Genomic DNA, 56911 nt, shown 5'->3' with positions numbered 1-56911 from the left:
CATGCCGTCCTTAAGGCCAATATCGGGCACAATCATCTGGTTGACGTTGGACCACTCCATGGCCGAGAGGTAGATCTGGCCGGCGGGCACGATGACGTCGGCGCGGTCGGGGTTGAGCATGGCCACGTTTACCCGCTCATCCATGCTCATCTTGGTCAGGTTGTTCAGAATCGTGGCAATGCGCCGGCGCGTGACGGGCTTGTCGAGCGAGGGCTGGGCCAGGCTGTAGAGCTTGTTGATGTTGCCCCCGGTACCGATGGCGCGGGTGACGTGGTATTTGCGGCCATTCTCCCGTACCCAGTCTTCCATGCGCTGCCAGGTGCCGTTCAGGGCCTCGTTCGACAAGCCGCTTTCTTCCTGCTGCATGCGCCGGATAGAGCCCACTTCGAACGACTGGGAAGCCACTTTGCGCCGGTCGTGGTAGATGTTGAACTCGGTGCTGCCCCCACCTACATCAATATGCAGGTAGTGCTTGTTATCTTCCAACAGGTGCTCGATAACGCGGTTGATGTAGAAGGCCTCGTCTTGCCCGTTGATAACCTGAATCGGCATGTTGAGTTCCTTCTGCACCCGGGCCACGATTTCGGGGGCATTGGCCGCGGTGCGCATGGCCGAGGTGGCGCAAATCAGGTAGTGAGCTACGTCGTGCACTTCCATGAGCAGTTTCAGGGCGTGCAGAAACTTAACGAACTTGTCTTCTCGGGCCGTCGAAATGCGGCCGGTGGCAAACACGTCTTCGCCCAAACGCAGCGGGTAGCGCACGTATTCCACGCGTTTGAGGCGGTACCGGTCGCCGTAATGCAATACCGCTGAAATCTGACACCGTACAGCATTCGACCCAATATCAATGGCAGCCAGTTTCAGAAGCGGGTAATTCATACGATGGAGAGGAAAGAGTGGAAGGAGGGGCCAAAGATACAGGTTTGCCAAAAGTAGGCTAGCCGAATACTACGGGGAGTAGCTTGGCTATGGGTGAAAAGCCCGTAAAAAAAGCCCGACCTCAGAAAGGCGGGCTTTTTGAATTACTGGACAACTTAACTATTGGTCGATCCGGAAGCCGACGCCAAACTGCAGCAGGGCGGTCTGTTCCTCGGAGTTCTGGACGGAAATGGATAAGGCTAACTGGTCAGTGACGGGCGCAATGTAGAAGCCCCCGCCATAGCCGGCGTGCCAGCCCCCGGGCGAGTTGCCCTTGTAGTACACGCGGCCCTGGTCATAGAAACCGAAGATACCGTACGAAAAGGGCAGGAAGTTGTTGGTTACGCGGCCCAGGGCTAGGCGAATTTCGGAGTTGAGGTAGGCACTGGCGTCGCCGGTGAAGCGGTTACGGTAGTAACCGCGCAGGTTTTCGCGCTGCCCCAGGCTGGTAAATTTGTAGAACGGAATTTCGTCGACGTTGCCATAGTTCTTGGCGCCGCCACCTTTCACGACAAACGTAACCGGGATGCCGAGGCGGGCGGTGGCATAATACTCGGCGAAAAGCTGGGTCAGGCCAAAGTTACCCTCGGTGCGGTTGAGCTGGTGGTAGCTGTCGTGCTGGGCCCGCACCCGGAAGCCCCGGCGGGCAAAGGTCTGCCGGTCGCGCAAATCCAGATCGAGCAAGGCATTCAGGCCCAGCAGCCGCTGAAAAGCCGTGTTGGGGCGCCGGTCGTTGGGGCCGGGCGTTTGCTGCTCCAACTGGCCGAGCAGGCTGTTGCCGGCAAAATTAGACTGGTACTGCTCATACGTGGGTCCGAAGCGGAACACGCTGCGCTGCAGGAAAGCCCGCTCGGCAAACACGTTGCCAAGGTAGCCTTTGTAACGGGCCTTGTAAAAGTTGGCGTCGTAGAGGCCTTCGTCTTTCTGCGTGTCGTTGCCGAGGCCAAAGAAATTGTAGAACTGGAAGTAGTTGCCGTATTCAGCCCGCGCCCCAATGTCCCAGGACTTGATGGCGTGGCGGTGGCGCATGTTCAGGGCTACCTGAAAGTTACCGTTGGTGGAGCCCTGCACGTCGAAGCCGTAGAGATTTTTGTAGTCGGGCTTGCGGAAGCCCTGGCGCACAATGTCGAACCCGGCCCCGGCCCCGAATCCGTCGCTCTGGTTGTAAATCAGCGTGGCGCGCGGGTTGTAACCATCGTACTCAAAGGCTTCCCGGTCGTAGCGGTTCACCGACAGACGGTTGGAGGTGTGGTTATCGGTTTCCTTGCTCGGCTTCAGCTCGGTATCGGCCAGGTCGTACACCTTGGTTTTGGTGCGTAGCCCTGCCACCCGCGACTCATCCGTAATCCGGTCCTTGCCGTCGCCGCCGATGATGCGGACGAGCACGCTCTTGCGGGCCGAGCCCGTTACGGTGAAAATGTCCTTGCCGTCGAGGCCATAGAGGGCTACTTCATCGGTTTCCTTGGGGTCGAACGTGCGGTCAAACAGGGCTTCACCGTTGCTGTCGTCCGAGTCCTTTGCCTTGTCGAACATCTGCACCCGCACCTTGCCGTCGTCGAGGCGGTTTACCTGAAACACTTCGGCCTTGTTGGAACCTACCACATCCACGCGCTTGGCCAGCATCAGGTAATACTCGTCCAGGGCTTTGGGCAGTTCCTGAATACGGGCTTTGAGCTTGCGGTTCAGGTCGTTGCCGGAAATGGGCTGTACTTCCTTGGGCAGTTGGGCCGTGGCCTGGTCGATGGCCGCGGGCGTAATCTTCTCCTGCATGTACTTGGCCACCTGTTGCCACTGGTCCCGGGTCATGGATTGCAGCAGGAACCGGTCGAGGTGGCGGGCCGGCCAATTGAGGCTTTCCAGGTCGTGAAATTCCTCCTGGAAGTCCTCGATGCTGGGCACGGCCCACTCCCGGTTGGCAATGTAGGTCAGCAAGCCGTTCCAGAGCGTGAAGCTTTGGTCCCGGTCGCGCGGAATGGGGCGGTAAATGGTTTTCTTCCCCTGCTTGTAGCCGGCCCATTTCCAGTTGTCTTCGTGCTTGCCGAAGTCAGCCACGAGCATATCGAAAGCCCGGGCCTTGCCCAGGGCCATGGCATCCACTTGGTTGTCGTGGTCTTTATAGAGCTGGCGGAAGAAGCTGAACGAGCGGCGCACTTCGTCGGCCCCGCCGAAGCCGGGCAGGTTGGGCTTAGGGTCCACGGGCCGGTCTTCGAGCGTTCCGAGCAGGCCCGCATATTCCTGCCGGTAGGGCCCGAGCTGGTTGTTGTCGGGCAAGACGAACAGGCGCGGGCGGGCGTGCAGAATGTCGGTTTGGTCGAGCAAGGAACCCGTAACCAGGGCTGAATAAGGATGGGCCGTGGGCGTGATGTCGCGCAGCACGTCGGCGGCAATAGAGTTGCGCAGCTCGGGCGGCAGAATGCGCGTTACGTCCTTATCGACCGAGCGGAATACATACTCGGACGAGTCGGCCGCAATCAGCTTTACGGAAGTCGTCTGCCGGCCGCCACCTTTCCCAAAAATGCGCATTCCGCCTTTTTCGGCGGCCAAGTCCAGGGTTTTCACTTCTACCGGCTGGGTCCAGGAGCTACGGTAGAGCGGACCCAGAAAAAAGCGTTTGCCCGGCCCGGCCTTGTACTGCGCCCCCGGTACTACCGTAACGGTGGGCTGGAACGGGGCGTCGGGCTTGGTAGTGGCTACGCCTTGCGTGGCTGAGGGGCATTCCGGAATAAAGGCGTTGACCGGCACATTGGGCAGGCGCGGCTCCGTGCAGGCCGATTGAAACAGGGTGGTGTTGTAGGCTTCCTGGGCCGAATTTCCATCCTTGGCGAAGGTGTAGAAGTACGACTTGACGGTACCATCGGCGTAGTAGTCGATTTTGGAAAAGCCTTCTTTCGACTCATTATATAAAGCTCGGGAGTTGGCGCCCACGTGCTCTTCCTCGGCAAAGCTGCCCGACACGAGGTGGTAGTTGTCCTCGAAGCGGGCGAGTTGCAGGCTATAATCGTGGGCGGCGGCGTACACCACACCAGGGTTTTCCTTGAAGGTGCTGAGCAGGTTTTTACGCAGGTCGGCGTAGGCAGGGTTGGCAATGTCGCGCGGGGTGCCCACGTTCTGGCGGTAGGCCGCGTACACTGAGCCGAAGACGGGCAGGGGCACTCCATTATCGAAAGGAAACAGGTGGCGGCCCAGCGGAATCCGGCCCCCGTACACCCCGTTGCTCATCACCGGATGGTGACCCACCACCAGTACATTTTTGCCCCGGGTGTCGTCTAGCACGTCCTGGAGCTGCTCCCGAAACTCCTCCTTGGTCATGGTCTTGCACTCGGTGTCGGGGGCTTCGGGCTTGTCGTAGGGATGCGTCCACCAGGGCGAGTTGATGGCCACCAGCCGGACGTTGGGCGCCACGTCAATGATTTCGGGGCCGGGGCAGCCGCCGGTGGGCAGAAAGGCATTCTGGCCCGGCAGCTTCTGCTCGATGTACTCTTCCAGACGCTTTACTTTCTTGAGCCCATCGGCCCCGGAATTGTCCCAGTCTTTGTCGCCGGGCACGAAGTAGATGCGGCCGTTGGGCAGGCCCTGGACCAGGCCGATGAGCTGGTCGAGCCGGGCAGTGGTCTGGGCGTCGGGCTCTTTTTTCAAGCCTTTGTTGCTGGCAATGTCGCCTAGGTGCACTACGGTAAAAGCCCCGGTTTGCTTTTCCAGCTGCTGGCGGAGGGCACGCACATGAGCTTCCGAAACGGCGTCGCCGGCGGTATTTCCAAGCAAATAAACAGAGTGCGCCGCCGACTGATTTTGAGCAACAAGAGGAGCGGATAGTGTGGTAAGCAGCGCTGCCAGGAGCAGACGGTAGGATTTTCGCATGAGGGTAGCGAATCGTAGAAATAGAGGTATTCTCTACTGTACGAAATAAACCTCGTCAGGGTGCGTCAACGCTGCGTATCTGCGGAACGGGACGTCAAAAAACCCAGCCCAAGCCACAAGAGCAGGCAGGGAATCCCCACCCAAAGGGCTTCGCTGCGCAATACCCGCCACGCGGCAGCTCCGGCAAACCGGCTTATCCCGATAGGCGACACCTGAATAGGGCGGAACCCCAAAAAGTAGCGCTGCTGGTCCCAGGGGCTCAAAAAAGCCACGCCCAGGCCACCTGTCGTCATGGCATCCAGCACCCCGTGCGACGCAGTAGCCAGAAACAACACCAGCCCGAGCCGGCCCAGCTGCGGATGGGGCTGGCGCAGTGCCGCTAGGCCCGCCAAACTACCGGCCAGCACCGCCGCCACCAGCAGGGAGTGGCTCAAACCCCGGTGGCCCCACAGGCTGTCGTAGGCCACGCCCAACGTAAAGCCGACTACATCGGCATCGGGCAGCACGGCGCAGGCGGCCGCCAGAAGCCACCAGGGCCAATTCGGGTGGGCGGGGAGCAGGAGTTTGCCGAGCGTAGCGCCCAGCAGGGCATGTCCGAATGCGGAGGCCATAGGAGAGAATTGATATTACTGGGCCGCGCGGGCCATTAGCTCGGCCGCTACCCGTGGCACTCCCGTGGTGGCCGGCTCCCGCACGAAATGCAGGTTGGGCCGGGCTGATACGGGGGGCTGCTGCGGGTCGATGATGTAGGTAGGGCAGCCCGTGGGGGTGTAATACACCAGGTTGGCGGCGGGGTAAACCTGCAGGGAGGTGCCCACAACCATGAAAATAGCAGCGGTAGCGGTTTCTTCCATGGCACGCTCCATCAGCGGCACGGCTTCGCCAAACCAGACAATATTGGGCCGCAGCTGGTGGCCTTTCTCACAGTGGTCCCCTAACTCGATTCGGTCCCCGGTCATGGGGTACACGAGGTTGTCGTGGCGCGTGCTGCGCGACTCGAACAACTTGCCGTGCAGATGAATTACCCGGCTGGAGCCGGCCCGCTCGTGCAAATCGTCCACGTTTTGGGTGATGATGACGACTTCGTAAGCCTGCTCCAGCGCCACCAGGGCCAAGTGGCCGGCATTGGGCTGGGCGGCCCGGGCGGCCGCGCGGCGCTGGTTGTAAAACTCCAGTACCAGTTCCGGGTTGCGGGCCCAGCCTTCGGGCGAAGCCACGTCCTCTACGCGGTGGCCTTCCCACAGGCCATCGGAGCCCCGAAAGGTAGCTAAGCCGCTTTCCGCGCTGATACCGGCTCCGGTTAAAACCACTATTTTCTGCTTCATCTGTTCTCAGGCGAAAGAAATTAAAACCGCCGCAGCTGACTAGGACTGAAGTCCCATTCCGGTGTTTCCAGCGTTACCTTGTCGTTTAGCTCGTACCACGGGCTCAGCTTGGGGTTCTGCAGATTACGCAAAACATGGATTTCCTGGGCGGGCATATAGCTCTGCGCCAGTAAAAAATACTTGCGGCCCGTCCGTGGGTTGGCACTCACATCCAGCACCAGCACGGCGTGGCCCGGTGAGCCACCTTGTACGAATACGTCCCCGGGCTGTAGGGTTGCCATCGCCACCGGCCGCATTTCCCGCTCCACCGACCGGGTGCCGGCATAGGTAAAAATCTGGTCCAGGTAGCGCCGGAATACCGCGTGGGTGGGTGTTTCTACGGCTTTCGCCACGGGCTCTACGACTTCCCCCCGGGCCCGAAAACCCCGCCCCCCGTACCAGTCCGAAAACCAGATGTCGTGTCCGCTGGTCAGGTGAAAATGCACCTTGTTGGGGTCTTGGCTAAACAAGTACTCCGCCCGGAGCCGGATTACCGCATCGGCACACTGCTGCAAGTCCCGCGGGCCGACATCAATGCGCACCACGGCGGCATGCACCGTTTGGAGGTTTTTTAGCTTTCCGTTGTGCAAATGCACCGCCGCGCCCGGCGGCTGTAAGGGCAGATACCGCAGCCACCAGGCAAAAGAACCGGCTGCCGCAGCCTCCCGGGTGGCGCCAACTGGAGGAGCAAAGCGCGCAGCCAAGCCCTGAGCCCCGCCCACCTGCGCGGCCGTTAGCCACGCATAGTGCGGTGGGGCAGTCGTTTTGGTGGGAGTAGTGGCCGCGCCCGGGGCTAGCGTGTGCGTTAGTATAAGCCAGGGCAGGCCAAGTAGTAGTCCGAGTGTATTCATGGTACGCAGCATTGTATGAGCGTTACAACGCAGAAAGCTATTCGGAATTTTATATAAAAAAAGGCTTCTACCTGCGGGTAGAAGCCTTTTTCAGCAAGGGAGGTACAAACTACTTGGCCTTGGCAGCCGGCTTTTTAGCGGCTGGTTTCTTGGCCGTTCCAGCTGCTTTCTTGGCCGGCGCTTTGGCGGCTGGCTTTTTCTTGGCGGGCTTATCGGCCGTGTCATCGGCGGCCGGGGCCGCCTTCTTGGCAAAGCGCCCCCCTTTGGCCGGTTTGTCCGGGGTAGCCTCGGCCAGTTCCAGGCAGCGTTCCAATGTCAACTCTTGGGGCTCTTCGCCCTTGGGAATTTTCACGTTTTTCTTACCCACTACGATGTAAGGACCAAAGCGCCCGTTGAGTACTTGCACGTCGTCGCGGCCGGGAAACTCCTTGATCAGGCGCTCCGCGTCGGTTTTACGCTTGTTCTCAATCAGCTCAATGGCTTCCTGAGCAGTAATGGTGTGCGGGTCCTGCTCCTTGGTCAGGGAGTAGAATTTGCTGTCGTGGCGGATGTAAGGCCCGAAACGACCCAGGGCCGCCGTCATATCCTTGTCCTCAAACTGCCCCACAATGCGCGGCAGCTTAAACAAGTCGAGGGCTTCTTCCAGGGTAATGCTTTCGATGAACTGGCCTTTCCGCAGGCTGGCATACACCGCCTTTTCACCTTCCGGCGCGCCTTCTTTGGGCTCAATCTGCACGTACGGACCGTAGCGGCCCAGGCGGGCGGTCAGCTTCTGACCCGTTTCAGGGTGAATGCCAATTTCGCGGGTCGAGCCCAGGGTGCTGCGTTCAATGTCCTGACCTCGCTCGATGGTTTCGTGGAAGGTGCCGTAAAAGTTCGACAGCATCTTGCCCCACTGTTCCTGACCGTTGGCAATCAAATCAAATTCGCCCTCGACTTTGGCCGTAAACTGGTAGTCGATGATAATGGGAAAGTGCTCGACCAGAAAGTCGTTGACTACCATGGCCGTGTCGGTCGGAAACAGCTTGGCCTTATCCGCTCCGTAGGTTTCGGTTTTGGCTTCGGTTTTTACCTGGTCACCCTCCAGGGTTAGCACGTGAAACTTGCGTTCCTTGCCTTCCCGGGTGTCTTTTTCCACGTAGCCGCGCTTCTGAATCGTGCTAATAGTCGGCGCGTAGGTTGAAGGCCGGCCAATGCCCATTTCCTCCAGCTTTTTTACCAAAGAAGCTTCCGTGTAGCGGGCCGGGGGCGCAGCATACCGCTCGGTGGCCCGCAGCAACTGCAAGGGCAGTTCCTGGCCCACATTCAAGGGCGGCAGTCCCCGGGAAAACGACGATTCGCCGTCCTGCTCTTCCTCATCTTTCGACTCACTGTAAGCTTTCAGGAAGCCCTCAAACGTGATGACTTCCCCGGTAGCAGTAAGCGGCACGCCCGGCTGGGTGCTGATGCCGATGGTGGCCACGGTGCGCTCAATGGTGGCATCGGCCATTTGCGAAGCCATAGCCCGCTTGCGAATCAGGTCGTAGAGGCGCTGCTCGGCCGAGTCGGAACCGGCCTTTACCAAAGAGAAGTCGGTGGGTCGGATGGCTTCGTGGGCCTCCTGAGCCGAGGCCGATTTCGTCTTGAAGTGACGGGTGTGCGCATACTCCGGGCCGTAGGCCGCGCTGATTTCCGCCTTGGCCGCTGCCAGCGCGTCCTGCGAAAGGTTCACCGAGTCGGTCCGCATGTAGCTGATCTTGCCCGCTTCGTAGAGCTTCTGGGCTACGCTCATCGTCTGGGCCACCGAGAAACCCAGCTTGCGCGAGGCTTCCTGCTGCAAAGTCGACGTAGTGAAGGGTGGCGCGGGGCTGCGTTTGCCCGGCTTCTTTTCCAGGTTCTCAATCTTATAGGTGGCGCCGATGCAGCGGGTCAGAAACTCCTGCGCCTCCTGTTGCGTTTTGAAGCGCGTAGGCAGCTCCGCTTCCAGTACTGTGTTCCGGCCCGCATCAAAGCGGGCCGTTACCCGATAGGCCGACGACGATTTGTGCTGGTTTATCTCCCGTTCCCGCTCCACAACGAACCGTACTGCCACCGACTGTACCCGTCCCGCCGACAAGCCAGTCTTTACTTTCTTCCACAGCACCGGGCTCAGCTCGAAGCCCACGAGCCGGTCGAGCACGCGCCGGGCCTGCTGGGCATTCACCAGGTTCAGGTCGATTTCCCGGGGATTGTCAATAGCATTAAGAATGGCATTCTTGGTAATCTCCCGGAACACAATACGACGCGTCTTGGCATCGTTCAGGTTCAGGGTTTCGGCCAAGTGCCAGCTGATGGCCTCGCCCTCACGGTCATCGTCACTCGCCAGCCAAACCGTTTCGGCCTCTTTCGCCAGCTTCTTGAGCTGGGAAATAATTTCCCGCTTGTCGGGCGACACGACGTAGGTCGGCTTAAATCCATTGCTGATATCAATGGCATTATTGTCCTTGGGCAGGTCGCGGACGTGGCCGAAGCTGGATTTGACAATAAAGTCCTTGCCCAAGTAACCCTCGATGGTTTTGGCTTTGGCAGGTGACTCTACGATGACTAGGTTTTTGACCATATAAGGCTAGGAGAGGGCGGGAAGGTAAAGGGCTCGGAGTAGGAAACGGCCGAAGCAGACGAAAAGTTGAATTTTGCCGCAAAGATGCTGGAATAATCCGGCGCACAACCGCCTTGGATAGCAATTCCACAGGAAACCAGTCGAGTTTAGCCAGTCCAGAGTAGATTTTTTAACGCCGTAATCCAGGCAAGTAGTTCACTGAGTGAGAGTTTGTAGAATCCTGGCAACAAATACAATAGAATGTGTTTGAAAAGGCGGTATTTGCTACCTTTGTAAGTCTAGGAACTCCTTTACGGTTGTTTCTGGTTTACAGCTTCGCCTCTCTACACCAGGCTTCGCAACCCTACCCTTTGTATGGCTTCAGGTAAGACTACCAAGAATACGAATACGCCGGAAAACAACGCTCCCGAGCAGGATTCCCCGTCTTCTAACACACCTCCTGCACACACTCCCTCGGCTCCTTACGACCGTAGCGCCTTGCTGCGCCCCTCCGGCGCCCGCACCAGTTCCGATATTACCCGCAAACGCGGCAGTGGTCGGGGCTCGGAAGACAGCCAGGAAGCCGATTACGTTAACGACCAGCTCAACCGGGTGCTCTACGCCCTCGACGCCTTTAAGAAAGGGGATGTGTCGGTGCGCCTGACCAAACAGAACGACGACATCTTCGCCGAAATAGCCGAAGCCTACAACTCGATGGTAGAGATGATCGGCGGGGTAGGGGGTGAGGTGTCGCGCATTTCCAAGGTTGCCGGGGTAGAGGGTAACCTGAAGGCGCGGGCCTCGGCCGAAAACGCCTCGGGCTTCTGGCGCGACATGATCAACAACATCAACGGCCTGGTGGACAGCATCGCCGTGCCGGTATTGGAGGTAGGCAAAGTACTGAAGAACATTTCGAAAGGAAACCTGGACGAAACCTTCCAGATTCCGGTTTCGGGTGACTTCAAGGTGATGGCCGAAACCATCAACAAAACCATCGACAACCTGAACCTGTTCGCCGGCGAAGTAACCCGCGTGGCCCAGGAAGTAGGTACCGAAGGGAAACTCGGTGGCCAAGCCTCGGTGCCCAACGTGGGTGGGGTGTGGAAGCAGTTGACGGACAACGTAAACACCATGGCCTCGAACCTGACTTCGCAGGTACGAGACATTGCTAACGTAGCTACCGCCGTAGCAAAGGGTGACCTGACCCAGAAAATCACGGTAGACGTAAAGGGGGAGCTGCTGCAATTGAAGCAGAACCTGAACCAGATGGTGGACTCGCTCAACCTGTTTGCCGGCGAAGTAACCCGGGTGGCCCAGGAGGTAGGCACCGAAGGAAAGCTCGGCGGCCAAGCCAGCGTACCCAACGTATCGGGCGTCTGGAAAGACCTGACCGACAACGTAAATAACATGGCTTCGAACCTGACCAGTCAGGTACGAGACATTGCTAACGTAGCCACCGCCGTAGCCAAAGGCGACTTGTCGCAAAAGATTACGGTAGACGTGAAAGGGGAGCTGCTGCAGTTGAAGCAGAACCTGAACCAGATGGTGGACTCGCTCAACCTGTTTGCCGGCGAGGTAACCCGGGTGGCCCAGGAAGTAGGCACGGAAGGCCGCCTGGGCGGCCAGGCTTCGGTACCGAACGTGGCTGGTGTATGGAAAGAGCTGACGGACAACGTAAACTACATGGCCTCGAACTTGACCAGTCAGGTGCGAGACATTGCTAACGTAGCTACCGCCGTAGCCCGCGGTGACCTCAGCCAGAAAATCACCGTGGATGTAAAAGGGGAGCTGCTGCAGTTGAAGCAGAACCTGAACCAGATGGTGGACTCGCTCAACCTGTTTGCCGGCGAGGTAACCCGCGTGGCCCAGGAAGTAGGCACTGAGGGTAAACTCGGTGGGCAGGCTTCGGTACCGAACGTGGCCGGCGTATGGAAGGAATTGACGGACAACGTAAACTACATGGCCTCGAACTTGACCAGTCAGGTGCGAGACATTGCTAACGTAGCTACCGCCGTAGCCCGCGGTGACTTGTCGCAGAAGATGACGGTAAACGTGAAGGGCGAAATCCTGGAGCTCAAGAACATCTTGAACCAGATGGTGGACTCCCTAAACATTTTCGGTGACGAAGTAACCCGTGTGGCCCGTGAAGTAGGTACGGAAGGAAAACTCGGCGGCCAAGCGAACGTGCCCCGCGTTGGTGGTACCTGGAAAGAGCTGACGGATAACGTAAACACGATGGCGGCCAACCTGACTTCTCAGGTGCGGGACATTGCCAACGTAGCCACGGCTGTAGCAAAGGGTGACCTGACCCAGAAAATCACGGTAGACGTAAAGGGCGAGCTGCTGGATCTGAAGAACATTCTGAACCAGATGGTGGACTCGCTCAACATCTTCGCTGGCGAAGTAACCCGCGTGGCCCGCGAAGTAGGTACGGAAGGTATTCTGGGCGGCCAGGCCAACGTGCCGAGCGTATCGGGTACCTGGAAGGACCTGACCGACAACGTAAACACCATGGCCTCGAACCTTACTTCGCAGGTACGAGACATTGCCAACGTAGCTACCGCCGTAGCCCGTGGCGACCTAAGCCAGAAAATCACGGTAAACGTACGCGGAGAGCTGTTGCAGCTGAAGGAAAACCTCAACCAGATGGTGGACTCGCTCAACACCTTCGGTGACGAAGTAACCCGCGTGGCCCGCGAAGTAGGTACGGAAGGAAAGCTCGGCGGTCAGGCCAACGTGCCCAACGTGCGCGGCGCCTGGAAGGAACTGACCGACAACGTAAACACCATGGCCCTGAACCTGACCTCGCAGGTACGGGACATTGCCAACGTAACCACGGCCATTACCAAAGGCGACCTGAGCCAGAAAGTGTCGGTAGACGTACGCGGCGAAATGTTGGACCTCAAGGACAACATCAACCGAATGGTAGACTCACTGAACATCTTCGCCGGCGAAGTAACCCGCGTAGCCCAGGAAGTAGGCACCGAAGGCCGCCTCGGCGGTCAGGCCAACGTGCCCAACGTATCGGGTATCTGGAAAGACCTGACCGACAACGTAAACACAATGGCGGCCAACCTCACCACGCAGGTACGGGGCATTGTGAAGGTAGTAACCGGCGTATCGCAGGGTGACCTGACCCAGAAGCTGCGCCTCGAAGCCAAAGGGGAAGTAGCTGAACTCGCCGACACCATCAACCGCATGGTGGACGACCTGAACCGCCTCGCCCTGGAAGTGAGCCGCGTAGCCAAAGTAGCCGGGGTAGAAGGCAAGCTGACCGAGCGCGCCACGGTCGGCGGCGTATCGGGTAGCTGGAAGGAAATCGTGGATACGCTCAACGACCTGATCGAATCCATTGCCTCACCGGTACTTGAAGTGTCCCGCGTGGTACGCGCTATTTCGGAAGGTGATTTGACCCAGAAAGTAGAGATTCAGACCGCGGGTGATATTCTGGCTATGTCCAACGCCTTGAACATCGCCGTAGAAAACCTCAACGAGCTGCTCGGCGAAATCAACGATTCGTCGCAGATTGTAGGGGAGTCGTCGGAGGAAATGGCGGCCAAAGGCCAGGAGATGAGCCGCGTAACCGTCGATGTGGCCCTGGCCATGCAGCAGATGGCCGAAGGCGCTCAGAACCAGGCCTTGAAAACCGACCAGGCCTTTAAGCTGATTGAAGAAATCATGCAGGCCACGAAGGAAACGGCCGGCAAAGCCGACATCGTGAACAAATCGGCTATCCTGGGTGAGCAAACCTCGCAGCTGGGTCTGAAAACGGTGGCTGAGGTGGTAAAGAACATGGAGGAAATCTCCAACGCCGCCGCCCAAACCAGCAAGACTATCGAAGTACTGAGCACCCGCTCGCAGGAAATCAGCAAGTCGCTGGGGGTTATCACTGACATTGCCTCCCAGACCAACCTGCTGGCTCTGAACGCCGCTATCGAAGCGGCCCGGGCTGGGGAAGCCGGCCGGGGTTTCGCGGTAGTAGCCGAAGAAATCCGCAAGCTGGCCGAAGGCTCCCGCAAGTCGGCCTCCGAAATTGCGACGCTGGTAGAAGACGTAAAGAAAGATACGACTTCGGCCGCTACCGCTATTTCGACCATGGAAGGCCGAGTACTGAAAGGGAAGAATGCTACGTTCGAAGCATCCAGCGCCTTTAAGAACATTGCCACCTCCAGCGGCGAAACGCTTCGCACCTCCCGCGACATCTTGACGGCTACCGAAGTGCAGAAAACTTCGATTGGCGACGTGGTAAAGTACGTGGAAGAAGTGGTAGCCATTGCCGAGCAAACGGCTTCCGGCACCCAGCAAGTGGCCAGCACCGCCAAGCAGCTGTCCTCGTCGATGCAGGAGCTGACAACTTCAAGCCAAAACCTAACCGACATTGCGGACGACCTGCAGGTAGGTCTGTCGGCCTTCCAGCTGATGGAGGACTTGCTGCCCGAGCCCGAGCCGGAACCCATCCGGGGTGGCTTGCGCCGTATGAGTGCCCAGAGGACGGCTGCTCAGACAGCTGCTCCCGTCACTACCCGGGAGCGTACCACGCGGCGAACGGTAGCCGTGCCAGCTCAGTCCGAACCCCGCCGCGGCGCTGCTAGCGCTCCTGCCCGCAAAGCTGCGCGCAAGGCTGCCAGTGAGTTACAGGCTGATGCTCCCGCTGGTAAAGCAGAAGGAAACGGCAACGCGGCTACGGGCGCAGGCCGCCGGACTCGAAATGCCAAACCTGCGGTGCAGCCCGAAAACGAGAATGGCAAAGCGGCCGCCAAGCCTCGGTCTAAGTCGAAATCCAAGTAAAATACATTGTTCATAGAGTTTGACAAGAGCGTGGTATCCTTCGGGTTACGCTCTTGTCAACAATGTCTCCAGCATGGCTGAATCAGAACCGACCAGCGAGAAAAAGGCCGTTAAGCAGGATAAGCTTATTCAACTTATCGTGTTTCGACTGGGCGACGAGGAATACGGCATCCGCATCGAGCAGGTGAAGGAGGTAACTGTTACCCCAGAAATTGCGCGTATGCCCAAAACCCCGTCGTTCGTGAAGGGCATAGCTAATCTGCGCGGCGACATCATTGCCATTATTGATCTGGAGGAACGGTTTAAGCTGCGGCCCGCCAACGAGAGTCTGCCATCCCTGAGCTACACTCTAGCTATTGAGGCCAAAGATTATACCATTGGAATTGTCGTGCGAGAGGTACCTCAGCCACTTTCTGTTCCAATATCAATCATTGAAAAAACTCCGGAATTCATCCAGGATATTAATATTCAGGATAAATACATCGAGGGAATTGCGAAAGTGGATGGGCGCATCATCATCGTGCTCGATATGCCCAAATTGCTTTCCCCTACAGAAATCATGCAGCTGCAGCCTAAATAGGAATCTTCCCCTGCAGCACCCCGTACACAGGCTTGGTTTCTAACTCAACCATTCCCTCATCTGACACACTGACTACTCTGTATGAAAAACCGCATTCTCATCGTTGACGACTCGTTTTACATGCGCACGATGCTCAAGAATATGCTCTCCGATGCTGGCTACGAAGTAGTTGGCGAAGCTGCTAACGGTCAGCAGGCCCTGGAAATGGCCAGCGCCACCCGTCCCGACCTCATCACCCTGGATGTGATCCTGCCGGATAATACGGGCCTGGATGTGCTCAAAGGCATTCGCCAGGAGCAGCCCGACGTGAAAGTGGTGATGTGCAGCGCCGTTGGACAAGAAGTTATTGTCAATGAGGCCCTGGAGAGCGGTGCTACCGCCTATATCGTAAAGCCCTTCTCCGAGGAGAAAGTGCTGGAAATCGTGGGCGGCGCCCTACAAAACCAGGGTACCGATTCGTCAGAAGCCTAGGGCTCTATTGTCGCTTTTGAAAAGCTTCTTGTAATACCTTCCTTCCAGACGCTGCCTTACTGCAGGTCCTAACTCCCTCAGTGCATAACGCTTCCGCCCATTTTCCCATTCTACTCGGTGCCTTGCCTACCTTTGTGCGGCTAGAGCTGACTAGATTGTTGCATGCCGAACCCGATTTGCGGGTAGTCGGCACGGCTGCTAGTGCTACCGAGTTGGTAGCTCAAGCCCGCCGTTTGCGGCCTAGCTTGGTGATTATCGGGGAAGATCAGCTGGCTAGCCTGGAACGATTGAGTCGCCAATATCCAGTTCCAGTATTGGTATATACTACTGCATGTGCCGAGCCAGTTGTGGCACACGACACAGCCCGATTAGGAGTATCTGGTTACTTAAGCCCGATAGTAAGTAAAGATCATCCCGAGTTTGGCAATTACCGGGGCGAATTGCTGACGAAAATCCGCGGGAGCCGCCAGCTAGTTGCCGTACCCGTGCAGCGGCCAAGAATAGCACTGCCGCCCAGCGGGGTAGCCGTAATTGGCGGTTCAACAGGAGGGGCCCAGGCTGTAGAAAGCTTGGTACGGGCCCTACCAGCCACCCTGACCAGCGCAGTCTTGATTGCTATTCACCTGCCCGCGCATTTCACGGAGTCTTTCGTTAGCCGCTTACGGCGGGCTACGGCTTTATCCGTTGTTTCCGGGGCCCCGGGAACCCCGCTGGAGGCCGGCAAAATCATTGTCGCACCAGGGGGGCAAAATATGATAGTGCGGGCGGCCACCCGCGGCCCGTGGCTGTCGTGGTACACTGATTTTACCACCGAATCCAGCCCGGTACCCGACGAGCCATCCGTTGACCTGCTGATGCAGTCGGTAGCTCGTACCATTGGCCGTAATGCCTTGGGCGTTGTGCTGACTGGTTTGGGTCGTGACGGTACATTGGGTGCCCAAAGCATTCGTCAGCATGGAGGCTGTGTTATTGCCCAGGACGAAGCGTCTTCGGCCGTATTCAGCATGCCCAAATCGGTGATTCAAGCAGGCGCTGCCAATGTTATTGCTCCTCTGACGGATATTGCCGACTACGTAAGCCGTTTGGCTACCCAGTTGCGCATCAACCGGGTTTCTTCTTATTCTTCATCGTCAACGCAGTTAGTTTCTCGATGAAATCAAGAGAAGAAGAATACCGGGAAATTTTCATGGCTGAGGCGCTCGAGTATTACGATGCGATGAGCCGCCATATCAGCGAACTGGAAAAGGATCCGGGCGATGAAAAGGCCTTGCATGAGCTGTTTCGGCTGATGCACAACCTCAAGGCGAATGCCCGGGCCATGGGCTTCAACGCTATTGGAGAGGTGGCCCACCGGATGGAAACCATCTTTGGCCTCATCCGCAGCAAGGAGCGCACTTTTTCCGGCTCTATGGTACCCGTGCTGTTCGATGGCATTGATACGATAGGAAGTCTGATCCGGGGACTCGACCAGGAGGATGAGATAACCACTGATCCGGAGCAGTTATTAGAAAACCTGGACCTGCTGGTGCAGGGAGAAGAGCCCATTCTGGAAGGCGAGGATAAAAACGCCGATGAAGATGCTACCCGTAAGCTGGAGCTTTCGGACCTGGTTTACATTCAGATCAAGAAGCTGGACCACCTCCTAAACCTGGTGGGGGAGCTGATTATCGACCGGGACCGAATCCTGACGCTCAGCCAAGAAATCGGGAACCCGGCGTTGCAAGCGGCGGCTTCCCACCTATTCCGCATTGCCGACGACCTGCAGTACAGCGTTATGGACGCGCGCCTGGTAAATGTCGGCTCGCTGTTCAACAAGTTTCCGCGGGTAGTGCGCGACGTGGCAGTCGCCGAGAAGAAGGAAGTTGAACTGACCATCAACGGGCAGGACATCCAAATCGACCGCAACATCCTACAGATAATTACCGATGCGCTGCTGCACTTGGTGCGCAATGCCATTGGGCACGGGCTGGAAACTCCCGAAGAGCGGCAACGGGCTGGTAAACCCGAACGAGGTAGCTTGACCTTGTCGGCCCAGACGGAACGTGACGATGTCCTGATTCAAGTCATTGACGATGGGAAGGGCATTGATGTAGAGCAGGTGCGCCGCAAAGCCGTGGAGCGCGGGTTAGTATCGGCCGAGGCATCGCGCACGCTGGATACTAACGCCGTACGGGCTTTCCTCTTCGAACCGGGCTTTTCCATGGCGAAGGAGGTAACGGATATATCAGGTCGGGGGGTAGGCCTCGACGTGGTAAAGCTGGCCATCGACTCCTTGGGTGGACAGCTGCGGGTAGACTCCATCCTGGGGCAGGGTACTACCTTTACCTTGGTACTGCCCACGTCTATTGCCGTAAAAGGAGCCTTGCTCTTTGAGCTGGAGGAGCGTAGCTACGCCATTCCCTTGATGCACACCGATTCAGTTGTGTCATTGCAGCCCAAGCAGTTACACGTCGTCGGTGGAATCCTGATGGCGCGTTTGCTCGGGGAAAATATTCCTGTTGTAGATTTGCGCAAGCTCCTCCATAATGGTGATAGTCCGTTAGCTCCGGCTTTGAAGGCAGAGTTGGTAGGACGACAGGACATTATCATTGTTAATTACAACAACCGCAAGTTGGGCTTAATTGTAGACCGTTTCCTGCGGCAGCAGGATATCGTTATCAAACCAATGAGCAAACCACTGGATATGATTGACCTGTTTGGGGGCGTTACGCTCCTGGGTAGTGGTCAAGTATGTCTGGTAATTGATGTGCCGGCCCTGACTCGGCTGTTTCTAGCCAGACGACCGTAATCAACGTAATGCAAAATTCGGGTTTCCCGGTTTCGGGTAGCCCCTTCATTTGACTCACTCCTATGGATTTGCACATGACGGAACTAGAGCGTGATATTATCCGCGAGATTCTGAATATAGGATTGGCCCGGGCGGCTGATTCTTTTGCAGTCATCGCGCAGGAAAAAGTGCTCCTCGAGGTTCCGAATCTGGACATTATGCCCGGGAGCAACATCCTGGATAAAGTGCACGAGTTTGAGGGCACGCACGCTATTATTCAGTCCGATATCCGGGGTGAGTTTAATGGCACGACGCTGATGTTCTTCTCCGGCCAGCACGTGCAGCGCCTTTCCCGGGTCTGCTTGCGCATGTCGGTGCCCGATTCCATCGAAATTGATGAAATGCAGGAGTCGCTGCTGCTGGAAATCAGCAACATCATTACCGGCGCCCTGGTCACTCAGCTAGCCAATATCCTCAAAGCCAAAATTTACGGAGCGCCTCCGAAGGCCCCCAAAGGTAATATTGCTAGTTCCCTGCATAGCCTGATTGCCACGCAGCCGAAAGTACAGCCCCTGATTTTCTCGGTGATTACGCAGTTCTCTGATAAAGAAAACTCAGTGGAGTTGCCCCTGATGCTGTTTTTTGACCGCAACACGTTTGAAAAAATTCTGGATATCATCCGTACCTACGACTTCCTGGGCGGTTCGGAAGGTAACGCGTAGCGTAGGGCCTCTCTGCCTTAGCTGTCCTACTGGTACTGGTAACGTCTGATTTCTAACAGGCTTATCCGTTCCGGTAGGGCAGTCTTGTTTTCACCCCGTTCACTTTGCTTTCTTTTTTCTTTTCAGATCCACTCTTATGGCTACTTCTTCCTCACAACGCCTGGAGCAAAAACTTGCCTCCTTTGACCCCAATGCCCTAGGCGACAGCGCCGGTGGCCTCTACGGACTTCCTTTCACCGTTGACGAAGCCCAGGTGGTGGTAGTGCCAGTGCCGTGGGAAGTAACTGTATCCTACCGCGGGGGTACGGCCCAGGGACCAGAAGCTATTCGCGAAGCTTCTCTACAGGTTGACCTCTACGAGCCCGATATTCCGGAGGCCTGGCGCATGGGGCTGGCCATGGAGGAAGAAGACGAGAAAATTGCCCAGGAAAGCCGCACCCTGCGGACGCTGGCGGCCGACTACATTGGCTGGCTCGAAGCGGGGCAGCCGGCGGGTAAGGCCCAGAATTTCTCGACCGTACCCGGGCAAGTAACTACCCGCGGCAAAGCCCTGGTGGAATGGTTAAAAGAGAAAACCGGGGCTTACCTGGATGCCGGGAAAGGAGTCGTCGTATTGGGCGGCGACCATAGCACGCCCCTGGGCTACCTGCACGCTTTGGCTGAGCGTCACGAAGAATTCGGCATTCTGCAGATTGATGCGCATTGCGACCTGCGCCCGGCCTACGAAGGCTTTGAGTACTCGCACGCCTCCATCATGTACAACGCGCTGAAGCTGCCCCAGGTGAAAAAATTGGTGCAGGTGGGCATTCGGGACTTGTGCCAGCAGGAAGCCGAACTGGTCGATCAGTCGGGGGGACGCGTGGTGATGTTCCACAACCGGTTTTTGTCGAATGAGCGGTTTGCCAAGAAATCCTGGAAGAAAGTCTGCGGAAAAATCATTGCTCAACTGCCCCAGAAGGTTTACCTGAGCTTCGACATCGACGGTCTGGACCCCAAACTCTGCCCGGGTACCGGCACGCCCGTGCCCGGCGGCCTAGAGTTCGAGGAAGCCTTGTACCTGATCCGTGCCATTGTGGAGTCGGGCCGGGAAATCATCGGCTGTGACCTGAACGAGGTAGCCCCCGGCGACACCGAGTGGAATGCCATTGTCGGAGCCCGCTTACTGTTTCAGATGGCGCACTGGATGGGCGTTTCGCAAGGCCGCATCAAGGCCCGGATTTCGGAAAAATAGCCTTGGGCGAACAGAGTGCCCATTTTTTCGTAAGGTTGTGGGTTCCTCGTGGAGCTTTCCCTTCCTCTTCTTTTTCCAACCACACGAAATCATGGGTTTTCTACTCAAACTGCTGCTAACCGCCATTATCACCTACGTGCTGGGTAACTTCCTGCCCGGGGCTCACTTAGCGGGTTTTACCGACGCTATTCTCCTGGTTATTGTGCTGGCCATTCTGAACGCGGTACTCAAGCCAATTCTGAAGATTCTGGGCTTCCCAATTACCGTCCTGACGCTGGGTCTGTTTCTGCTGGTAATCAATGCGGTAATCGTGCTTCTGGCCGATTGGCTGCTGGCTGGCTTCAAGCTGGATGGCTTCATTGCCGCCCTGATCTTTAGCGTAGCCCTGTCGCTGGTTACCTCAGTGGTCGACATGGTAGTTGACTAAGCCAAAACCATAAACACACAAAAAAGCCCGGTCCTATGACCGGGCTTTTTTTGTAATGTGCGGCAACTTAAGCCGAGGCTTCAGACAGCGTCCGGCGCCGGCGCCACACCCGAATGCTCCAGATAATGACCAGCAGCAACAGCCACAGAGGCCAGGCCGCAACCATGCCCAGCAGTAAATTGGTGCACAGCTCCCAGCCGCTGTAGAAGGATTGTACTAGGCGGCTGCCGAAGGACAGCACGGGGGCGTCCGGCGTTTTGAGCGTGATGACCTGGAAGTAGGAGAGGTTGATGGTTGAATAGGCTACCTGGTCGTTTAGCGTCTTGAGCTTACTTTCTGTGGCTTCAATATCGGCGCGCACTTCCCCGATTTTGCCTTCTATTTCCAGCATCTCCGATACTTTCTTGGCCTGTTTAAGCAGGGCAATGTAGCGCTGTTCGAGGGCGCGTTTGGTGGCCAGGCGGGCCGAAACGTCGGCATGCTCGGCCGTGACGTCGTCGGTACCCAGGGTCTTCGATTCGAGGGTACCCAGGCCATTGAGGCGGTTAAGTAAGGCCGGAAAGCGGGAGGGAAGCACCCGAATGGTCATCTGATGCTCCCATTGCCCGTCTTCGCGCCGCTCGGAGGCATCCGAGACGTAGGCCCCGAAGGCCCGGGTCAGGCTGTCCATGCGGGCGTTGGCCCGGGCCAAGTCGTCGACTTTGACGCGCACGTTGGCGTGGTAGATAATCTTGCGGGTGGTGCCCGGCGCGGCTGTCACCCGGAATGGCTCGTTGGCCTCGGGCGAGTCTGGCTGGTCGTTGCCGCGCACCTCACTCTGCTCCACTTGCGCAGCTTCTGCTGTTACAAGGGCAGGCGCTTCCATCAGCTCATTTACCACCAGCTGTTTATCGTCGGCTGGGGCCTGCTCCGACGGGTCTGAACTACAGGCTGCCGTAAAAAGCAGCAAAACGAGTAATTGCCAGGTGTGCGTAGGCATGGAGCGAGAGGGTTTAAGAGTGAGTAGATCCAACCGCCTCTGTCCTTCTGTTTCACGTGCTTAACGCGTACTATACAGGCGCTAGTATATCCACAAAAAAGCCCGGCTTTATGCAAAACCGGGCTTTCTAGAATCTAAGTTATGCCTGCGGTTACAGACGACGAATCTGGGCGCCCAAGGCATTCAGGCGCTTGTCGATGAACTGGTAGCCGCGGTCAATCTGCTCCACGTTGTCAATCACGCTGCGGCCCTCGGCCGAAAGGGCGGCAATGAGTAAGGCCACGCCGGCCCGGATGTCGGGCGAGGTCATGCTGATGCCGCGCAGGGCGTTGCGCTTGTCGAGGCCAATGACGATGGCGCGGTGCGGGTCGCAAAGCGTAATCTGAGCCCCCATGTCGATGAGCTTGTCCACGAAGAACAGGCGCGACTCGAACATCTTCTGGTGAATCAGCACGGTGCCCTTGGCCTGGATGGCCACCACCAGCACGATGCTGAGCAAATCTGGGGTCAGGCCGGGCCAGGTGTGGTCGGATACCGTCAGAATGCTACCATCCAGGTAGGTGGCAATTTCGTAGTGGTCCTGGGCCGGCACGTAGATATCGTCGCCCCGCACTTCGAGCTGAATGCCCAGCTTGCGGAAGGTGTCGGGGATGATGCCCAGCTCGGGCACCTGACAGTCCTTAATGGTGATTTCGGAACCCGTCATGGCGGCCAGGCCAATGAAAGAGCCAATTTCAATCATGTCGGGCAGCATGCGGTGCTCGGTGCCGCCCAGGGTTTCCACCCCTTCAATGGTGAGCAGGTTGGAGCCGATGCCGTTGATTTTGGCGCCCATGCGCACCAGCATTTTGCAGAGCTGCTGCAAGTAGGGCTCACAGGCGGCGTTGTAAATGGTAGTCGTGCCCTGGGCCAGCACAGCAGCCATGACGATGTTGGCCGTGCCCGTTACCGAGGCTTCATCGAGCAGCATGTAAGTACCGCGCAGACCGTTCTCGGCCTTGATGCGGTAGAAGTCGGTGCCTTCCAGGGTGAGCTTGCCGCCCAGCTTTTCGAGGCCCAGGAAGTGGGTATCCATGGGCCGCCGGCCGATTTTGTCGCCGCCCGGCTTGGGCAGCTGGCACTTGCCGAAGCGGGCCAGCATGGGACCCAGAATCATCACCGAGCCGCGCAGGGCCCGGCCCTGGGCCACAAACTGCTCGGAGTCGAGGTAATCCAGGTTTACCGCGTCGGCCTGGAAGCGGTAGGTATCGGAGGCGAGCTTCCCGACTTTGACGCCCATGTCGCGCAGCAGCTCGATGAGCTTGTTCACGTCGCGGATGTCGGGAATGTTGCTGATGGTGACCGGCTCGGAGGTGAGCAGCACCGCGCACAGAATTTGAAGGGCTTCGTTTTTAGCGCCCTGAGGCACAATTTCACCCTTCAGCGGATGGCCGCCGATTACTTCAAATGAAGCCATGTGAATGGTAGCTAGAGCTAAGCGCAGTTAGCTGTTGGCAGTGGTAGATAAAAGAAAAGCAGGGGAACGAGCCGCCCCTGCTACTAGCCAACTGCTTCAAGAGCTACTGGCTAACGGCAAATATACTTACTGAGGCGGCTGCTGAGGCTCCTGGCGGCCTTTTTTGCCGCCACGTCGTTGTTTGTCGCGGCGGTTATTGTTGCCGCCGCGGCGGCCTTCCCGGTCGCCGCGCTCCCCACGTTCCGAACGCTCAGCCCGGGGCTGGGGCACGATAAAGGGGGCGGGGCGGCCACCCGGAACCGTCGCAAACTCGAACAGATTGTTGGCGTCGACCTGGGCCGGGTCCAGCTCCAGCTTCCCGCCCGACAGCTCCCGCAGGTGCTTCAGGATGGTCACGTCCTTGGCGTTTTCCTTGCTGTAGGAGCGGTAGAGAAACTTCATGGTGCGGCCAATGGCAATGGTAGCCTGCTCCCGCTCGGCGGCATCTTCCAAGGCAATGGCCTGCTCAATCATAACCTCCACGCTGCGTCCGTAGGCTTTCAGCTTGGGCGACTTGGTAGGATATGCTACGCGGGCGGGCTGTTTGGCCAGAATGTCGAGGGCGTGCAGCGGGTAGGGGCTGTCCACGTCCAGCTCCCCATCCGTCATTTCAAAAATGTGGTTCCACACTTTCGGCTGGGCATCGGGCTGGTCGCGCAGGGCGGGATTGAGACGGAAAATGAGTTGCACGATCTGCTGGGCCCGCTTGGTGCGCTCCTCCCGGTCTTCGATGGTGCGCAGCTGCTGAATCAGTTCGTAGGTGCTCTGCCCGTATTCGCGCAGCAGCAGCTCGTGTTTAAAAGGCGAAGGTAATGCCATTGGAAAAGGCGTAGCCGCTCAAGTAAGCAGCTGGTTAAGTCAGGAAGTAGGAGAGTGGGCTGCACCCAGTGTGCTGATGTACAACGCGTAGCAAGTCAGCAAACGGCGGCAAGCCAGCCAAGTTACGAGGTTCCGGCTAGCTGAGCACCCGCAATTTCGCAAAACTCAGCAATAACGTCTTCTCGCCGACCTCTTCGAACTCGATGATGGCCTTGGTGGAGCCTTGCTGGGCTTCGAGCTTGGTGACCTTGCCGAAGCCGAACTTGGGGTGCTCCACGCGCTGCCCGGTTTGCAGGTTGCTCGTGTCGGAGGGCTGGAAGTCGGCCGGCGGGGTGTAGCCCTTGGCCACCGTCTTACGCGGGGCGGGGGGAATAAGGTTCGAGCGGCGCTCCACCACGTGGCCGAAGGGCGACTCGCCGGGGCCGGCGGAGGAAAACTTGAAGTCGACGAACTGGGGGTCAATTTCGTCGAGGAAGCGGCTTTTCTCGCAGCTGCGCAAATTGCCCCACTGGTAGCGGGAGGTGGCGTAGCTCAGCGTCAGCTTTTTCTCGGCCCGGGTAATGGCCACGTAGAATAGGCGCCGCTCTTCCTCTAAATCGGCCCGGGAGGTTATCATCATCTGGCTCGGGAACAGGTTTTCCTCCATGCCCACGATGTAGACGTTGCGGAACTCCAGCCCCTTGGCCGAGTGAATGGTCATCATCGTCACGGCCTCGCCTTCGTCCTTGGCATCCTTGGTGTCGGCGTCCGTCACAAGGGCAATATCCTGCAGGAAGGAAGCCAACGACTTGTCTTCCCGCTCGGGGTCCTCGGTGTAGGCTTTTACCCCGTTCAGCAGTTCCTGGATGTTCTCGTAGCGCGACAGACCCTCGATGCTCTTGTCGGCGTAGAGCTCCTCAATCATGCCCGAGTTTTTGGCAATGAACTTGGCCGCCTCGAAGGCGTCTTCCTTGGCCGCCAGCACCGCGTAGCTCTTGATTTGCTCGGCGAAGTTCTCAATCGGGTTGGCAATGCGGGCCGTCAGGAAGGAATTGGCGTTGCTGACGACTTCCCAGAGGGTGTGGTTCGACTCCTCGGCCGTGTTGATCAGCTTGCTGATGGTCGTGTCGCCGATGCCGCGCTTGGGGTAGTTGATAACCCGGCGCAGGGCCTGCTCGTCGTTGTGATTCACCGTCAGGCGCAGGTAGGCTACCAGGTCCTTGATTTCCTTGCGCTGGTAGAACGAGAGGCCGCCCACAATCTTGTACTTGATATTGAGCTTGCGCAGGGCTTCTTCCATGGCCCGGCTCTGGGCGTTGGTGCGGTAGAGGATGGCGAAGTCATCGTAGGACAGATGCTGGTTCATCTTGTCCTCGTAGATGCTGTTGGCCACCAGCTTGCCTTCCTCGTTGTCGGAGGCGGCCTTGATGACCTCAATCAGGGTGCCTTCCTCGTTTTCCGAGAAAACGTCCTTGCGCAGCTGGGCCTTGTTGTTCTTGATGACCGAGTTGGCGGCCTTCACGATGTTCTTGGTGGAGCGGTAGTTCTGCTCCAGCTTAAACACCTGCAATTCGGGGTAGTCCTTCTCGAAGTTGAGAATGTTGGTAATGTCGGCCCCGCGGAAGGCGTAGATACTCTGGGCATCGTCGCCCACGACGCAGATATTTCGCTCTTTGGCGGCCAGCTTACGCGTTATCAGGTACTGCGAGTAGTTCGTGTCCTGGTACTCGTCGACCATCACGTACTTGAAGATGTTCTGGTACTTGTTCAGCACGTCGGGGTGGTCCTTGAACAAGACGTTCGTGTTGAACAGCAGGTCGTCGAAGTCCATGGCGCCGGCCTTGAAGCAGCGGGTGGCGTACTGCTGGTAGATGGCCCCGATTTTGGGGCGCAGCGCCGCCTCGTCGTCCTGGCGGATCACCGGGTCGTTGAGGTACTGCTGCACCGAAATGAGCTTGTTCTTGGCCGCCGAAATCCGGCCCAGCACCATGCTCGGCTTGTAGAGCTTGTCATCCAGGTCGAGCTCCTTCACAATCTGGGTGACGAGCGTCTTGGAGTCCTGGGTGTCGTAGATGGTGAAGTGGCGGGGAAAACCGATTTTGTCGGCCTCAGAGCGCAGGATTTTGGCAAACACCGAGTGGAAGGTGCCCATCCAGACGTTCTTGGCGTCGGGGCCCACTACCTTTTCGATACGGGCGCGCATTTCCTTGGCGGCCTTGTTGGTAAAGGTCAGGGCCAGAATGTTGAACGGGTCGATGCCCTGCTCGAGCAAGTTGGCAATGCGGTAGGTCAGCACGCGGGTTTTGCCCGAGCCGGCACCGGCGATAATCATGCAGGGACCCTCGATTTGCAGGACCGCGGCGGCCTGGGAGGGATTCAGGAGTTTGTTGTAATCTAATGCCATTCGTCAAGTAAATCAGCGCCTCGGCTAAGGGGCAAAGGTAGGGCTTTGCCTGCGGAGTTGCAGCCTTCGAACCAGAGTTTCAGTTCAGGTTTGAACTGCTTCTCAACGCCGGGTGTATCTTTGCAGTTCGCTTCTTTGCAATTCCATGATTATCATTCAGAATACGGTCATCTCCGACGACGTGCGCGACAATTTCTTTGTCTGCAACCTGGAAGCCTGCAAGGGCGCCTGCTGCGTGGAAGGCGACCTGGGCGCCCCGTTGGAAGCCCACGAGCTGCAGATTCTGCAGGACGAGTACCACAACATCAAGCCTTTCCTGACCGAGGCCGGGCAGCAGGCCATTGAGCAGCAGGGCCTGTATATCAAGGACTGGGAGGGCGACTACAGCACAACGACCATCAACGACCGGGAGTGCGCCTACGCCCTCTACGACGAGCGGGGCATCCTGAAGTGCGGCATCGAGCAGGCCTACCTGGCTGGCGTCACCACGTTCAAGAAGCCCATCAGCTGCCACCTCTACCCGATTCGCATCACCAAGTACGAGGACTTCGAGGCCCTGAACTACGACCGGTGGAACATCTGTAACCCGGCCTGTAGCTTCGGCGCTACCCTCGGGGTGCGCATCTATCAGTTCTTGAAGGAACCCCTGGTGCGCAAGTACGGGGAAGAATGGTACGAAGAGCTAGTCACGGAAATAGAAACCAACAGTCCGCCGGTGAATGCCTGAGTGGGCATCTCTGCCCTGTGCGGAGAGTTGAATGAGAAGGAAAAAGGCCGACTGCAGAGTCGGCCTTTTCTATACTTAATCGGGTAGTTTTTCAACATGGAAGATATGTACCTGGGACGCGAGCTGACAGCTGTGCAGATTCAGGAATTTCTGCAGTCGGTGCTGCCGGGGCTCACCGTGTTTCCTTGGGCGCTGCTACTAGGTGAGCAGGAGCCAATGGCGTTTGACTCGGGCAATCCGGCCCATATTTTCTTTGAAGTCTTGCCATCAGAAGTGCCGCAGTTTCCCTGGCACTTAGCCATTTACCGCACGCCGAGCGAGGATGAGGAAGCCCGGGCGTTGTGGTTCGCCCAGCAGCTGTCTGCCCGGTTTGGCCTGGTCGTACTGGTGCCCTTCATCCACCCGCAAAAGCCCCACGACCCGTATTACGACATTGTATTCGAACAAGGGAAGAGCTACCTAGCCGATGATAGGGAAACCGATTTTGGGGAGCCCGCCGCCCAACCTGTACGTGTTATAGGGCCATATGCATTACCTGAGGTTGGATTTGATAAAACAGGAAACCTCCTGACCCACTCATGAAAAAGGCCCAACCTGCAGCAGTTGGACCTTTTTCACTCACCTTACTAAACCAAATTCTTACTGCCAGGTCTCGGTGCGCGTCTGGCTGGTGCCCGTGGGCGTGAAGCTGCGGTTAGTGCCGCCTTCGTAGAGCACGTTGCCGCCCGCGTCCTTGCGGATGTACTTGTACTGCACGCTGGTGCCACTGGTCAGGTTGATGGTGCCTTTCCACACGGGGTAGGTGGCGCCGCTGAGCTTAATGGCGTTGGCCGTGTTCCAGGCGCCGAGCTGGGCGGTGCTGCCCAGCACGTACACATCCTGGCCGGTGGTGGTGCCGCTATAATTCACGCTGAACGACACGGCCGTGGTGCCCGTGGTGGGCGGGGGCGTGGTGGAGCCGGTGCCGGGCACCCACACCGAGTAGCTGCGGGCATTCACCGGGAAGGTGCCCACGCCGCTGGCGTTGGTGGTAACGGTGGCCGTGCTGTTGCCGGTTTTGTCGGTCAATGTCGCGCTCTTGAAGGGCGTGGTAATGGTTTTGGAGCGGCCGGTGCTGCCGTCGTTCAGCATCACGAGCAGGCCAGGGTGAGTGGCGTCGCCGGCGCGGGAGTAGGCGTACACGTCGGCATCGTTGATGGCCGTGTATTCGTTGGCCGCCCCGTAGGCATTGGCTTTGCGGATTTCGATGAGCTTCTTGATCTGAGCGCCCAGGCCGTAGTTGTAGTAATCCTTGTAGAACACGCAGGGGTAGCCTTTTTCCCGGGTCAGGATGTAGGCGTAGGCCAGCATCTTGAGGTTGGTAACGGGCGAGTAGAGCGCGCCGGGGTGGTCGGTGTCGTGGTTATCAACGAAGGAAACCGACAGGGCCCCGTTGGCTTCGGTGAAGCCCGCAAATTGCAGCCCGCGCATGTCCCAGCTGCCGTTGCCGTTGCTCATGTCCTGGAAGGTATAATGCAGGGGCACGTCGAAGAGGCTGGTGCGGCCCCCGGTGGCGGCGGCGTAGTTGTTCAAGTCGCCCAGGTTGCGGAACCAGGCCTCGCTGACGGCAAAGCGGGTGCCTTTCACGTTGTCGAGCCAGCGGTTCACGTAGGCCGTCTGAATGTGTTTGGTGGCGTCGAGGCGGTAGCCATCCAGGCCCAGCTTATTGGTTATCCACTTGCCCCAGGTAATGGTTTCATTGGCGTTGTTGACGTCCGCGTAGCGGATTTCCGAACCCAGCAGGTTGTCGTAGGCGTCGTTGTTGGCGTAGGGCTGGAAATCGTAGGCGTACCACTGGTACCAGCCGTTATTGGGCGCCTGCTGCGTGGCCGAGAAGTTGTACCAGTGCCACTTGTAGGAGCTGTAGGTATTGTTGCGGCCGGGGTAGGTGAAGCTGGTGTAAACGTTGTACTGGTTGTTGGCCAGCTCCTGGTTGTCGGCGAAGGTGAGGTGGTTCATCACCATGTCTTCGTACACCTGAATGCCCTGGTTGTGTAGGGAGGTAATAGCGCCCTGAAGTTGGCTGATGGTGCCGTAGCGCGTCGCTACCGTGCCTTTCTGGTTGAACTCGCCCAGGTCGTAGCGGTCATACACGCCGTAGCCGACGTCGGTAGCGCTGCCGCCTTTGTAGGCTGGGGGCAGCCAGAGGGCCGTGATGCCAGCGGCCTTGAGTTCTGCAGCTCGGCTGCCCAGGTTTTGCCACCACGTACCGGCCGGAGTGCTCTGGGGCACGTCCCAGTAAAAGGCCTGCATCATCACGCCGTTGACGGCTACGGCATTGGTGGTGGAGGGCGCCGCGACAGGCGCCGAAGTAGAGCCGGGCTGGATGCCGTCCTTGTTACAGGAAGGCAACAGCAAGCCTGCGGCAAGCAGACCCGAAAGGGCCGCTACGCTAAGTTTGTTCATACTGTGGGAGTTTTGGTTAGGGCAGAAGTATAGGGCAAGTATAAAGCAATATTATAGAAATCATACTACATGATTTCGGTATTGATACTAAAAAGCTGTTTTTAATGAAGAATTTGTAATTGATAGTTGTATAAGTAGTTAAGTGTCTGTATTTGAGGTCGTAACCGTAATAAATTACGCAAGAAATAATTGATGCTAAATGGGTTTAGTATAATTGTGGGAGCTGGTGAAAAAAGAGTAAAAAAAGTTTGGTAAAGCACCTACTAACCAAAGAAACGGCTCTTACTCTACATGAGGTGGGCCGATAGCGGCGCTACCTGTACCTAGTGAGATGAAGTCAGGACAGGACCGACATAAGAGGTTTGAATCCGGTCAAGTGCATCTCGCCGTGCAACTTCATAGCGAGGGTACAACACCCAGTAGCGGGAACTGTCGCGGCTATCCTGGCCTAGCAGAAACGTATCGGGCCGGCTGCCATCCTGAAAGACGAGGGTAGTCAGGCATTCGGGCAGAAAGGTACTACGGCCGTCTACTCGGTCCACCGTACGCTGCAAATCAGTGAAGAAAGCGGCCGGCATCGTCGTTAGCTGCCCATTTAGCCACACTTGGCGCGTAGTAGCTGCCGTGGCTTTGACGTGCCTTCTGAAAGTAGCCTGCAAGTGCGTATCAATAAAGCCTTCCACTACAAATAGGATGGTAGAACCAGCGGCGGCGGTAATCCACAGAGCCTTAAATATCCTGGTTTTGAGCACATACCGGTTGGAGGGCTCAGCCATGCCGGCCCGGAAGACAACCAAAGCCACAATAGCTGCTGCCGTAATCGTTAAGCCTAATGCGTTTTGAACCAGGCCGTAGTAATCGATGAAGTCCATAAGCAAAATGCCCGTTTGAGCGAAGTCAAACGGGCATCAAGTAGTAGAAGCAAGCGGGCTAAGGCTACAGCGTCGAGAAGTCGAACGAGGACTCCAGGAAGCCGGTGTTGAAGTTGCCAGCCTTGAAATCGGCGTTGTCCATCAGCGCGAGGTGGAAGGGAATGGTCGTTTTCACGCCTTCCACGACGAACTCCGACAGGGCCCGTTTCATTTTCACGATGCACTCCTCGCGGGTCTGGGCCACGGTGATGAGCTTGGCAATCATCGAGTCGTAGTTCGACGGGATGGTGTAGCCCGCGTAGACGTGGGTATCGACGCGCACGCCGTGGCCGCCGGGAATGTGCAGCACCGTGATTTTACCGGGCGAAGGGCGGAAGCCGTTCTTGGGGTCCTCGGCGTTGATGCGGCACTCCATAGCGTGCATCTTGGGGTAGTAGCTGTTGCCCGAAATCGGGACGCCGGCCGCTACCTTGATCTGCTCCTTAATCAGGTCGTAGTTGATGATTTCCTCGGTCACGGGGTGCTCCACCTGAATCCGGGTATTCATCTCCATGAAGTAGAAGTCGCGGTTGGCATCTACCAGGAACTCGATGGTACCCACACCTTCGTAGTTGATGGCGGCAGCGCCGGCAATGGCAGCTTTGCCCATCGCCTCGCGCAACTTGTCGGTCATGAAGGGCGAAGGAGCCTCCTCGACCAGCTTCTGGTGGCGGCGCTGAATTGAGCAGTCGCGCTCGGAAAGGTGGCACACGTGGCCGTACTGGTCGCCGCAGATCTGGATTTCGATGTGCCGGGGCTCCACCACGAACTTCTCCAGGTAGATGCCGTCGTTGCCGAAAGCGGCTTTGGCCTCGGTACGGGCGTCGTTCCAACCTTTTTCCAGTTCTTCGTCGTTGTGCGCCACGCGCATGCCCCGGCCCCCGCCGCCGGCGGTGGCTTTGAGGATAACGGGGTACTTAATCTTGTGGGCAATTTTCAGCGCGTCCTGCAGGGAGTCGAGCAGGCCTTCGGAGCCGGGAATGCAGGGCACACCGGCCTTTTTCATGGTCGCCTTGGCCGAGGCCTTGTCGCCCATCTTGTTGATCATATCGGGTGAGGCCCCGATAAACTTGATGTTGTTTTCCTGGCAGATACGCGAAAACTCCGCGTTTTCCGACAAAAAGCCGTAGCCCGGGTGAATGGCGTCGGCGTTGGTGATTTCGGCGGCGGCAATCAGGGTCGGGATGTTCAGATACGACTGGGCGCTGCTGGGCGGGCCAATGCATACGGCTTCGTCGGCGAAGCGTACGTGCAGGCTTTCCTTGTCGGCAGTAGAGTAAACGGCCACCGTTTTGATGCCCATTTCCTTGCAGGTACGAATAATGCGCAGTGCAATTTCGCCCCGGTTGGCAATCAGTATTTTCTTAAACACAGGTCTGGGGTGGATGGAAGAAGGAAGAGCTTAGAACTTAGACTCTGGACGGTATTTCCGTTGTTCAGTCTCAGCTCTAAGCTCTTACTTCTTAGTTCTCAAATTACATCGGCTCGATGAGGAACAGCGGCTGGTCGTACTCTACGGGCGTAGCGTTTTCTACCAGCGCCTTTACAATGCGGCCCGAGGCCTCGGCTTCAATCTCGTTGAAGAGCTTCATGGCTTCGATAATGCAAATAACCTGGCCTTTCTCGACCACGTCGCCTACGTTCACAAAAGCCGGCGACTCGGGGCTGCTGCTGCGGTAGAACGTGCCAATCATCGGCGCCTTCAGCGGCTGGTGGTTGCTGCTGGCTGCGGCGGGGGCAGCGGGAGCAGCAGCGGCTGGGGCGGGAGCCGGGGCCGGAGCCGCGGCGGCCGGAGCCGGAGCGGCCTGCGGGGCGGCCGGGGCCGCACCTACACTCACCACGGGCTTGTAGCTGGGCTCGCGCTGCACCGAGATTTTAAACTCCTCGGTTTCGATGTTGACTTTGTTCAGACCTGACTTCGCAATAAAGTCGATCAGTTCCTGTAGTTCTTTGGCTTTCATGACGGCGTCGGAGGACTGTTTCGGCTGCTTATTTGACTCTTTCGACATAGGAGTAGTCGCGGGTATCTACGCGGATTTTCGTGTCTTGCTCAATGAACAGCGGCACCTGAATGCGGGCCCCGGTTTCCACCGTGGCGGGCTTCAGCGTGTTGGTGGCAGTGTCGCCGCGCAGGCCGGGCTCGGTGTAAGTCACCATCAGCTCCACGGTGGTGGGCAGTTCGGCGGTCAGGGGCTGCTCGGTTTCGGCGTGGAACAGGATGGTCGCTTCCTGGCCTTCCTTCATCAGGTCGGCGAAGGGCACCATGGCCTCGGGCAGGGATACCTGCTCGAAGGTCGAGTTGTCCATGAACGTGTAGCCGTAGTCATCCTTGTAGAGGAACTGGTGCGGCCGTTGCTCGACGCGGGCCGTGGTTACTTTCACGCCGGCGTTGAAGGTATTGTCCAGCACTTTGCCGGTTTTGATGTTACGGAGCTTGGTGCGCACAAAGGCGGGACCTTTGCCTGGTTTTACGTGCTGGAATTCGGTAATGACGTAGAGGTCATTATTGTACTCGAGTACCAGACCGTTGCGAAAATCTGCGGTAGTGGCCATGCTTGGGAATTTTGAGAAGAGTATTCTGAAAGTAAGATGTTTTGCGGTGGAAACTTCGTTAACATGCTTACTGCTTAAGGTTCAGGGGTTCAGCTAGTGGCAGGAAACGCAACGTGCCGTCCCGAAGAGTGGCGGGGCGGCACGTTGGGAGTGCAAGTATAGGAGTTTTCCGCGTCCAGCCCGTTTGTTTACGCTTGTTGCGGGTCAGGTTTGGGGTCGTAAGCCCATTTCAAATAGATGGAGCCCCAGGTAAAACCGCCCCCAAAAGCAGCCAGCACGAGGTTGTCGCCCTTGTGCAGCTGCTGCTCGTAGTCGGCCAAACACAGCGGAATGGTACCGTTGGTGGTGTTGCCGTAGCGGTAAATATTGAGCATTACCTTCTCCGGGCCTACACCCATCCGGTTGGCCGTGGCGTCGATGATGCGCTTGTTGGCCTGGTGGGGTACCAGCCAGGCGACATCTTCCTTGCTGAGGTTGTTCCGCTCCATGACCTGGGCGGCCACGTCCGCCATGTTCGTTACGGCAAACTTGAATACGGTAGCTCCTTCCTGATACACGAAATGTTCCCGGTTCGCCACCGTTTCGGCCGACGGCGGGCGGCGGGAACCGCCGGCTTTCTGAAAGAGGTACTGCTCGCCCTTGCCGTCGGAGCGCAGCACTTGGTCGAGCAGGCCGAAGCCTTCGGTGTTGGGCTCAAGCAGCACGGCCCCGGCCCCGTCGCCAAATATGATGCAGTTCGCCCGGTCGGTGTAGTCGACAATACTCGACATCTTGTCGGCCCCGACTACTATCACCTTTTTGTACATACCGCTCTGAATGAACTGAGCTCCCGTGGCAAGTGAGAAAAGGAAGCCCGAGCAAGCTGCCTGCACGTCGTAGCTGAAGGCCTTGGTGGCGCCCACAGCAGCCGAAATGATGTTGGCTGTCGCTGGAAATACCAAATCGGGGGTAGTAGTAGCGCAAATCAGCAGGTCAATGTCTTCGGCGCGCGTGCCGGTTTTGGCCAGCAGCTGCTGTACTGCCTTGATGCCCATGACCGAGGTGCCCTGATTCTCGCCCTTCAGAATACGTCGTTCCTTGATGCCAGTGCGCGTTGTAATCCACTCGTCGGTGGTATCCACCATCTTTTCGAGCTCTTGATTGGTCAACACGTAGTCGGGCACGTAAGCGCCCACTCCGGTTATGGCAGCAGTGATTTTCATTCGGGGAAACAGGAAAAAATAGGCAAAAAAAGTCCGGCCTCAGCCGGACTTAGTCGCTAGGACTTGAAAGTGTCTTTTATCTGGTCGGCGATGCCGGATTTGGCCATTTGGTATCCTTGCAGCAGCATGTTGCAAATGGCTTCCGGCGTGCTCACACCGTGCCCGATAATGGCGTTGTCGTTGATGCCCAGGATGGGGCTGCCACCAATGGCTTCGTAGTTGAACTTGTCGAAGAAAGGGTCGTGCATCTGCTTTTCAGCCAGGATGTCGTACACCGATTCGGCCATTTTCAGCACCACGTTGCCCGTGTAGCCGTCGCAAACAATCACGTCGGCTTTGTCATTGAACAGGTCGCGTCCTTCGATGTTGCCGATAAAGTGGATGTGGGGATTCACTTTCAGCAACTGGTGAGCGGCCTGGGTTATAGCAGTTCCTTTGCCTTCTTCCTCGCCCAGGTTCATCAGGCCCACCTTGGGTTTGTCGATACCCAGCACATACTGGGCGTAGAGCGAACCTAGCTCCCCGAACTGTTCGAGCATTTCGGGTTTGCATTCGGCATTGGCTCCCACGTCCAGCAGTACGCCAAAACCACCCGCCAGCTTCGGAACGAAGTTGGCAATGGCTGGGCGCATCACCCCCGAAACGGGCTTTACGCTGAACATAGCGCCGACGAGCATGGCACCGGTGTTGCCGGCGGAGCAGAATGCTTCTACCTCCCCATTGTGCAACATACGGTAGCCAACGGCTATACTGGAATCCTGCTTTTGCTGATACGCTTTGGCAGGGTGCTCACCCATCTCGATAATCTGCGAGGCAGAAACGAGGATGAGGCCGTCGGCCGCGGCCCCATGCTGCTGAAGCATGGGGCGCACGGCATCTTCCTGGCCAATGAGCACAATCTGAGCCGCGCCGGCAAGCTTTTGGGCAGCCAGCACGGCGCCGTCCACGGCAGCCTGGGGGGCGAAATCGCCTCCCATTGCGTCCAGGGCTATCTTCATGTACGAGGTGTCAAGGGGTAGGGAGTCGGGAAGGCAGGCCGGCCGAAGCCGGCTAGGCGGCGCTTATTCTTCGTCGGAAGCCGGCGCCGCGGCAGCTACGGGAGCATAGTCTTTGATAGCTACTTTACCGTGCAGGTACAGGTCGCCATCGACCACGTACGCCTTGTGGCGCAGGTGCAGCTCACCGGTGTTCGAGCAGATGGTTACTGCTTTCGGGGTCAGCTTGTCGTGGGTGCGACGCTTGTCGCGGCGGGTCGAGGATTGGCGGCGCTTAGGATGTGCCATGAGTCAAAAAGGGAAAATGGTAAGTGTTGAATTTAAAAAGCAATATGCCGAAAGGCCGTTAGTTGAGGTTGCGCAGGGCATCCCAACGGGGGTCGGTGCCTTCGTCGTCGTCTTCACTGTCGCCGGGCTGGCGGGTTGTGAAAATGAGCTTGGTTTCGGCATCGGGGTTTTCGTCGGGCTCATTCTGAAAGCGCGGGTGCAGCTTTTTCATCGGAATGGCCAGGCCGATATAATCGAATAAGTGCTGGGCAATGGGCAAGGTCTGCGTCTCGGGCGTGATCTGCAGCACGTCGTCGTCGAGCTCCAGGGCCTGGTCGCCGAAGCGTACGCGCAGGGAGTGGCGCACGTCGATGGGCTGGTCGTACTCATCCAGGCTCCGGTCGCAGATCAGGCGCACGGTGCCCACGATGTGAAAGTTCAGCGTAAGCAGCAGTTCTGTTTTGGTCAACTCCACGTCGGCGTGCAGCTGGCCGTCCTGGATCAGGTTCTGCTCGAACTGCTCAAAGAAAGCCTGGTTCAGCTCAAACGCAAAATGGTGCGTCTTGCTGGCCAGCTTGGCAATGTTCAAATCGTATTGCGAGTCCTTTTTCACAGGAAATTTTGTAGAAGGGGGCAAAAGTAGAAAGATTTCCCCGTTTTAAGAAAACCAGGAAGGTATTGGGAACTGAATCAGGCGTTCTTGAGAATGAAGTCGGAAGGGATATTCAACCGCTCATACAAGCGCTTAGCCAAATCCAGGGTGACGCGGCGCTTGCCGCTCAGGATCTGCGAGAGGCGCCCGGCGGGCACTTCCAACAACTCCGCCAGCTCCTTTTGCTTCAGCCGCATTTGCTGCCGCTTCAGCTCGATCATCTCGGCCAGGGAAGTAGGCAGCGTCGGAATCGGCAACAGCCCCAGCTGACCTTCGTACGCATCCAGGGCCACAATTAGCTGCCGGAACTCGGCTTCCAGAGCCGGGTTGCCCTCCACTCCAGCGGCTGCCAGCGCATCGAGTCGGCGCAGGGCCGTGCGGTAGTCAGCGGGCGTGTGAAGGAGCATGCAGAGAAGTTGAAACTGGTGAATAGCCAGCCGCACGAAGCGGCTTAGGAAGTGCAAAGCTACAACAGCGTTCTGATTTGACAAATAAAATTTCAGTTTTGGAAAGAATATGCTCCAAAGTGAAATCCTTTATCTTACTCCGTGCGGCCTCCCCGCGGTGCTGGTCCCGGCACCAGCGGCTTCACATCGGCGTACTTCTGGCGCTGGCGAATCAGGTCACAGGCCATGTATACGGCTTCGCGGAACGACGTTTCATCGGCTTTAAACCGGCCAGCCAGCCCGTAGGCAGTGCCGTGGTCGGGGGAGGTGCGGATAACCGACAGGCCCGCCGTGAAGTTGACGCCCCGCTCGAAGGCTATGGTCTTAAACGGAATCAGGCCCTGGTCGTGGTAGAGGGCCAGCGTGGCATCGAAGGAGCGGTACTGGCTGGTGCCAAAGTAGCCGTCGGCCGGGAAAGGACCATATACGAGGTGACCTTCGCTGAGTAGCTGCTCGATAACGGGCGTGACGGTATCGGCCTCTTCTGAGCCCAGCAAGCCTTTTTCGCCGGCGTGGGGGTTGAGACCCAGCACGGCTACGCGGGGCTTGTCGATACCAAAGTCGGCTTTCAGCGACTTCAGTAGGATGCGTAGCTTGGTCGTGAGCAACTCCTTGGTCAGGCGGGCCGGCACGTCTTTCAGCGCTATGTGGCCGGTGGCCGTCGCCACGCGCAAGTCCTCGCTGGCCAGTAGCATCAGACTTTCGGGCGCGTCGAAAAAGCTGGTGAGAAACTCGGTGTGACCGGGGTAGCGGAACTCATCGGACTGGGTGTTTTCCTTACTGATGGGGGCCGTAATAAGGCCATCGAGCAGACCGGCTTTCAGGTCGCGGGCAGCGGCCAGCAGCGATTCGCGGGCGGCCCGGCCGGAGGCTGCCGTGGGTTGGCCGGGCGTGAGGGTGTAGTCCTCATCCCAGCAGGTTACGGCGTTGGGCTTGCCCGGGTCGATGTCGGCGGCGGAGCGCACCTGGCGGAAGGTGAGGGGCGGGCCCTGGTGCTGGTCGGAGGGGAAGTCGTCGAAGAGTACGGTAGCCGTACCGTAGACAACCGGCGTGCAGTATTTGAGCAGGCGGCTGTCGAGCAGAGTCTTATAAATGATTTCCGGCCCGATACCGGCTAGGTCGCCAACTGAAATACCGAGGCGGGGAAGAGTACTCATGAGTGTGGTGCTTGGGAAAAGCTTGGTACTGAATTATTGGGAGCGTCATGCCGGATTCGGCATCCGCTTGTCGAAGCCCCTGGCCCGCTGTAGGAGCTGATGTTGCCATTGCGGCCGGGATACTGCGGTTTCGCTGAGCAGGACGGAAACGTGGGCTACGACTGCACGCCAGATGCCTTGTGGTGCTCGATATAGCCGGCAGACGACTACGCGCGGTTTTTCAGGAAGTCGTAGAGCAGGCGCACGGTGGTGCCGGTGCCGCCCTTGCCGCGGTACGAGTCGGGGGCCAGCAGGTAGGCCGGGCCGGCAATGTCGAGGTGCACCCAGGGGTAGCCAATGGCAAAACGCTCCAGGAACTTGCCGGCCGAAATGGCGCCGGCTTCGGCCTTGCCCAGATTGTTGATATCGGCAATGTCGGACTTGATGTGGTCGGCGTATTCCTCCCACATCGGAAACTCCACGACCCGCTCGTGCACCCGGTTGCCGGACTTTTTCAGCTCGGCCATCTGATCTTCACTGGCCGTACCCATAGCCACGATGCCTTCCTTACCGATAGCGCGGGCCGCGGAACCGGTGAGGGTAGCAATGTCGACAACAAATTCGGGCTCGTATTTGCGGGCAAATGCCAGGGCATCGGCCAGGATGAGGCGGCCTTCGGCGTCGGTGTTGAGCACTTCCACCGTCAGGCCGCTGTACATGGTCAGCACGTCGCCGGGGGCAAAGGCCAGGCCGCCGGGGCGGTTGTCGGTGGCGGGCACCAGGCCGATAACGTGGAGCGGTACGTTGTTTTTAGCCAGTGCGTAGAGCACGCCGGTTACGGCCGCCCCGCCCGACATGTCGCACTTCATCATGTCCATGGAAGCCGGGGTAGGCTTCAGACTCAGGCCGCCGGTGTCGAAAACCACGCCCTTGCCCACCAGCACGTAGGGCTTGGCGTTGGTAGCGCCTGCCGGCTTGTACTCCATAATAGTAAACGTGGGCGGCTCGGGGCTACCCTGATTCACGGCCAGCAGACCACCCATGCGCAGGGCTTCGATGCGGACCAAATCCAGGATTTCGGTGTGGAAACCGGCTTCTTCGCCCGCGGCGGCCATGCGCTCGGCAAACTGCTCGGCGTTGAGCTTGTTCAGGGGCATGTTGATCAGGTCCCGGGCCAGGAATACGCCCTGCAGTACCCCGTCCAGCTCCTGCAATTCCTTTTCGTCGGCCCCGACCACGTGGAGGTGAGTCAGCTTGGCCGCCTCTTTCGATTTCTCGTCGGTTTTGTAGCCTTCAAACTGGTAGGCCGTCAGGGCCAGGCCTTCGACCAAAGCCAGGGCCAGCGTCGAATCGGGGTGGCCCGACAGATCCTGCACGTAGAGCTCGGTTACCTTAGCGGCCTTGAGCTGGGCGTGGAGCTGGTGGCCGCTTTTGCGCGCGGCTTCGGCCACGAGGTGCACGGTAGGTTTTTCGGCGGCCACTACAAAGTAGTGCTGGTGCGAGAAGTGGTTGACCGTAATGAGCTTGCTGTCGGCGGCGAGCTGGGCGGCAACGTACTGGCGGGCAGCCTCGTGCAGGTCCTGCAAATCCTGGGGCAGCTCCTTGGTGCCAGCGGGCAGCAGGAAGACGGCGGTGGCGTGCTGGGGCAGCTCGGTGGCGGTGGCTAGTTGAATCGACATAGACGGGCGTATCTTTGGGGCGAGTTAGGGCGCGCAAGGTAGGCAGCCTTTGGTAGAACTAATGTATCAGCGTCAAGAACCGGGCTGTTGAGCTTGCTTGGCTTTGCGACTCCCGCTACGGCTCTTTCTTCGTACTTCTACGCGTCATCACCGCACTTTTCTCTGAAATGGACCACGTAAGCCCCAAAAAACATTTAGGCCAGCACTTTTTGGCCGACCCCAATATTGCGCGGCGCATCGTGGATTCGTTGCGGCTACCCGACGGCGTGACAGAGGTGCTGGAAATCGGGCCCGGCATGGGCGTGCTGACCGGCGACCTGCTCAAGCACCCCGAATACCGCACGACGGTGGTCGAAATTGACCGGGAGTCGGTGGAGTATCTGGGCCGCAACTTTCCGGCCCTGGAAGGCCGCATCCTCTCGGCCGACTTCCTGAAGCAGGACTTGCACAAGTTGTTTCCCGAGCAGCCGCTGAGCATTATCGGCAACTTTCCTTACAACATCAGCAGCCAGATTTTCTTCCAGGTGCTGGCCCACCGCCAGCAGGTGCGCGAAGTCGTGGGCATGATTCAGAAAGAAGTAGCCGACCGCCTGGCCGAGCCGCCCGGCTCCAAAACCTACGGCATTCTGAGCGTGCTGCTGCAGGCGTTCTACACCGTGGAAATGCTCTTTACCGTGCCGCCCCACGTCTTTATTCCCCCGCCCAAGGTGCAGTCGGCCGTGGTGCGCCTTACCCGCAACGACACCGAGCACCTGGGCTGCGACGAGAAGCTGTTTTTTCAGGTGGTCAAGCAGGCCTTTCAGACCCGGCGCAAAACTCTGCGCAACGCCCTGAAACCCTTCGGCATGGTACCCGAGGCGACGACCAACCCGGTGTTTGAGAAGCGGGCCGAGCAACTGAGCGTGGCCGATTTCGTGGAACTGACCAAGCACATTGAGCAGCACCGCGTCGTGGTGGCTCCTACGGTTAACAATGCCAAGTCCCGCCGCCAGAAAGATATATCCGAAGAAACTGAAGAAGAATAAGCTTCGCTAACCCCACTGCAAGGATGAGTGAACCGGCCCTGCCTCCCGAACCTGCCCAGCCCGGGCGCCCTACCTTACACGCTCAGTCGCTCTGCCTCTGCGTCGATGAAATGCACCCTTCGCTGCCCGAACTGCTCGCGCCGCTGGGCGTTACGCTGCACTTCCGGCCGGACCTGAAAGCCGCCGAAATTCCCGCGGCTCTGGCTGCCCAGCCCTACGACGGCCTGCTTGTGCGCAGCAAAGTGCGCATCACCGCCGAGCTGCTGGCCCAGGCCCCCCAGCTGCGCTACGTGGCCCGGGCCGGGGCCGGCGTGGATAACATCGACGAAGCCGCTCTGGCCGCGGCGGGCGTGACGCTGCTCAATGCCCCGGAGGGCAACCGCGACGCGGTGGGCGAGTACACCCTGGGCTTGCTGCTGGCCTTGTTTCGCAACATCGTGCGGGCCGACCGGGAAATGCGCCAGGGCCTGTGGCAGCGCGAGGCCAACCGGGGCGAGGAAATTGCCGGTAAGGTTATCGGCATTCTGGGGTACGGGCACATGGGGGCGGCCTTTGCCAAGCGCCTGAGCAACTTCGGCTGCACGGTGCTGGCCCACGACCGTAACCCGGCCCACGAAGGCGACCATAATGCCATTCTGGTGAGCCTGCCGGAATTGCAGGAGCGGGCCGACGTGCTGAGCATTCATATTCCGTACGAGGCGGCCAACAAGCACTTCGTAAACGACGAGCTGCTGCAGGGGTTCCGCAATCCGGTTTGGGTGCTGAACACGGCCCGGGGCGAGGTGCTCGACCACGCGGCCCTGGTGCGGGGCCTGCAGAGCGGACAGGTGCGCGGGGCCGCCCTCGACGTGCTCGAAAACGAGAAGCTGGCCACCCTGACCGAAACCCAGCAAACCACGCTGGAGTATTTGAAAGCTTCGCCCAGCGTCATTTTTTCGCCCCACATCGGGGGCTGGAGCTTTCAGTCGTACCGCCGTATAAATGAGGTGTTGGCCCGCAAAATCGGAGATTTTCTGCGCAGCCCGAAAGCCGGGCACTAGCGGGAATTGCGCCGGATTCGTATATTTGTCCTAAACCTGTTTCGGAGAACGGTCGGCCCCGCTGACCGTTCTCCTTGTTTTTTAGCAAACCATCCCACCGACATGGCTACCGTAAATTACTATACCCCTGAAGGCCTGCAAAAGCTCAAAGACGAGTTGCAGGACCTCAAAATCCGCGGCCGGGCCAAAGCAGCTGAAGACCTGCGCGAAGCCCGCGACAAAGGCGACCTGAGCGAAAATGCTGAGTACGATGCGGCTAAAGAAGCACAGGGCTTGCTGGAACTGAAAATCTCCAAGCTGGAAGAAGTTGTCGGCAACGCCCGCGTTATCGACGATACCAACATGGACGTAACCAAGGTGCTGATTCTGAGCAAAGTGAAGCTCAAGAATCTGAAGAACAACATGGTGCTCGACTACCTGCTCGTAGCCGAGGAAGAAGCTAACCTGGCCGCTGGCAAAATCTCGGTGAAGTCGCCCATCGGCAAAGGCCTGCTGGGTAAGTCGGCCGGTGATACGGCCGAAATCACCGTGCCCGCCGGCAAGCTGCAGTTCCAGATTCTGGAAGTGAGCCGCTAGCGGTGAAAAAGTGAGAGAGGGAAACGGGGCGTTTTCCCATTTCCACGAAGGGCGAAGCTGCTGGCTTCGCCCTTTTTGCGTTTTGCCCCGTACTTTGGCGCAAGCAGAACTTCCGGCTTGCCGGTTCACCATCTCACCACTTCACCACCTCACCCTATGCCTTCCATCTTTTCCCGCATCGTTTCGGGCGAGCTGCCCGCCTATAAAGTCGCCGAGGACGAGCACCACCTCGCTTTCCTCGACATTACGCCCCTGGTGGAAGGCCATACGCTGGTAATTCCCAAGCGCGAAGTCGATTATATCTTCGATATGGCGCCCGAGGAGCTGGCGGCCCTGCACCAGTTTGCCCAGCGCGTGGCCAAAGGCGTGAAGGAAGCCGTGCCCTGCCGGCGCGTAGGAGTAGCCGTTATTGGCCTGGAAGTGCCCCACGCCCATATCCACCTGATTCCGATGACCAAGGTGTCGGATATGAACTTTGCCAATCCCAAAATCAAGGTGGCCGAGCAACGCATGAACGAGCTGGCCGCCGCCATTGGGGCCCAGGTGCCCGCCGGGAAGGAAAAGTCGGGTGGTGCCGAGGCCAAACCCTTGGCCAGCAAGGCCGAGCGGGAAACCACCGAAGCCAACGAAGCAACGGCAGCCCCCGCCAGCGCCACCGATGCCACGTCCCAGCAGTTGCAGGAACTAACCCAGGGCCTGCAATTTATCAGTGAGTCGGAGGCACCGCTGGAAGTGGTGAGCTACGAGGCCCCTAGTGGAGCTCTTTCCGATGCGGCGCTGCTTCAGCTCACGGGCCAGCCAGCCGGCACCAAGGTGGAAACTGTAGACCTCATGCACTTTTTGCGCAACCATACGGCCGACGACGGCGTGTTGGGTGATGCGGAACTGGCCAACCGCTACAAGGCCCTGCAAATGTTTCTGAAGCAGGAATTGGAGGAAACCAAAGTATACCGCGTAGGGGCGGGCCCCCAGGTGCAGGCCTATGCCTTGGGCAACACCAGTGAGGGAAAATTGGCCGGCTTCAAAACGGTGCTGACCGAAACCTAATCGACCAACCCGCGCGCGTAGCCACGAAGTCCGCAGTGGGTATTCCCCCCACCGCCCGGCCCCGGCAACGGCGCCGGGCGGTGGTGTGTTCGGCCAGTACGCCAGTACCCCACTATGGTAAACCAGCCGCCCCGGAATGATAGGGGCGTAAGAAACAGAGCGGAGGCTGCGGCAAAATAAGATGCGGATAACTAGGGTTTGGGGGCTGTTAGCAGGGATTTTGTTGCCAAGCGGCTGGTGGAAAACCAAGCTGGCATGCCGGGTGCTTCAACGGTACCAGTCTTATCTGTTCCACGTTGATTTCCCAACCAGCCATGTCACTTTATGCCATAGTTATCGGCCTTTTTGTCTTTCTGCTGCTGGGGCTGCGCATCGCCCAGGAATACCAGCGGGCCATTGTCTTTCGGCTGGGCCGGTTTGTCGGCACCCGCGGCCCGGGGCTCTACTGGATTATCCCGTTGATCGAGCGGCAGCAGACTATCGACATCCGCACCAAAACCGTGGACTTGGAGCAACAGGAAACCATTACCAAAGACAGCGTCACCGTCAAGGTGAATGCGGTGCTGTGGTTTCGAGTCGTTGATCCGGCCAGCGCGGTTATCAAGGTGGCCAACTTCAATCAGGCCGTCTACCAGCTTTCCGTCACGGCCCTGCGCAATATTATCGGCCAGCACCAACTCGACGACGTGCTCAAGAACCGGCAGCAAATCAACTCTACCTTGCTAGGCCTGGTCGATGCGGCTACCGAAGCCTGGGGCGTCAAGATTGAGTTGGTCGAAATCAAGGATGTGGAAATTCCCGGCTCCATGCAGCGGGCCATGGCCCGGGAGGCCGAAGCCATTCGAGAGAAGCGGGCCCGCATCATCAAGGCCGAAGCCGAGCTGGAAGCCAGTATCAAGCTCACCCAGGGCGCTAAGCAAATGGAGGAAAGCCCCATTGCCCTGGAGCTGCGCCGCATGCAGATGCTGTCCGAAATTGGCATCGACAACAATACCACCACCATTGTCATGGTGCCCTCGGAGTTTACCAGCGCCGCCAAAAGCCTGACGCAGCTGGCGGGTAAGGGGTAACCAGCAACAAACCCACGCATGAAAGAGCCTGTCGAAACTACCTTCGGTGGGCTCTTTCATGCGTGGGTTTTTGTAGGATAACAGTCAATATTTAGATGAATGCCATTCTTTCCTAGCCTTTCCATTTCCAGCGGGTAGAATTCCATGGCACACTGTTGGTCATACTCATATACCAGCCAAAACAAGATGTTGGTGCGCTGAATACCTAACGCCGCTAGTGCATCATAGTTACCTTCCAGCAGATCGAGAAAGGTATTAATGAAGTCGAATGGCGGATCTTGGTCACTTGTTTCTACTTGGAAGTGCCACGTTTCATTCACGTTCGGGGACCATTTCGATGGCCTATTTACGAGCGGTTCTACGCCAAGTAGTAGCGTAACCGCGGCGTAGGTTTCAGGGCTGTTACAGTCGATGAAGAGTTGGTGGTACTTCACAGGCGTAGAGCTTCATTTGCTTTAGTGTACCAGTGCCACAGCGCGTCATCCTGCCGAAACTCCGTTTCTTTTCGCAGCCCCAGCCGCTCCAGAATTCGGCAGGAAGCGAGGTTTTCGCGCCTGGCCGTGGCATGAATTTCGGGCAGTTTCAGCGTGTCAAATGCATAGGCCAAGCTAGCCCGGGCCGCTTCCGAGGCAAAACCCTGCCCCCAGTGCTGGCGCAGCAGCCGGTAGCCGATATCGTAGTAATTGGTGCGGCCGTTGGTGTGGTAGTCGTTCACGAGCTTGATGCCGCACCAACCGATAAACTCCTGGGTGTCGCGGCGCACCACGGCCCAGCGCCCGATGCCGTTTTGCGCGTACTGCTGGCGGATGTAGGCAATAACTCCGGCGGCTTCTTCCAGGGTTTTCAGTAACTGGCCGGGCACGTAGCGCAGCACCTCGGGGTCGGAGTCCAGGGCCAGGATGCCGGGCGCGTCGGTGGGCAGCATCTCGCGCAGCAGCAGGCGCGGCGTTTCCAGGTTATCCATGCCGGCGCACGGCGTAGACCAGCTCGTCGAGGTACTCGCCGTTCTTGAACAGGGTTTGCTCGAAACGGCCTTCCAGCACAAAGCCGGCTTTTTCCAGGGCCCGTTGGGAGCCAATATTGGTGCCGTAGGGCCGGGCAAAAATGCGGGTAATGTCGAAGGTTTGAAAGCCGTAATCGACGACCTGGCCGATGGCCGCGGTGATGATGCCCCGGCCCCAGAACGGCTGGGCCAGCCAGTAGCCCAACTCCGCGTTTTTGCACTGCACGTCGGTCTGGGGGTGAATACCGATGCCGCCGGCCGCCTGCCCCTCTACCTCGATGGCGAAGATGCGCTGGGGCGAGTGGCTGGTGGCCATGCTGATAAAGCCCCGCCCTTTTTCCTCGGTGAAGGGGTGGGGAAACTGGTCGGTCATGAACCGGGCAATTTCCGGGTTGTTGGCGTAGCTGACGAGGCTGGGCAAATCGTCGGGGTGCCAGGGGCGAAGGGTGAAGGACATAAATTTTTAAGAGCTTATTTAAGCTGAATTCTTAAGGTTCGGCTTGCAAAGTCAATCTCTACCCAATCCATCGACCCCTCGCTCGGAACACAATCGAGCAGGCTTGAGCCTTTGGCGTACCTTCTAAGAGAATACTTCCCGAAGTCGATAATAAGTTTGTAGGCTGTAGTGTCGGCGTGACCGACAAAGGCTTGGGTTATGATCTGTCGGGTATCATTTACTGCCTTTTTGGTCAGTTGACTTTCTACAACAGGAGGTAAAATTCCGTCGCACCAAAGCCCCTTAATTTCCTTGCGGTCCGAATTGGCAAAAGTCTTTTCCAGGTGTGATTCCAGGAAAGCGCAAAAGCCTTCGTTAAATGATCCGGTACTCATTCTTTCAGGCTGAAGCTTACTGTAGGCTTAGTTGCACCTCGGGTTTAGTCTGATACCAAAATGCCTCTACTTCCTCTGGACGTAAAACGGAATATTGGCCGTAGCCACGTTGTCCTTACCGTCGTAGGCGTACACGAACAGCCGGTAAGCGCCTTCCTTGGTCGGGGCCTGCAGCGTCGTCTGGCCCTGGGCGCCGGCCGGTACCAGGCCGGGAATGGCAGCGGGGCGGCTTTCCCGGTCGCCGCCGGTTTTCAGGTCGGTGCTTTCCGGCAGCAGCTCGTAGCGGTAGGTGAGCTTGTCCTTGTCGGGGTCCGATACGGTGGCTACCACGGGCACACGCTGGCCGGGCTGTACGTAGACGTTGTCGGTGGCCTTTTTGCCGTCCAGGGTAAAGGCCGACAGGTGCGGGGCGCGGTTCTTCGGCCACTGCCCGCTCCACAGGTACTGCATCACGTCCACCACTTCCGACTCCTTACCGTCCTCGGTGAAGATGCCGTACCAGGTGGGTGTGCGTTCCTGCTTCTGACCCCACAAAAACACGTAGGTGCCCAGGCACTGGGTTTTGTCTTTGGCCACCGAGGCTTCGTAGCGGCTCTTATACACGGCGGCTTTCTGGCTGCTGGTTTCCTCTACCGAGGCTTTCCAGGGCGTCACGGGGCTTTCCCAGTGGCCGGTGGGTCCCCACTCGGCCACCACGTAGGGGCCACTCCAGCCCACGGTGCGCACCTGCTGCGGAATTTCGGCCAGGCCGGCGTAGGTGTTGATGCTCAGAATGTCCACGGCCGGGCACTTGGCCTTGATGTAGTCGGCTTCTTTCTGATTGAGGCCGGCCAGCACGGTGCTGGTGGGGTGGTTGGGGTCGACTTCGTGTATCATCTGGGCAATCTGCTGCACCGCGTCCCAGACCTTGGGGTTGGTGTACTCCAGGTTCAGCTCGTTGCCGATGCCCCAGAACAGTACCGCCGGGTTGTCCTTGTATTTAAGCACCTCGGCCTTGATTTTCTGCAGCTGCTGGGCCACCGCCGCGGTGTTGTTGTAATCGAAGCCGTGCCGCTCCCGGGCCACGTCAAGGCCCAGCATCACCGTGAGGCCGTTCTGGTTGGCTTCGGCCAGCACCTTCTCCGCGCCGTCGGTGCCCCAGGTGCGGATAGAATTGCCGCCGTAGGCCTTCACCCGCTCCGGAAACTGCCCGCCGCCCGCGCCCTTGATGAAGTAGGGTTTGCCGCCGCGCAGCAGCTCGTAGCGGCCGTTGGCCTGTTTTACTTCGACCTTCACGGGGCCGGTTTGGGCGTGCGCAGCAGGAGTAAGGGCCAGCAAGGAGAGCAGCAGGTAAAGTTTCATAAAGTAAAGGGGTAGGGGTAAGGCTAGGATAGTCAAATTAACAGCTAATTCCGTTGCCCGGACAACCCATGCCAAGCAAGGTAGAAGCGCGCCTCAAAAAAAAGTTGCTGCGCTTCTGTAACCATCCGCAGAAGGCACGGTGTCTACGCCTGAACTCCGGTTGGTACCTCGCAGCCACGCAGCTATGCGCAGGGGCTAGCGTCATTCGCCGGAGTCCTGCTTTTGTCCTAACCAGCTTGCCCACCGATGCGCATCTTTTTGCGCGTCCCGGCCCGCTAGTGCCTTTGCTTTCAGGAGCTGATTTTCGGCTCTGTCCTACTTCTGTCTTCCAACCAAACCGCCTCCGTTCCATGAAAAGTAACGTTTACGCTTCCTTTCGGGTCCCGGCCCTGGGCTTGCTGGCCGGGTTACTGGCCTTGCCGGCCACGGCCCAAACCGGGGCCAGCACCACGGGCCGGGTGCAAACCGAAGCCGGGGCGCCCATCGACTACGCCACCGTCACGCTGCACCGCGCCACCGATTCTACCCTGGTCAAAACCGAGTTCAGCGACGCCAAGGGAGAGTACCGGTTTGAGCAGCTGGCGGCGGGCAACTACCGGGTGTCGGCGGCGCAGGTGGGCTACAACCGCGCCTGGAGCGCCGTTTTTGAGCTGCCGGGCAGTGGCAGCGTCCCCACGCTTACGCTGCGCGTGAATGCGGCTACCCAGCTCAAGGAAGTGCAGGTCGTGGGCCAGAAGCCGCTGTTTGAGCGCCTGGCCGACCGAACCGTGGTGAACGTGGAAGGCTCGACGCTGGCTACCGGCAACTCCACGCTGGAAGTGCTGAGCCGGGCGCCGGGCGTTACGGTGGATGCCAACGACAACCTGGCCCTGCGCGGCCGGCAGGGCTTGCTGGTCATGATTGACGGCAAGCGCCAGCCCATGACGGGCACCGAGCTGGCCGACTACCTGCGGGCCCTGCCCGCCGACCAGCTCAAGAGCATTGAGCTCATTACCAGTCCGCCCGCCAGGTACGACGCCCAGGGCAGCGCCGGCATTATCGACATCAAGCTCAAAAAAGACCAGCGCCAGGGCACCAACGGCAGCGGCAACATCAGCTACGGCCGCGGGCGGTACGGCCGGTTTACGACCAGCGCCTCGGGCAACCACCGCCAGAAAGGGCTCAATCTATTTGCCTCCACGACGTACACCAAACGCAGCAATTTTGGCATCCGCAACACTTACCGGTCCTACTTCGAATCGGGCGACACCGGCCCCGAGCTGGTAAGCCAGGCCGACCAGCGCAACAACCAGATTGGCAGTGACCATTTCGTGATTTGGCGGCTGGGCACCGATGTGAATCTGGCGGCCAATACGACCCTGGGCGGCGTCGTGACGGGGTTTGCCGTGCCCAACCCGCGACCCGGCGGCAGCAGCACCAACGTGAGCTATTTCTACGACGGCCGCGGGCAGCTCACCGACTACTACACGGCCCAGGGCACCGGGCAGGGCTATAATCCCAATGTCACGGCCAACCTCAACTTCAAGCACGTTTTTGCGAATGCCAAGGTCGGTAAACCCGAACTATCGGCCGACCTCGACTACGCCCGCTACTACACCCACCGCCTGCAGAGCCTGACCACCTTTAATGAGCGGTCGGGCCGGCCCCAAACCCTGCTCAACGGCGACCAGACCGGCGAATTGATTATTCAGGCCGCCAAGGCTGACTACACCCGGCCGCTGAGCGAAAACACGACCCTGGAAGCCGGCGCCAAAGCCAGCCGGGTGTTTTCCGACAACGACATCCTGTTTCTGACCACCACGGAGGGCGTGACGAGCGTGGACCGGGGCCGCACCAACCGGTTTCGCTACGACGAGCTGATTTCGGCGGCCTATCTTAATCTGAGCCACAAAGTGGGCAAGCTGAACCTGCAGGCGGGCCTGCGCGGCGAGCAAACCCACGCCACCGGCGAGCAGGTGGTGGCGTCCGACAACTTCCGGCGCGACTACTACCAGCTCTTTCCCACGGCCTCGGTGAAATACACGCCCAGCGGAGTGCACGAATGGACGGCAGCCCTGAGCCGGCGCATCAACCGGCCCTCGTACCGGCAGCTCAACCCGTTCCGCTTCGTTATCGACCCCACCACCACCGGCAAGGGCAACCCCGAGCTGCGGCCCGAAACCAGCTACAATCTGGAAGTGGCCCACACCTTCCAGCAGAAATTTACCACCAACCTCAGCTACAGCCTGACGGCCGACCCCATCACCGACGTGGCCCAGCCCGAGTCGCGCACCTCCACCGTGTCGATGTACGTGAACCTGAACCGGCAGCACTACGCGGCCCTGACCCTGACGGCCCCGCTGACGCCGACCAAATGGTGGCAGGTGTACAACAACGCGGTGTTTTTCTACATTCATTACCAGGGCACTCTGGCTAATACGTCCCTCAACCGCGGGCAGGGCGCCTTCACGCTCAGCAGCAACAGCACGTTTACCTTCGGCAAGGGCTGGGGGGCCGAGCTGAGCGGCAATTACTACTCCCGGCAGCGGGTCGGCTTTTTTGTTTTTCAGGACTACGGGCAGGTAAATCTGGGCGTGCAAAAGGCCCTCTGGGACCGGAAAGCCACCCTGCGCCTGGCTGCCACCGACATCTTCCTGACTACCCCGCTGCGGGCCCGCTCCAACTACAACAATTACCAGGAAGACCTGTATTTGCGCCGCGACTCCCGTACAGCCACCTTGTCGTTGAGCTGGCGCCTGGGCAACGACAAGCTGACGTCCACGAACCGCCGCTCCGGGGCTGAGGACGAGAAGCGCCGGGCCCAGTAAGGCGGACGGGCGCGGTGAAAGTGGCCCCCGCAGGATAACCGTGCCGGCTGAGCCTGCGTACCAGAAGCTCCACCATATTTCTTGTCACGCATGAGCATCTTTGGTTCTGACCGCCCGAGCGGTACTATGGGAGGCCTGCTCTCGGGCCTGTTTCGCACCTTAGGCGGTGGCAGCTCCGCCGCGGGCACCTACAACACGGCGCCCCGCTCCGGGGGCATGGGCCGTAAGCTGGCCACCGGCGCCCTGCTGGCGGCGGGTGCTGCCTACCTCTACAACCGCAACAAAGCCAAGGGTACCAATTCTCCTGGCTTTCTGCCCGGCAACTAGGCGCTGCCAATTACTCTAACAGCACAAGCTCCACCCGCTGGCTTGCCCGGCTGAGGTGGAGCTTGTGCTGTTAGCAGCCCGCAGGCGGCCAGAGTACGGCTAGCTTACCGCTGCGCCAAGAACTTCTTTTTTAACCAGCGCCGCACCGGCTCATCGTAGAGCTTCAGACTGGCATAGGCCAGCAAAACGGCGGCGGTAAAGGTGAGCAGGGCTACCGGCACCGCCTGGGCCAGCGTCGGCTTGTGGGTGCCGACCCAGCCGGTGTAGATGTACACCAGCGGGAAGTGGGTCATGTAGATAGGGTAGGAGATGTCGCCCAGAAACTTGCACAGCCGGGCGGGCTTTTCGCCGGCAATCTGCCCGCTGGCCCCCAGCCATACAATCAGGGGAAACAAGACCACGATGCTGAGCGAATCGTAGAGGCCGTTGAGCCACAGCCGCTCGGCCCCACCGATGCGGGGCATGGCCAGAATCAGGACCAGCAGCAGGCTACAGAGCAGAAACGCCGACCTAAACCGGGCCAGCGGGGCCACGCGCGACAGCAGCAGCCCGGCAAAAAACGGGAACAGCATTCGGCTAAACCCGATGCGCAGCTGCTCGGGCTCCAACGACCAGCCCCCGATAACGTCGCCGGCCGGACTGGTGACGGCCAGGTGAATCAGCGCCGCGGCGGCCAGGGCCACCAGGATACCCAGGGCAGGGTTGGAGAATTTGCGCACGCCCAGGGCGTAGAGCAGGTTGGCAATGTACTCGTAGAACAAGGACCAGCCCGGCCCGTTGAGCGGGTGCATCTCGTGCCAGCCCCGAATGTCCATCGACACGGGCAGGGGCAGCAGCGTAAAGCCCACCAGCATGACCAGCAGGGTTTTCCAGACGGGCACCGCCGCAATGCCTGGCCACACCGGCGAGGCCTGGAAGTAGAAGCAGACAGCCCCGATAACCATGCCCAGCACCACCAGCGGCTGCAGCCGCACCAGCCGGATGCGGAAAAACTCCTTGAGCGTGAGCCGGCTCCACCGGTCGTCGTAGGCATAACCAATGACGAAGCCCGAGAGCAGAAAGAAGAAGTCGACGGCCAGGTAGCCGTGGTTGATAACCTGGTCGAGGTGGCTGGTGGCATGCGACTCGCAGAGGTGAAAGGCCACCACCATCAGGGCTGCCACGCCCCGCAGTCCGTCGAGGATGGCGTAGTGGGGCTTGGTGCCGAGGGTAGCGGGGCTTACAGTCGTAAGCACTGGGGAAGACTCCATAAAGACAAATAGGAATGGGTAACGAATAGGATACCGCTTCACTAGCCTTGCGTATCCCGACTAAAGTACCTGTCTTCAGCATTGCAGACAACGAGACGAAGGAGCCAAGCTGCATTTCCCTGAATAGTGTGCTAGGCTATTGCGCCTTTCTCGAAGGAAGCCGGGTCGAATCATTTCTAACCATATCACGGCTTCCCCGCCATCGTAAACACCAGCTCCCCACCGTTCACAATATCCTGGTGATTCAAGAACGGCCGGGTCAGCTTCTGCCCATTTAGCCGGGCTTCCTTCACGTACACGTTTTTGTCGCTCTGATTCTTGACCGTGATGCGGAAGGTCTTGCCGTTTTCCAGCGTCATCGTGGCGCCGTGAATGGCGGGGCTGCCCAGGGCGTACTCGGTGGAGCCGGGGGCCACGGGGTAGAAGCCCAGGGCCGAGAAGATGTACCAGGCCGACATCTGCCCGCAGTCGTCGTTGCCGCCGAGGCCGTCGGGGGTGGGGCGGTACATCTTGGGCAGAATCATGCGGACGCGCTGCTGTGTTTTGTAGGGTTGGTCGGTCCAGTTGTAGAGGTAGGCCGCGTGGTGGGCGGGCTCGTTGCCGTGCACGTAGTTGCCGATGATACCGTCGCGGGTGATGTCCTCGGTTTCGGCGAAGAACTTGTCGGGCAGGTGCATGGTAAAGAGCGAGTCGAGGTGCTCGGTGAAGCGCTTCGAGCCGCCCATGAGCTGAATAAGCGCCTGGGGGTCCTGGGGCACGTAAAGGCTGTAGTTCCAGGCGTTGCCCTCGATGTAGCCCTGGTTGTGGGTGCTGAGCACGTCGAATTCCTTGCGGAAGCTGCCATCCGAAAGCTTGGGGCGCATAAAGCCCACGCGGGCGTCGTACACGTTCTTATAGTTCTGGGCCCGTTGGCTGAACTCCTGGTAGATGTCCTGCCGCCCCAGCTTTTGGGCCATTTGCGCGATGCACCAGTCGTCGTAGGCGTACTCCAGGGTCTTGCTGACGGAGGACGAGTTCTTGTCCTCGGGCACGAAGCCCAGCTGCATATAGTACCCGATACCATCATAGGGCTTATAGCGGGCCGTAGTTACGCAGGCGTCCAGGGCCTTATTGGCGTCGAAGGCCGAGGCGTTGCCCTTGAGCACGGCGTCGGCAATAACCGAAACGCTGTGGTAGCCGATCATGCACCAGTTCTCGTTGGCGTGGTGGCTCCACACGGGCAGCATGTGCTCGGGGCTTTGGCGGTAGTGGGCCAGCATGCTCTGCACCATGTCGGCGTTGCGCCGGGGCTGCACCAGGTTGAAGAGCGGGTGCAGGGCGCGGTAAGTGTCCCAGAGCGAGAAGGTGGTGTAGTTGGTAAAGCCTTCTGCTTTATGATTGTTATGGTCGATACCCCGGTATTGGCCGTCGGCGTCCTGGTAGATGGTGGGGCCGAGAAAGGTGTGGTAAAGGGCCGTGTAGAAGTTGATTTTGTCGTCCTTCTTCGGGCTTTGAATCGTGACTTTGCCCAGCTCCTGCTGCCACAGGGCCTGGCTTTGGGCCTTGGTCTGCTCGAAGTTCCAGCCCGGCAGCTCGGCTTGCATGTTGGCCACCGCGCCTTCCTGGCTGACGGGCGAGAGGGCCATCTTCACCTTGATTTTCTCGCCTTCCCGGGTAGCAAAGTCGAAGTAAGCGCGCAGCTGCTCGCCGGCCATTTCGGGAAAGTTCTTGCTTTGGTCAAATTTGCCCCAAAACCCGCGGTAGACCTGCTTTTTGGAGAAGTTGCGGAAGCCGTATTGCTTAAACGGCTTGGAAAACGCCATAGCGAAATACAGCGTGCGGGTGCGGGCCCAGCCGTTGGTTTGGCGGTAGCCGGTAAGGAGCGAGTCATTCACGACCCGCACGTACGTCCAGGTGTTCTTGTCCTCGTAGTTATAGATGCCCGCCATCAGGTCCAGGATGATGTGGGCCTGGTCGGACTTGGGGAAGGTGTACTGGTGCATGCCCACGCGCGTGGTAGCCGTCAGCTCCGCCTGGATGTTGTGGTCGTCGAGCCTGACGCGGTAATAAGCCGGCTCAGCGGTTTCGTTCTGGTGGGAAAAGCGGGAGCGGAAGCCGGATTCGGGCTTCTGGGCCGTGCCGGGGTTGAGCTGCAAGGGCCCCGTGGTGGGCATCACCAGAAAGTCGCCGAGGTCGGAGTGGCCGGTGCCGCTGAAGTGGGTGTGGCTGAAGCCCACGATGGTGGGGTCGTCGTACTGGTAGCCGGCGCAGTAGCGGTACATATCCGGGTTGTACTTGCCGTCCTTGGCGTAGAGCAGCGTGTCGGTGTCGGGGGAGAGCTGCACCATGCCGAAGGGCACCGTGGCCCCGGGGTAGGTGTGGCCCATCTTCTGGGTCCCGATGATGGGCCGGGCGTACTGCACCAGGTTTTCGGCTGGCTTGGCCTTTTGCTGGGCCAGGGTAGAAAGGGACGCGAGAAGAAGAACGGAAAGGAACGGCAGTTTCATCAGCTTCGGGGTTGAAGCCGGCAAGGTAGCAATACGGACGGTTAGTACTATGCTAAACCATTTTAGCAGCGCTGAAGTACCCGTATTGAGTCCACTTGCCGTTTTGAAGTATCTCGAGCCCCACTTTGGTTTCGGGGCCTACCACCGACACAAGGCGGGTTTCGTGCCGGGAAAGCAATTCAAATACCTCCCTCAATTCCTGCACAACCTCGTCTTTCGTTTCGCCCATGTAAAACTCGATGTGCTCAATTGAATATGCTGCTAATCCAACTGTCAGGCTTACTAAGATGTATTGGCCGTCCTTTAACAGGTCAATACAGATGGTATAGCCAGACTTGTTAAGTGGGAACGTAAAGAAGTTGGACGCTTCAGTATAAAACGTGTTCAGCTCTTGCCCCAGAGCTTGGGCGTCCGTTGGGCTGAATAACATAGGCGCGGTTACTCCCACATGGCGTGCTCCCACTTGCGGAGCACGTGCAGGCCAGTCTGACTACTAAGGTTCAGCAACTCATCTTCCCGGATATTCTGCACGACTAGGCCCAGGTCAAAACCGGTTTCGATATACACTACCCCAATCCGGAGCTTGACTTTGAGCAGCTCCCGCAGCCCGAGTTGCAGAAAGTCGCGGAGCTGCTCTTTTGATTCGAGCTGTAGGCAAAGCTCGTCTCCTCGGTCAAGCTTTTCTATAGCCTGGTGAATGGCGAGCTGGGCGGGACCGAACAAGGGTAGGGAGGTTTCGGCCCCGGCGCTCAACCAGCTATACCGCACGAACGAGTTGTGCAGCGTGGTATCCGAGTGCTGCACTACTGCCTCAACAAACCCAATCAGCGAGTCCTCTACCCGGCGGTATTCTCTTACCAACACCTCATCCGACTCCCTTGCTCCCAAATCAGTAAAGCTCAGGAAGGCAATGTCCTTGCACTCCTGGATACTGAGCACGTGGTCAAACCGGTCGACCCAGTAGAGGTAATGGTTGATGAGATGACTTACGTGCATGCAGCGTGTGAACTCTTCGGAATAGAAAGAATAATTACTATCGGCGGCTGGCTATACTCTCACCAGTCCCGCGTAGCTATCAATTCCTCCAAATCAGCCTCAAACCCATACGCTTTGGCAATGAACCCGAAGTCCCGGGCAATACAGTCGCGGGCGGCGGTTTCGATTTCGCTGCCGGCTTCGAAAAACTCTTCCTGTAAGTCGTTGAACTGCTCGGTGGCGGCCTGAGTAAGCGCGTAAAGGGCCTCCAGGTCCTGGGGCTGCTGCTGTTCGATGTCGGCGCAGAGTTTTACCAGAATGATCCTGCCCTTGTCGACTAGCTGGTTCGGGAAATACGGGTCTTCGTACATCTCCTGCAGGAAGAGATATTCTCGGACGGTCTGGTTTTTCAAGTTGTCTTGCGGATTGGTCATTTTAGCATTTCTAACGTGTACAGGCCGGTTCAAATAAAGAGCTTCTATCCGTAACCTCCCAACAGCGGGCCGCCAGCCTTGTCGGCGCCCTACCGGCGAGGTTTCACCTTTCGGTTCCTACTGCTGAGCCACTAGCCCACTCGTTAGAAGGCCTCGCCAATGGCGAAATAAACACCCGAGCTGCCCCCGGACCCAACGCCATAGTCGAGGCGGACGTTGAGCCGGTCGCGCTGGTTGAGGCGGAAGCGCGCCCCCACGCCGCCCGCGAACTTGGTACGCCGGTAGGAGAAGTCCCGCAGCTGGTTGGCTACCTCACCCACCGAGCCAAATACGGCACCGTCGAAGCGCCAAAAAAGCTTCTGGCGAATTTCGGCTTGAAACGTCATCATCTGCCGTTCCCGAAAACGGCCCTCGTAAATGCCGCGCATCAGGGTGGCGTAGTTGTAGATAGACCCGCCCAGGTCGGCCCCAAACGCGCTAAGCTCCCGAAACGGTACTTTGCCCCCGGAGTGAAACTGGCCCAGGTACTGCACGGCCAGAATGGTGTGGGTGCTGCGAAACAAGGGCTGGAAGTGCCGGGCGTCAATCTGAAACCGGTTGAAGTTATAGTCGCTGCCCGCGTACCGGCCCGCAAACAAGCCGTGTACGTGCAGATATTGGCCCCGGTGCGTGGCCAGCACGTTGTCACGGCCGTCGTAGAGCACGGCGGGGCCGATGCCGGAGGTATTGCCGCCGGCAGCCTCCCGGGCCGTAAGAACACCCTGCTCCAGATCCGCCTGAAACTTATTTTGGCCGCCCTGCTCGCTGGGCTTCTCAAACTTGATGTTGCGCAGGTCGGTGAAGCGGTATTGCAGGCCCGCAAACCAGTTGTGGGCAATGCGGGGCATGATCCGCTGATTGAAAATAATGACCGTGTAATCTACCTGCGACTCGTTGGCCTTGCGGGTCTCGTTGCCAATGCCGTAGTAGAAGTAGTTGACATCGTAGTAGCTCAGCTCCCCGAGCAGGTAGAGTTCCTCATCGGGCGTGAAGACGTTATGCGTCAGCTGAATCGACGTCTGGCCCTTCTGGCTGACCCAGGCTCCCAGCCGCACGTTGGATTTGCGCGTGGTGGTATCCTGACCAAAGCGCCAGACCGGCAGCGAGTTGAGCCCGACCGCCAGGCCGGTTTCCTGCTGCGAAAAAATAGATGGAATCGGCAAAAAGTTGGGCTTGTCGCTGGGCGCAAACAAGCGGGCGAGCCTGCCCAATTTTATGGGCGCCGCCGCCCGGGGAGCCGTAGCAGCAGCGGCAGAATCACGAACGGCAGGGGATACCTGGGCCTTGCTTAGAGCGGGCAGGGAACCTAACGTTATAGCTAGGACTAATTTTACCAAGCGCATATACCTGTTAAACTTACATTCCGGCGTCAACGCACAGTGGCTATGGGTCGAGTAGGACTTGCTAGACGGTAAAAGTACGCTATTGTATACCGTG

Annotated in this window: 50 protein-coding genes (1 of these 50 only partly in view); 17 read left to right on the top strand and 33 right to left on the bottom strand. The window is 58.5% G+C overall.

Going from position 1 to position 56911, the window contains the following annotated elements; translation table 11 throughout:
• The 6 genes from E5K02_RS05865 to topA form a co-directional block, all read right to left on the bottom strand.
• A protein-coding gene (locus E5K02_RS05865; RefSeq protein WP_206025924.1) for a Ppx/GppA phosphatase family protein crosses the window boundary here: on the bottom strand, nt 1-879 show its 5' portion. Its footprint begins 108 nt before the window's first position; only the first 879 of its 987 coding nucleotides appear in the window; its start codon is at nt 877-879; its stop codon lies beyond the left edge, outside the window.
• Between the two features lie 159 nt (nt 880-1038).
• A complete protein-coding gene (locus E5K02_RS05860) occupies nt 1039-4680 on the bottom strand; it encodes a hypothetical protein (protein WP_135392981.1) in 3642 nt (1213 codons plus the stop codon).
• Between the two features lie 161 nt (nt 4681-4841).
• Nucleotides 4842-5387 (bottom strand): metal-dependent hydrolase, encoded by a 546-nt coding sequence (locus E5K02_RS05855; protein ID WP_135392979.1) that lies wholly within the window; start codon nt 5385-5387, stop codon nt 4842-4844.
• A 15-nt stretch (nt 5388-5402) separates the two neighbouring features.
• Complete coding sequence (locus E5K02_RS05850; RefSeq protein ID WP_135392977.1) at nt 5403-6101, bottom strand: SIR2 family NAD-dependent protein deacylase; 699 nt, start codon at nt 6099-6101, stop codon at nt 5403-5405.
• Between the two features lie 20 nt (nt 6102-6121).
• Nucleotides 6122-6991 carry a DUF4846 domain-containing protein gene (locus tag E5K02_RS05845; protein ID WP_167856297.1) on the bottom strand — a complete coding sequence of 290 codons (870 nt, stop codon included), beginning with the start codon at nt 6989-6991 and terminating at the stop codon, nt 6122-6124.
• Between the two features lie 109 nt (nt 6992-7100).
• Nucleotides 7101-9569, bottom strand: coding sequence for a type I DNA topoisomerase (gene topA, locus E5K02_RS05840; protein WP_135392973.1), 2469 nt, complete (start codon nt 9567-9569; stop codon nt 7101-7103).
• Between the two features lie 354 nt (nt 9570-9923).
• Here topA and E5K02_RS05835 point away from each other — a divergent pair, with 354 nt between their 5' ends.
• The 8 genes from E5K02_RS05835 to E5K02_RS05800 all read left to right on the top strand — a co-directional run bounded on the left by E5K02_RS05835 (nt 9924) and on the right by E5K02_RS05800 (nt 20534).
• Complete coding sequence (locus tag E5K02_RS05835) at nt 9924-14336, top strand: methyl-accepting chemotaxis protein (RefSeq protein ID WP_240737161.1); 4413 nt, start codon at nt 9924-9926, stop codon at nt 14334-14336.
• A gap of 73 nt (nt 14337-14409) precedes the next feature.
• Nucleotides 14410-14916: a chemotaxis protein CheW gene (locus E5K02_RS05830; protein ID WP_135392971.1), complete on the top strand. Its 507-nt coding sequence runs from the start codon at nt 14410-14412 to the stop codon at nt 14914-14916.
• An 81-nt stretch (nt 14917-14997) separates the two neighbouring features.
• Nucleotides 14998-15387, top strand: a complete 390-nt coding sequence (locus E5K02_RS05825; RefSeq protein ID WP_135392969.1) for a response regulator — start codon at nt 14998-15000, stop codon at nt 15385-15387.
• 80 nt (nt 15388-15467) lie between these two features.
• A complete protein-coding gene (locus E5K02_RS26135) occupies nt 15468-16541 on the top strand; it encodes a chemotaxis protein CheB (RefSeq protein ID WP_317128891.1) in 1074 nt (357 codons plus the stop codon).
• Nucleotides 16538-18175, top strand: coding sequence for a chemotaxis protein CheA (locus E5K02_RS05815; protein ID WP_135392965.1), 1638 nt, complete (start codon nt 16538-16540; stop codon nt 18173-18175). The genes E5K02_RS26135 and E5K02_RS05815 overlap by 4 nt, the downstream gene beginning before the upstream one ends.
• Nucleotides 18176-18249: 74 nt before the next feature.
• Nucleotides 18250-18876: a chemotaxis protein CheC gene (locus E5K02_RS05810; protein WP_135392963.1), complete on the top strand. Its 627-nt coding sequence runs from the start codon at nt 18250-18252 to the stop codon at nt 18874-18876.
• Nucleotides 18877-19012: 136 nt separating this feature from the next.
• The gene (locus E5K02_RS05805) at nt 19013-20107 is read left to right on the top strand and encodes an agmatinase family protein (RefSeq protein ID WP_135392961.1); all 1095 of its coding nucleotides are present in this window, start codon (nt 19013-19015) and stop codon (nt 20105-20107) included.
• 91 nt (nt 20108-20198) lie between these two features.
• Nucleotides 20199-20534: a phage holin family protein gene (locus tag E5K02_RS05800; RefSeq protein ID WP_135392959.1), complete on the top strand. Its 336-nt coding sequence runs from the start codon at nt 20199-20201 to the stop codon at nt 20532-20534.
• Between the two features lie 67 nt (nt 20535-20601).
• On the opposite strand, the gene E5K02_RS05795 is transcribed toward E5K02_RS05800, so the two are convergent.
• The 4 genes from E5K02_RS05795 to E5K02_RS05780 all read right to left on the bottom strand — a co-directional run bounded on the left by E5K02_RS05795 (nt 20602) and on the right by E5K02_RS05780 (nt 26210).
• A complete protein-coding gene (locus E5K02_RS05795) occupies nt 20602-21513 on the bottom strand; it encodes a DUF4349 domain-containing protein (RefSeq protein WP_135392956.1) in 912 nt (303 codons plus the stop codon).
• 151 nt (nt 21514-21664) lie between these two features.
• Complete coding sequence (gene murA, locus E5K02_RS05790; protein ID WP_135392954.1) at nt 21665-22969, bottom strand: UDP-N-acetylglucosamine 1-carboxyvinyltransferase; 1305 nt, start codon at nt 22967-22969, stop codon at nt 21665-21667.
• A 126-nt stretch (nt 22970-23095) separates the two neighbouring features.
• Complete coding sequence (locus E5K02_RS05785; protein WP_135392952.1) at nt 23096-23827, bottom strand: DUF4290 domain-containing protein; 732 nt, start codon at nt 23825-23827, stop codon at nt 23096-23098.
• Between the two features lie 136 nt (nt 23828-23963).
• Nucleotides 23964-26210, bottom strand: coding sequence for an ATP-dependent helicase (locus E5K02_RS05780; protein WP_135392950.1), 2247 nt, complete (start codon nt 26208-26210; stop codon nt 23964-23966).
• 145 nt (nt 26211-26355) lie between these two features.
• Here E5K02_RS05780 and E5K02_RS05775 point away from each other — a divergent pair, with 145 nt between their 5' ends.
• Together E5K02_RS05775 and E5K02_RS05770 are read left to right on the top strand one after the other, a co-directional pair.
• On the top strand, nt 26356-26937 hold the full coding sequence (locus E5K02_RS05775; RefSeq protein WP_135392948.1) for a DUF3109 family protein: 582 nt from the start codon (nt 26356-26358) through the stop codon (nt 26935-26937).
• Nucleotides 26938-27033: 96 nt separating this feature from the next.
• The gene (locus E5K02_RS05770; RefSeq protein WP_135392946.1) at nt 27034-27519 is read left to right on the top strand and encodes a hypothetical protein; all 486 of its coding nucleotides are present in this window, start codon (nt 27034-27036) and stop codon (nt 27517-27519) included.
• A 57-nt stretch (nt 27520-27576) separates the two neighbouring features.
• Here E5K02_RS05770 and E5K02_RS05765 read toward each other — a convergent pair whose 3' ends face one another.
• The 12 genes from E5K02_RS05765 to E5K02_RS05710 form a co-directional block, all read right to left on the bottom strand.
• Nucleotides 27577-29382: an alpha-amylase gene (locus E5K02_RS05765; protein ID WP_167856295.1), complete on the bottom strand. Its 1806-nt coding sequence runs from the start codon at nt 29380-29382 to the stop codon at nt 27577-27579.
• A gap of 323 nt (nt 29383-29705) precedes the next feature.
• Nucleotides 29706-30254 carry a hypothetical protein gene (locus E5K02_RS05760; RefSeq protein ID WP_135392944.1) on the bottom strand — a complete coding sequence of 183 codons (549 nt, stop codon included), beginning with the start codon at nt 30252-30254 and terminating at the stop codon, nt 29706-29708.
• A 64-nt stretch (nt 30255-30318) separates the two neighbouring features.
• A complete protein-coding gene (gene accC, locus E5K02_RS05755) occupies nt 30319-31665 on the bottom strand; it encodes an acetyl-CoA carboxylase biotin carboxylase subunit (RefSeq protein WP_135392942.1) in 1347 nt (448 codons plus the stop codon).
• 103 nt (nt 31666-31768) lie between these two features.
• Nucleotides 31769-32254, bottom strand: a complete 486-nt coding sequence (gene accB, locus E5K02_RS05750) for an acetyl-CoA carboxylase biotin carboxyl carrier protein (protein ID WP_135392940.1) — start codon at nt 32252-32254, stop codon at nt 31769-31771.
• 28 nt (nt 32255-32282) lie between these two features.
• Nucleotides 32283-32846, bottom strand: a complete 564-nt coding sequence (efp, locus tag E5K02_RS05745) for an elongation factor P (RefSeq protein ID WP_100335667.1) — start codon at nt 32844-32846, stop codon at nt 32283-32285.
• A gap of 188 nt (nt 32847-33034) precedes the next feature.
• Nucleotides 33035-34048, bottom strand: a complete 1014-nt coding sequence (locus tag E5K02_RS05740; protein ID WP_135392938.1) for a beta-ketoacyl-ACP synthase III — start codon at nt 34046-34048, stop codon at nt 33035-33037.
• A gap of 56 nt (nt 34049-34104) precedes the next feature.
• Nucleotides 34105-35046 (bottom strand): phosphate acyltransferase PlsX, encoded by a 942-nt coding sequence (gene plsX, locus E5K02_RS05735; RefSeq protein ID WP_135392936.1) that lies wholly within the window; start codon nt 35044-35046, stop codon nt 34105-34107.
• Nucleotides 35047-35109: 63 nt separating this feature from the next.
• Nucleotides 35110-35331, bottom strand: coding sequence for a 50S ribosomal protein L32 (gene rpmF / locus E5K02_RS05730; RefSeq protein ID WP_135392934.1), 222 nt, complete (start codon nt 35329-35331; stop codon nt 35110-35112).
• 58 nt (nt 35332-35389) lie between these two features.
• Nucleotides 35390-35923, bottom strand: coding sequence for a YceD family protein (locus E5K02_RS05725; RefSeq protein ID WP_135392932.1), 534 nt, complete (start codon nt 35921-35923; stop codon nt 35390-35392).
• 77 nt (nt 35924-36000) lie between these two features.
• Complete coding sequence (locus E5K02_RS05720; RefSeq protein WP_135392930.1) at nt 36001-36369, bottom strand: helix-turn-helix domain-containing protein; 369 nt, start codon at nt 36367-36369, stop codon at nt 36001-36003.
• 134 nt (nt 36370-36503) lie between these two features.
• On the bottom strand, nt 36504-37565 hold the full coding sequence (gene pdxA / locus E5K02_RS05715; protein ID WP_135392928.1) for a 4-hydroxythreonine-4-phosphate dehydrogenase PdxA: 1062 nt from the start codon (nt 37563-37565) through the stop codon (nt 36504-36506).
• 206 nt (nt 37566-37771) lie between these two features.
• Nucleotides 37772-39223, bottom strand: coding sequence for a leucyl aminopeptidase family protein (locus E5K02_RS05710; protein WP_135392926.1), 1452 nt, complete (start codon nt 39221-39223; stop codon nt 37772-37774).
• Between the two features lie 167 nt (nt 39224-39390).
• Between E5K02_RS05710 and rsmA the strand changes: the two genes are divergently transcribed.
• The 5 genes from rsmA to E5K02_RS05685 all read left to right on the top strand — a co-directional run bounded on the left by rsmA (nt 39391) and on the right by E5K02_RS05685 (nt 43981).
• Complete coding sequence (gene rsmA, locus E5K02_RS05705; RefSeq protein ID WP_135392924.1) at nt 39391-40248, top strand: 16S rRNA (adenine(1518)-N(6)/adenine(1519)-N(6))-dimethyltransferase RsmA; 858 nt, start codon at nt 39391-39393, stop codon at nt 40246-40248.
• Between the two features lie 23 nt (nt 40249-40271).
• On the top strand, nt 40272-41288 hold the full coding sequence (locus E5K02_RS05700) for an NAD(P)-dependent oxidoreductase (protein WP_135392922.1): 1017 nt from the start codon (nt 40272-40274) through the stop codon (nt 41286-41288).
• Nucleotides 41289-41390: 102 nt separating this feature from the next.
• A complete protein-coding gene (greA, locus tag E5K02_RS05695) occupies nt 41391-41864 on the top strand; it encodes a transcription elongation factor GreA (protein ID WP_135392920.1) in 474 nt (157 codons plus the stop codon).
• Between the two features lie 156 nt (nt 41865-42020).
• Nucleotides 42021-42911: a nuclease A inhibitor family protein gene (locus E5K02_RS26130; RefSeq protein WP_135392918.1), complete on the top strand. Its 891-nt coding sequence runs from the start codon at nt 42021-42023 to the stop codon at nt 42909-42911.
• 314 nt (nt 42912-43225) lie between these two features.
• On the top strand, nt 43226-43981 hold the full coding sequence (locus E5K02_RS05685; protein WP_135392916.1) for a slipin family protein: 756 nt from the start codon (nt 43226-43228) through the stop codon (nt 43979-43981).
• 56 nt (nt 43982-44037) lie between these two features.
• On the opposite strand, the gene E5K02_RS05680 is transcribed toward E5K02_RS05685, so the two are convergent.
• The 5 genes from E5K02_RS05680 to E5K02_RS05660 form a co-directional block, all read right to left on the bottom strand.
• A complete protein-coding gene (locus E5K02_RS05680) occupies nt 44038-44415 on the bottom strand; it encodes a hypothetical protein (RefSeq protein ID WP_135392914.1) in 378 nt (125 codons plus the stop codon).
• Nucleotides 44412-44945 (bottom strand): GNAT family N-acetyltransferase, encoded by a 534-nt coding sequence (locus E5K02_RS05675; RefSeq protein ID WP_135392912.1) that lies wholly within the window; start codon nt 44943-44945, stop codon nt 44412-44414. Before E5K02_RS05675 ends, E5K02_RS05680 begins: the two co-directional genes overlap by 4 nt.
• Nucleotides 44938-45441 (bottom strand): GNAT family N-acetyltransferase, encoded by a 504-nt coding sequence (locus tag E5K02_RS05670; protein ID WP_135392910.1) that lies wholly within the window; start codon nt 45439-45441, stop codon nt 44938-44940. The genes E5K02_RS05675 and E5K02_RS05670 overlap by 8 nt, the downstream gene beginning before the upstream one ends.
• Before the next feature lie 14 nt (nt 45442-45455).
• Nucleotides 45456-45815 (bottom strand): hypothetical protein, encoded by a 360-nt coding sequence (locus tag E5K02_RS05665; RefSeq protein WP_135392908.1) that lies wholly within the window; start codon nt 45813-45815, stop codon nt 45456-45458.
• 66 nt (nt 45816-45881) lie between these two features.
• Nucleotides 45882-47156, bottom strand: coding sequence for a glycoside hydrolase family 2 TIM barrel-domain containing protein (locus E5K02_RS05660; protein WP_135392906.1), 1275 nt, complete (start codon nt 47154-47156; stop codon nt 45882-45884).
• A 350-nt stretch (nt 47157-47506) separates the two neighbouring features.
• On the opposite strand from E5K02_RS05660, the gene E5K02_RS05655 reads away from it, so the two are divergent.
• Complete coding sequence (locus tag E5K02_RS05655; protein WP_135392904.1) at nt 47507-49963, top strand: outer membrane beta-barrel protein; 2457 nt, start codon at nt 47507-47509, stop codon at nt 49961-49963.
• A gap of 90 nt (nt 49964-50053) precedes the next feature.
• Nucleotides 50054-50290: a hypothetical protein gene (locus tag E5K02_RS05650; protein WP_135392902.1), complete on the top strand. Its 237-nt coding sequence runs from the start codon at nt 50054-50056 to the stop codon at nt 50288-50290.
• 104 nt (nt 50291-50394) lie between these two features.
• Here E5K02_RS05650 and E5K02_RS05645 read toward each other — a convergent pair whose 3' ends face one another.
• The 6 genes from E5K02_RS05645 to E5K02_RS05620 all read right to left on the bottom strand — a co-directional run bounded on the left by E5K02_RS05645 (nt 50395) and on the right by E5K02_RS05620 (nt 56637).
• Nucleotides 50395-51540, bottom strand: coding sequence for an acyltransferase family protein (locus E5K02_RS05645; RefSeq protein ID WP_135392900.1), 1146 nt, complete (start codon nt 51538-51540; stop codon nt 50395-50397).
• 185 nt (nt 51541-51725) lie between these two features.
• The gene (locus E5K02_RS05640) at nt 51726-54026 is read right to left on the bottom strand and encodes a GH92 family glycosyl hydrolase (RefSeq protein ID WP_135392898.1); all 2301 of its coding nucleotides are present in this window, start codon (nt 54024-54026) and stop codon (nt 51726-51728) included.
• Between the two features lie 52 nt (nt 54027-54078).
• Nucleotides 54079-54456, bottom strand: coding sequence for a hypothetical protein (locus E5K02_RS05635; RefSeq protein ID WP_135392896.1), 378 nt, complete (start codon nt 54454-54456; stop codon nt 54079-54081).
• Between the two features lie 8 nt (nt 54457-54464).
• Entirely contained in the window at nt 54465-55022 is a 558-nt protein-coding gene (locus E5K02_RS05630) for a hypothetical protein (RefSeq protein WP_135392894.1), read from the bottom strand.
• A gap of 59 nt (nt 55023-55081) precedes the next feature.
• On the bottom strand, nt 55082-55435 hold the full coding sequence (locus tag E5K02_RS05625; RefSeq protein ID WP_135392892.1) for a DUF5713 family protein: 354 nt from the start codon (nt 55433-55435) through the stop codon (nt 55082-55084).
• Between the two features lie 143 nt (nt 55436-55578).
• The gene (locus tag E5K02_RS05620; RefSeq protein WP_167856294.1) at nt 55579-56637 is read right to left on the bottom strand and encodes a BamA/TamA family outer membrane protein; all 1059 of its coding nucleotides are present in this window, start codon (nt 56635-56637) and stop codon (nt 55579-55581) included.
• Nucleotides 56638-56911 lie beyond the last annotated feature (274 nt).

This window comes from Hymenobacter metallicola, assembly GCF_004745645.1.
GTDB lineage: Bacteria > Bacteroidota > Bacteroidia > Cytophagales > Hymenobacteraceae > Hymenobacter > Hymenobacter metallicola.
This window is presented reverse-complemented; position numbering and strand designations above follow the sequence as displayed.

What these genes read in the sequence shown, in the direction of transcription:
- E5K02_RS05855 (WP_135392979.1), bottom strand. Translation starts at nt 5,387, where the DNA reads ATGGCCTCCGCATTCGGACATGCCCTGCTGGGCGCTACGCTCGGCAAA.
- E5K02_RS05850 (WP_135392977.1), bottom strand. Translation starts at nt 6,101, where the DNA reads ATGAAGCAGAAAATAGTGGTTTTAACCGGAGCCGGTATCAGCGCGGAA.
- E5K02_RS05845 (WP_167856297.1), bottom strand. Translation starts at nt 6,991, where the DNA reads ATGAATACACTCGGACTACTACTTGGCCTGCCCTGGCTTATACTAACG.
- topA (WP_135392973.1), bottom strand. Translation starts at nt 9,569, where the DNA reads ATGGTCAAAAACCTAGTCATCGTAGAGTCACCTGCCAAAGCCAAAACC.
- E5K02_RS05835 (WP_240737161.1), top strand. Translation starts at nt 9,924, where the DNA reads ATGGCTTCAGGTAAGACTACCAAGAATACGAATACGCCGGAAAACAAC.
- E5K02_RS05830 (WP_135392971.1), top strand. Translation starts at nt 14,410, where the DNA reads ATGGCTGAATCAGAACCGACCAGCGAGAAAAAGGCCGTTAAGCAGGAT.
- E5K02_RS05825 (WP_135392969.1), top strand. Translation starts at nt 14,998, where the DNA reads ATGAAAAACCGCATTCTCATCGTTGACGACTCGTTTTACATGCGCACG.
- E5K02_RS05815 (WP_135392965.1), top strand. Translation starts at nt 16,538, where the DNA reads ATGAAATCAAGAGAAGAAGAATACCGGGAAATTTTCATGGCTGAGGCG.
- E5K02_RS05810 (WP_135392963.1), top strand. Translation starts at nt 18,250, where the DNA reads ATGACGGAACTAGAGCGTGATATTATCCGCGAGATTCTGAATATAGGA.
- E5K02_RS05805 (WP_135392961.1), top strand. Translation starts at nt 19,013, where the DNA reads ATGGCTACTTCTTCCTCACAACGCCTGGAGCAAAAACTTGCCTCCTTT.
- E5K02_RS05800 (WP_135392959.1), top strand. Translation starts at nt 20,199, where the DNA reads ATGGGTTTTCTACTCAAACTGCTGCTAACCGCCATTATCACCTACGTG.
- E5K02_RS05795 (WP_135392956.1), bottom strand. Translation starts at nt 21,513, where the DNA reads ATGCCTACGCACACCTGGCAATTACTCGTTTTGCTGCTTTTTACGGCA.
- murA (WP_135392954.1), bottom strand. Translation starts at nt 22,969, where the DNA reads ATGGCTTCATTTGAAGTAATCGGCGGCCATCCGCTGAAGGGTGAAATT.
- E5K02_RS05785 (WP_135392952.1), bottom strand. Translation starts at nt 23,827, where the DNA reads ATGGCATTACCTTCGCCTTTTAAACACGAGCTGCTGCTGCGCGAATAC.
- E5K02_RS05780 (WP_135392950.1), bottom strand. Translation starts at nt 26,210, where the DNA reads ATGGCATTAGATTACAACAAACTCCTGAATCCCTCCCAGGCCGCCGCG.
- E5K02_RS05775 (WP_135392948.1), top strand. Translation starts at nt 26,356, where the DNA reads ATGATTATCATTCAGAATACGGTCATCTCCGACGACGTGCGCGACAAT.
- E5K02_RS05770 (WP_135392946.1), top strand. Translation starts at nt 27,034, where the DNA reads ATGGAAGATATGTACCTGGGACGCGAGCTGACAGCTGTGCAGATTCAG.
- E5K02_RS05765 (WP_167856295.1), bottom strand. Translation starts at nt 29,382, where the DNA reads ATGAACAAACTTAGCGTAGCGGCCCTTTCGGGTCTGCTTGCCGCAGGC.
- E5K02_RS05760 (WP_135392944.1), bottom strand. Translation starts at nt 30,254, where the DNA reads ATGGACTTCATCGATTACTACGGCCTGGTTCAAAACGCATTAGGCTTA.
- accB (WP_135392940.1), bottom strand. Translation starts at nt 32,254, where the DNA reads ATGAAAGCCAAAGAACTACAGGAACTGATCGACTTTATTGCGAAGTCA.
- efp (WP_100335667.1), bottom strand. Translation starts at nt 32,846, where the DNA reads ATGGCCACTACCGCAGATTTTCGCAACGGTCTGGTACTCGAGTACAAT.
- E5K02_RS05740 (WP_135392938.1), bottom strand. Translation starts at nt 34,048, where the DNA reads ATGAAAATCACTGCTGCCATAACCGGAGTGGGCGCTTACGTGCCCGAC.
- plsX (WP_135392936.1), bottom strand. Translation starts at nt 35,046, where the DNA reads ATGAAGATAGCCCTGGACGCAATGGGAGGCGATTTCGCCCCCCAGGCT.
- rpmF (WP_135392934.1), bottom strand. Translation starts at nt 35,331, where the DNA reads ATGGCACATCCTAAGCGCCGCCAATCCTCGACCCGCCGCGACAAGCGT.
- E5K02_RS05720 (WP_135392930.1), bottom strand. Translation starts at nt 36,369, where the DNA reads ATGCTCCTTCACACGCCCGCTGACTACCGCACGGCCCTGCGCCGACTC.
- pdxA (WP_135392928.1), bottom strand. Translation starts at nt 37,565, where the DNA reads ATGAGTACTCTTCCCCGCCTCGGTATTTCAGTTGGCGACCTAGCCGGT.
- E5K02_RS05710 (WP_135392926.1), bottom strand. Translation starts at nt 39,223, where the DNA reads ATGTCGATTCAACTAGCCACCGCCACCGAGCTGCCCCAGCACGCCACC.
- rsmA (WP_135392924.1), top strand. Translation starts at nt 39,391, where the DNA reads ATGGACCACGTAAGCCCCAAAAAACATTTAGGCCAGCACTTTTTGGCC.
- E5K02_RS05700 (WP_135392922.1), top strand. Translation starts at nt 40,272, where the DNA reads ATGAGTGAACCGGCCCTGCCTCCCGAACCTGCCCAGCCCGGGCGCCCT.
- greA (WP_135392920.1), top strand. Translation starts at nt 41,391, where the DNA reads ATGGCTACCGTAAATTACTATACCCCTGAAGGCCTGCAAAAGCTCAAA.
- E5K02_RS26130 (WP_135392918.1), top strand. Translation starts at nt 42,021, where the DNA reads ATGCCTTCCATCTTTTCCCGCATCGTTTCGGGCGAGCTGCCCGCCTAT.
- E5K02_RS05685 (WP_135392916.1), top strand. Translation starts at nt 43,226, where the DNA reads ATGTCACTTTATGCCATAGTTATCGGCCTTTTTGTCTTTCTGCTGCTG.
- E5K02_RS05675 (WP_135392912.1), bottom strand. Translation starts at nt 44,945, where the DNA reads ATGGATAACCTGGAAACGCCGCGCCTGCTGCTGCGCGAGATGCTGCCC.
- E5K02_RS05670 (WP_135392910.1), bottom strand. Translation starts at nt 45,441, where the DNA reads ATGTCCTTCACCCTTCGCCCCTGGCACCCCGACGATTTGCCCAGCCTC.
- E5K02_RS05665 (WP_135392908.1), bottom strand. Translation starts at nt 45,815, where the DNA reads ATGAGTACCGGATCATTTAACGAAGGCTTTTGCGCTTTCCTGGAATCA.
- E5K02_RS05660 (WP_135392906.1), bottom strand. Translation starts at nt 47,156, where the DNA reads ATGAAACTTTACCTGCTGCTCTCCTTGCTGGCCCTTACTCCTGCTGCG.
- E5K02_RS05655 (WP_135392904.1), top strand. Translation starts at nt 47,507, where the DNA reads ATGAAAAGTAACGTTTACGCTTCCTTTCGGGTCCCGGCCCTGGGCTTG.
- E5K02_RS05650 (WP_135392902.1), top strand. Translation starts at nt 50,054, where the DNA reads ATGAGCATCTTTGGTTCTGACCGCCCGAGCGGTACTATGGGAGGCCTG.
- E5K02_RS05645 (WP_135392900.1), bottom strand. Translation starts at nt 51,540, where the DNA reads ATGGAGTCTTCCCCAGTGCTTACGACTGTAAGCCCCGCTACCCTCGGC.
- E5K02_RS05640 (WP_135392898.1), bottom strand. Translation starts at nt 54,026, where the DNA reads ATGAAACTGCCGTTCCTTTCCGTTCTTCTTCTCGCGTCCCTTTCTACC.
- E5K02_RS05635 (WP_135392896.1), bottom strand. Translation starts at nt 54,456, where the DNA reads ATGTTATTCAGCCCAACGGACGCCCAAGCTCTGGGGCAAGAGCTGAAC.
- E5K02_RS05630 (WP_135392894.1), bottom strand. Translation starts at nt 55,022, where the DNA reads ATGCACGTAAGTCATCTCATCAACCATTACCTCTACTGGGTCGACCGG.
- E5K02_RS05625 (WP_135392892.1), bottom strand. Translation starts at nt 55,435, where the DNA reads ATGACCAATCCGCAAGACAACTTGAAAAACCAGACCGTCCGAGAATAT.